53 protein-coding genes, 1 tRNA gene and 2 riboswitches (1 of these 56 cut by a window edge) are annotated in these 55252 nt (G+C 67.5%); of the genes, 43 read left to right on the forward strand and 11 right to left on the reverse strand.

The features are described from left to right. Positions 1 to 115: 115 nt before the first annotated feature. The 3 genes from ltrA to MKP05_RS00015 all read right to left on the reverse strand — a co-directional run bounded on the left by ltrA (position 116) and on the right by MKP05_RS00015 (position 3064). A complete protein-coding gene (ltrA, locus tag MKP05_RS00005) occupies positions 116 to 1438 on the reverse strand; it encodes a group II intron reverse transcriptase/maturase (RefSeq protein ID WP_240566492.1) in 1323 nt (440 codons plus the stop codon). Positions 1439 to 1470: 32 nt separating this feature from the next. Then, positions 1471 to 1544: transfer RNA gene (locus tag MKP05_RS00010), tRNA-Gly, on the reverse strand. Positions 1545 to 2656: 1112 nt separating this feature from the next. After that, on the reverse strand, positions 2657 to 3064 hold the full coding sequence (locus MKP05_RS00015; RefSeq protein WP_240566493.1) for a CBS domain-containing protein: 408 nt from the start codon (positions 3062 to 3064) through the stop codon (positions 2657 to 2659). Positions 3065 to 3394: 330 nt separating this feature from the next. Between MKP05_RS00015 and MKP05_RS00020 the strand changes: the two genes are divergently transcribed. The 15 genes from MKP05_RS00020 (at position 3395) to MKP05_RS00090 (ending at position 17548) form a co-directional block, all read left to right on the forward strand. After that, positions 3395 to 3910, forward strand: a complete 516-nt coding sequence (locus tag MKP05_RS00020) for a YqaE/Pmp3 family membrane protein (protein ID WP_110281973.1) — start codon at positions 3395 to 3397, stop codon at positions 3908 to 3910. Positions 3911 to 4275: 365 nt separating this feature from the next. Beyond that, positions 4276 to 5364 (forward strand): ABC transporter ATP-binding protein, encoded by a 1089-nt coding sequence (locus MKP05_RS00025; RefSeq protein ID WP_240566494.1) that lies wholly within the window; start codon positions 4276 to 4278, stop codon positions 5362 to 5364. A 1-nt stretch (position 5365) separates the two neighbouring features. Beyond that, positions 5366 to 6466 carry an ABC transporter ATP-binding protein gene (locus tag MKP05_RS00030; protein WP_240566495.1) on the forward strand — a complete coding sequence of 367 codons (1101 nt, stop codon included), beginning with the start codon at positions 5366 to 5368 and terminating at the stop codon, positions 6464 to 6466. After that, positions 6459 to 7340 carry a carbohydrate ABC transporter permease gene (locus MKP05_RS00035; RefSeq protein ID WP_110281970.1) on the forward strand — a complete coding sequence of 294 codons (882 nt, stop codon included), beginning with the start codon at positions 6459 to 6461 and terminating at the stop codon, positions 7338 to 7340. Before MKP05_RS00030 ends, MKP05_RS00035 begins: the two co-directional genes overlap by 8 nt. A gap of 1 nt (position 7341) precedes the next feature. Beyond that, positions 7342 to 8235 carry a carbohydrate ABC transporter permease gene (locus tag MKP05_RS00040; protein ID WP_110281969.1) on the forward strand — a complete coding sequence of 298 codons (894 nt, stop codon included), beginning with the start codon at positions 7342 to 7344 and terminating at the stop codon, positions 8233 to 8235. 16 nt (positions 8236 to 8251) lie between these two features. Continuing rightward, positions 8252 to 8524 carry a DUF2160 domain-containing protein gene (locus tag MKP05_RS00045; protein ID WP_110281968.1) on the forward strand — a complete coding sequence of 91 codons (273 nt, stop codon included), beginning with the start codon at positions 8252 to 8254 and terminating at the stop codon, positions 8522 to 8524. 57 nt (positions 8525 to 8581) lie between these two features. Continuing rightward, positions 8582 to 10324, forward strand: coding sequence for an ABC transporter substrate-binding protein (locus tag MKP05_RS00050; RefSeq protein ID WP_240566496.1), 1743 nt, complete (start codon positions 8582 to 8584; stop codon positions 10322 to 10324). 143 nt (positions 10325 to 10467) lie between these two features. Then, entirely contained in the window at positions 10468 to 12147 is a 1680-nt protein-coding gene (locus tag MKP05_RS00055; RefSeq protein WP_240566497.1) for a glycerol-3-phosphate dehydrogenase/oxidase, read from the forward strand. Next, positions 12113 to 12307, forward strand: coding sequence for a hypothetical protein (locus tag MKP05_RS00060; protein WP_338072333.1), 195 nt, complete (start codon positions 12113 to 12115; stop codon positions 12305 to 12307). The genes MKP05_RS00055 and MKP05_RS00060 overlap by 35 nt, the downstream gene beginning before the upstream one ends. Positions 12308 to 12370: 63 nt before the next feature. After that, positions 12371 to 13267, forward strand: coding sequence for an NAD(+) kinase (locus MKP05_RS00065; RefSeq protein WP_240566498.1), 897 nt, complete (start codon positions 12371 to 12373; stop codon positions 13265 to 13267). 19 nt (positions 13268 to 13286) lie between these two features. Then, positions 13287 to 14273: a metallophosphoesterase gene (locus MKP05_RS00070; protein ID WP_110282799.1), complete on the forward strand. Its 987-nt coding sequence runs from the start codon at positions 13287 to 13289 to the stop codon at positions 14271 to 14273. 178 nt (positions 14274 to 14451) lie between these two features. Further along, entirely contained in the window at positions 14452 to 15303 is an 852-nt protein-coding gene (locus MKP05_RS00075) for a rhomboid family intramembrane serine protease (protein ID WP_240566500.1), read from the forward strand. 12 nt (positions 15304 to 15315) lie between these two features. Further along, entirely contained in the window at positions 15316 to 15600 is a 285-nt protein-coding gene (locus MKP05_RS00080) for a YeaC family protein (protein WP_240566502.1), read from the forward strand. After that, complete coding sequence (locus MKP05_RS00085) at positions 15584 to 16447, forward strand: DUF2797 domain-containing protein (RefSeq protein WP_240566503.1); 864 nt, start codon at positions 15584 to 15586, stop codon at positions 16445 to 16447. Before MKP05_RS00080 ends, MKP05_RS00085 begins: the two co-directional genes overlap by 17 nt. A gap of 105 nt (positions 16448 to 16552) precedes the next feature. Next, a complete protein-coding gene (locus MKP05_RS00090; RefSeq protein WP_240566505.1) occupies positions 16553 to 17548 on the forward strand; it encodes a zinc-dependent alcohol dehydrogenase family protein in 996 nt (331 codons plus the stop codon). Between the two features lie 12 nt (positions 17549 to 17560). On the opposite strand, the gene MKP05_RS00095 is transcribed toward MKP05_RS00090, so the two are convergent. After that, the gene (locus MKP05_RS00095; RefSeq protein ID WP_240566506.1) at positions 17561 to 18649 is read right to left on the reverse strand and encodes a PA0069 family radical SAM protein; all 1089 of its coding nucleotides are present in this window, start codon (positions 18647 to 18649) and stop codon (positions 17561 to 17563) included. Positions 18650 to 18779: 130 nt separating this feature from the next. Between MKP05_RS00095 and cobT the strand changes: the two genes are divergently transcribed. The 12 genes from cobT (at position 18780) to MKP05_RS00155 (ending at position 31133) form a co-directional block, all read left to right on the forward strand. Beyond that, positions 18780 to 19829, forward strand: a complete 1050-nt coding sequence (cobT, locus tag MKP05_RS00100) for a nicotinate-nucleotide--dimethylbenzimidazole phosphoribosyltransferase (RefSeq protein ID WP_439108959.1) — start codon at positions 18780 to 18782, stop codon at positions 19827 to 19829. Beyond that, positions 19826 to 20806: an adenosylcobinamide-phosphate synthase CbiB gene (gene cbiB / locus MKP05_RS00105; RefSeq protein ID WP_240566507.1), complete on the forward strand. Its 981-nt coding sequence runs from the start codon at positions 19826 to 19828 to the stop codon at positions 20804 to 20806. The genes cobT and cbiB overlap by 4 nt, the downstream gene beginning before the upstream one ends. Next, entirely contained in the window at positions 20803 to 21894 is a 1092-nt protein-coding gene (gene cobD / locus MKP05_RS00110; protein ID WP_240566508.1) for a threonine-phosphate decarboxylase CobD, read from the forward strand. The genes cbiB and cobD overlap by 4 nt, the downstream gene beginning before the upstream one ends. Then, on the forward strand, positions 21891 to 22424 hold the full coding sequence (locus MKP05_RS00115) for a bifunctional adenosylcobinamide kinase/adenosylcobinamide-phosphate guanylyltransferase (protein ID WP_240566509.1): 534 nt from the start codon (positions 21891 to 21893) through the stop codon (positions 22422 to 22424). The genes cobD and MKP05_RS00115 overlap by 4 nt, the downstream gene beginning before the upstream one ends. Beyond that, positions 22421 to 23191: an adenosylcobinamide-GDP ribazoletransferase gene (gene cobS / locus MKP05_RS00120; protein WP_240566510.1), complete on the forward strand. Its 771-nt coding sequence runs from the start codon at positions 22421 to 22423 to the stop codon at positions 23189 to 23191. Before MKP05_RS00115 ends, cobS begins: the two co-directional genes overlap by 4 nt. Then, entirely contained in the window at positions 23143 to 23784 is a 642-nt protein-coding gene (locus MKP05_RS00125; RefSeq protein WP_240566512.1) for a histidine phosphatase family protein, read from the forward strand. Before cobS ends, MKP05_RS00125 begins: the two co-directional genes overlap by 49 nt. Next, positions 23736 to 24188 (forward strand): bifunctional adenosylcobinamide kinase/adenosylcobinamide-phosphate guanylyltransferase, encoded by a 453-nt coding sequence (locus MKP05_RS00130; protein WP_240566513.1) that lies wholly within the window; start codon positions 23736 to 23738, stop codon positions 24186 to 24188. The genes MKP05_RS00125 and MKP05_RS00130 overlap by 49 nt, the downstream gene beginning before the upstream one ends. A gap of 20 nt (positions 24189 to 24208) precedes the next feature. Beyond that, positions 24209 to 24438, forward strand: a riboswitch (cobalamin riboswitch). Positions 24439 to 24559: 121 nt separating this feature from the next. Further along, positions 24560 to 26398: a TonB-dependent receptor domain-containing protein gene (locus MKP05_RS00135; protein WP_240566515.1), complete on the forward strand. Its 1839-nt coding sequence runs from the start codon at positions 24560 to 24562 to the stop codon at positions 26396 to 26398. Beyond that, complete coding sequence (locus MKP05_RS00140) at positions 26395 to 27312, forward strand: cobalamin-binding protein (RefSeq protein ID WP_439108960.1); 918 nt, start codon at positions 26395 to 26397, stop codon at positions 27310 to 27312. Before MKP05_RS00135 ends, MKP05_RS00140 begins: the two co-directional genes overlap by 4 nt. Positions 27313 to 27327: 15 nt before the next feature. After that, the gene (locus tag MKP05_RS00145) at positions 27328 to 28296 is read left to right on the forward strand and encodes a FecCD family ABC transporter permease (protein ID WP_240566517.1); all 969 of its coding nucleotides are present in this window, start codon (positions 27328 to 27330) and stop codon (positions 28294 to 28296) included. Beyond that, on the forward strand, positions 28296 to 29090 hold the full coding sequence (locus MKP05_RS00150) for an ABC transporter ATP-binding protein (RefSeq protein WP_240566518.1): 795 nt from the start codon (positions 28296 to 28298) through the stop codon (positions 29088 to 29090). The genes MKP05_RS00145 and MKP05_RS00150 overlap by 1 nt, the downstream gene beginning before the upstream one ends. A 120-nt stretch (positions 29091 to 29210) precedes the next feature. Beyond that, entirely contained in the window at positions 29211 to 31133 is a 1923-nt protein-coding gene (locus MKP05_RS00155; protein ID WP_240566519.1) for a PTS fructose transporter subunit IIABC, read from the forward strand. 11 nt (positions 31134 to 31144) lie between these two features. Here the strand turns inward: MKP05_RS00155 and MKP05_RS00160 are convergent, their stop codons facing one another. From MKP05_RS00160 to MKP05_RS00170, 3 genes are read right to left on the reverse strand one after another with little or no spacing between them, the layout of a single operon-like run. Further along, on the reverse strand, positions 31145 to 31909 hold the full coding sequence (locus MKP05_RS00160) for an ABC transporter ATP-binding protein (protein ID WP_240566520.1): 765 nt from the start codon (positions 31907 to 31909) through the stop codon (positions 31145 to 31147). Continuing rightward, entirely contained in the window at positions 31906 to 32973 is a 1068-nt protein-coding gene (locus MKP05_RS00165; protein WP_240566522.1) for a FecCD family ABC transporter permease, read from the reverse strand. The genes MKP05_RS00160 and MKP05_RS00165 overlap by 4 nt, the downstream gene beginning before the upstream one ends. Continuing rightward, the gene (locus MKP05_RS00170; protein ID WP_240566524.1) at positions 32970 to 33986 is read right to left on the reverse strand and encodes an ABC transporter substrate-binding protein; all 1017 of its coding nucleotides are present in this window, start codon (positions 33984 to 33986) and stop codon (positions 32970 to 32972) included. Before MKP05_RS00170 ends, MKP05_RS00165 begins: the two co-directional genes overlap by 4 nt. Positions 33987 to 34307: 321 nt before the next feature. Then, a riboswitch (cobalamin riboswitch) is annotated at positions 34308 to 34521 on the forward strand. 149 nt (positions 34522 to 34670) lie between these two features. On the opposite strand from MKP05_RS00170, the gene MKP05_RS00175 reads away from it, so the two are divergent. Genes MKP05_RS00175 through cobJ form a run of 8 tightly spaced genes read left to right on the forward strand, consistent with a single transcriptional unit; the run spans position 34671 to position 46138 of the window. Then, on the forward strand, positions 34671 to 36416 hold the full coding sequence (locus MKP05_RS00175) for an AAA family ATPase (RefSeq protein WP_240566526.1): 1746 nt from the start codon (positions 34671 to 34673) through the stop codon (positions 36414 to 36416). After that, the gene (locus MKP05_RS00180) at positions 36413 to 37822 is read left to right on the forward strand and encodes a cobyrinic acid a,c-diamide synthase CobB (protein ID WP_240566528.1); all 1410 of its coding nucleotides are present in this window, start codon (positions 36413 to 36415) and stop codon (positions 37820 to 37822) included. Before MKP05_RS00175 ends, MKP05_RS00180 begins: the two co-directional genes overlap by 4 nt. A gap of 12 nt (positions 37823 to 37834) precedes the next feature. Further along, positions 37835 to 38947: a cobalamin biosynthesis protein CobW gene (gene cobW, locus MKP05_RS00185; protein ID WP_240566529.1), complete on the forward strand. Its 1113-nt coding sequence runs from the start codon at positions 37835 to 37837 to the stop codon at positions 38945 to 38947. Continuing rightward, entirely contained in the window at positions 38947 to 42795 is a 3849-nt protein-coding gene (gene cobN / locus MKP05_RS00190) for a cobaltochelatase subunit CobN (protein WP_240566531.1), read from the forward strand. The genes cobW and cobN overlap by 1 nt, the downstream gene beginning before the upstream one ends. After that, positions 42792 to 44006 (forward strand): ferredoxin-like domain-containing protein, encoded by a 1215-nt coding sequence (locus MKP05_RS00195; RefSeq protein WP_240566533.1) that lies wholly within the window; start codon positions 42792 to 42794, stop codon positions 44004 to 44006. Before cobN ends, MKP05_RS00195 begins: the two co-directional genes overlap by 4 nt. Continuing rightward, positions 43990 to 44619, forward strand: coding sequence for a precorrin-8X methylmutase (locus MKP05_RS00200; protein WP_240566535.1), 630 nt, complete (start codon positions 43990 to 43992; stop codon positions 44617 to 44619). The genes MKP05_RS00195 and MKP05_RS00200 overlap by 17 nt, the downstream gene beginning before the upstream one ends. Further along, a complete protein-coding gene (locus tag MKP05_RS00205) occupies positions 44616 to 45341 on the forward strand; it encodes a precorrin-2 C(20)-methyltransferase (RefSeq protein ID WP_240566537.1) in 726 nt (241 codons plus the stop codon). Before MKP05_RS00200 ends, MKP05_RS00205 begins: the two co-directional genes overlap by 4 nt. Positions 45342 to 45388: 47 nt before the next feature. Then, positions 45389 to 46138, forward strand: coding sequence for a precorrin-3B C(17)-methyltransferase (gene cobJ, locus MKP05_RS00210; RefSeq protein WP_240566750.1), 750 nt, complete (start codon positions 45389 to 45391; stop codon positions 46136 to 46138). 140 nt (positions 46139 to 46278) lie between these two features. Here the strand turns inward: cobJ and MKP05_RS00215 are convergent, their stop codons facing one another. Further along, the gene (locus MKP05_RS00215) at positions 46279 to 47004 is read right to left on the reverse strand and encodes a cobalt-precorrin-6A reductase (RefSeq protein WP_240566539.1); all 726 of its coding nucleotides are present in this window, start codon (positions 47002 to 47004) and stop codon (positions 46279 to 46281) included. A 1-nt stretch (position 47005) separates the two neighbouring features. Here MKP05_RS00215 and cbiE point away from each other — a divergent pair, with 1 nt between their 5' ends. Genes cbiE through bluB form a run of 6 tightly spaced genes read left to right on the forward strand, consistent with a single transcriptional unit; the run spans position 47006 to position 51611 of the window. Beyond that, positions 47006 to 48229, forward strand: coding sequence for a precorrin-6y C5,15-methyltransferase (decarboxylating) subunit CbiE (gene cbiE / locus MKP05_RS00220; protein WP_240566540.1), 1224 nt, complete (start codon positions 47006 to 47008; stop codon positions 48227 to 48229). Continuing rightward, positions 48226 to 48621 carry a cobalamin biosynthesis protein gene (locus tag MKP05_RS00225; RefSeq protein WP_240566542.1) on the forward strand — a complete coding sequence of 132 codons (396 nt, stop codon included), beginning with the start codon at positions 48226 to 48228 and terminating at the stop codon, positions 48619 to 48621. Before cbiE ends, MKP05_RS00225 begins: the two co-directional genes overlap by 4 nt. Beyond that, positions 48618 to 49421 (forward strand): precorrin-4 C(11)-methyltransferase, encoded by an 804-nt coding sequence (gene cobM / locus MKP05_RS00230; RefSeq protein WP_240566543.1) that lies wholly within the window; start codon positions 48618 to 48620, stop codon positions 49419 to 49421. The genes MKP05_RS00225 and cobM overlap by 4 nt, the downstream gene beginning before the upstream one ends. Next, complete coding sequence (cobF, locus tag MKP05_RS00235; protein ID WP_240566545.1) at positions 49418 to 50248, forward strand: precorrin-6A synthase (deacetylating); 831 nt, start codon at positions 49418 to 49420, stop codon at positions 50246 to 50248. Before cobM ends, cobF begins: the two co-directional genes overlap by 4 nt. Before the next feature lies 1 nt (position 50249). Beyond that, positions 50250 to 50855 carry a cob(I)yrinic acid a,c-diamide adenosyltransferase gene (gene cobO, locus MKP05_RS00240; protein ID WP_240566547.1) on the forward strand — a complete coding sequence of 202 codons (606 nt, stop codon included), beginning with the start codon at positions 50250 to 50252 and terminating at the stop codon, positions 50853 to 50855. A gap of 30 nt (positions 50856 to 50885) precedes the next feature. Further along, on the forward strand, positions 50886 to 51611 hold the full coding sequence (gene bluB, locus MKP05_RS00245; RefSeq protein WP_240566549.1) for a 5,6-dimethylbenzimidazole synthase: 726 nt from the start codon (positions 50886 to 50888) through the stop codon (positions 51609 to 51611). Between the two features lie 104 nt (positions 51612 to 51715). On the opposite strand, the gene MKP05_RS00250 is transcribed toward bluB, so the two are convergent. After that, positions 51716 to 52012, reverse strand: coding sequence for a type II toxin-antitoxin system RelE/ParE family toxin (locus MKP05_RS00250; RefSeq protein WP_240566551.1), 297 nt, complete (start codon positions 52010 to 52012; stop codon positions 51716 to 51718). After that, complete coding sequence (locus MKP05_RS00255) at positions 52000 to 52257, reverse strand: type II toxin-antitoxin system Phd/YefM family antitoxin (protein WP_240566553.1); 258 nt, start codon at positions 52255 to 52257, stop codon at positions 52000 to 52002. Before MKP05_RS00255 ends, MKP05_RS00250 begins: the two co-directional genes overlap by 13 nt. Before the next feature lie 91 nt (positions 52258 to 52348). Between MKP05_RS00255 and MKP05_RS00260 the strand changes: the two genes are divergently transcribed. Next, entirely contained in the window at positions 52349 to 53803 is a 1455-nt protein-coding gene (locus MKP05_RS00260) for a cobyric acid synthase (RefSeq protein ID WP_240566555.1), read from the forward strand. A 28-nt stretch (positions 53804 to 53831) separates the two neighbouring features. Here MKP05_RS00260 and MKP05_RS00265 read toward each other — a convergent pair whose 3' ends face one another. After that, positions 53832 to 54587, reverse strand: coding sequence for a glycerophosphodiester phosphodiesterase family protein (locus tag MKP05_RS00265; protein WP_110281928.1), 756 nt, complete (start codon positions 54585 to 54587; stop codon positions 53832 to 53834). 136 nt (positions 54588 to 54723) lie between these two features. On the opposite strand from MKP05_RS00265, the gene MKP05_RS00270 reads away from it, so the two are divergent. Beyond that, positions 54724 to 55252 carry the 5' portion of a hypothetical protein gene (locus MKP05_RS00270; protein ID WP_338072334.1) on the forward strand. It continues 44 nt past the right edge of the window, so 529 of the gene's 573 nt are visible here — the first part of the coding sequence; the start codon lies at positions 54724 to 54726; its stop codon lies beyond the right edge, outside the window.

Genomic DNA, 55252 nt, shown 5'->3' on the forward strand with positions numbered 1-55252 from the left:
CGACCGGCTGGTGCACCACGCCACGCTGCTGGAGCTGAGCGGAGAGAGCTACCGGAAACGCGCCTATCAGCGTCAATTACAGGGAGGACAGACCGCGTCGTCAGGCTGACGACAACTATCCCACCCAGCCGGTCATTTTAATTGTCGCTGACCGGTCAAAGTAGTTGACGTCGCATACCCGGGAGCCTTTTCGCGACCAGTACCTGGCCTTGATCCAGCGTTTCCCCTTGGTTGGGTGCCTTCGCTGCGCCCACCTCCACAGCGCCTGCCAGACCATGTGGTCCATTTGATTGAAGGTCCGGGTTGCACTCACGTTCTTGTGATACTGCGCCCAACCCCTGAGGATCGGGTTCAGCTCAGCTATCAGGCTGATCTGCTTGGAGGTCCTGTGCTTCCGGACCACCTCCCTGACCTTCGCGTACAAGCGCTTCTTGCTGCCCTTGGACGGTACCATCCTCCAGTCGCCTCCGAACTTCCTGAAGGTCCATCCCAGGAAGTCGAAACCCTCACTGATGTGAGTGATCCGGGTCTTTGTCTCCGAGAGCTCCAGCCCTCGCTTGATGAGAAAGGCCCTGATCAGACGCTTGGCCGATTCCACGGTCTCTTTCGAGTCCCCAGTCACGATCCAGTCGTCGGCGTAGCGGATGAAGTTCACCTTCCGGCGCCTTGCGAAGCGCTCCCTGAGGAGCTCCTCGACGCCGTCTAGTGCCAGGTTCGCCAGCACGGGGGATATGATCCCGCCCTGTGGCGTGCCTGCCGTCGTTGGAAACAGCTGGCCTGTGTCGACTACCCCAGCCTTGAGCCACTGCCTCAGCATATTCCGGTCGATCGGGACATGCTTGATCAGCCACTCGTGGTTGATGTTGTCGAAGCAGCCACGGATATCACCCTCCAACACCCATTGCGGGGAACTGGGTCGGGACAGCGCATTACAGCACTGGGCCATCGCGTCCTTGGTAGAACGATTGGGCCGGAATCCGTAGGAGTTGAGGTCACCCGTGGATTCACTCACGGGTTCCAGGGCCAGCAGGTGTAGGGCCTGCATGGCTCGGTCGCGCATGGTCGGTATGCCCAGGGGGCGTTTACCGCCATTGGCCTTCGGGATATGCACTCGACGCAGAGGCTTGGCCTTGTACCCCCTGACCCTCAGGGATAGCACTGCCTGCCACTTCGTCTCTGGTGTAGACCACGTCTCCCCATCGACGCCGGGGGTCTTGTGGCCGCGGTTCGAGGTGACTCGCTTGACGGCAATAGCCTTCGCGCTCGTCGACCGCGTGATCAGACGTTGCAGCTGCCTGACCTTACGCCAGTTGCACTCCTTGGTTGCCTTCGCTATTCGGACTTGCAGTCTCCTGACCCGTTGGTGCGCCTGACGCCACTCGATGTGGTGCCAGCCGTTCCAGAGGGGGGAGACGACATCACGGGTAGCCGTGTCCATATCTGCCTCCACTTGGATTGGAAGATCCAAAGTGGAGCGGGCGATGGGAATCGAACCCACGTCACTTGGTTGGGAACCAAACGCTCTACCATTGAGCTACGCCCGCCCATAGGGCAAAACACGACCCCCGTTGAGGGCTGTGTTCTGCCCTCGCTTTGGGGGATTGCTGCAAGTCTGTCTAACGACAGACCACCTGGTGGAAGTCTGCAGCCTTTCGGCTCGGGGCCATCGTTTCATCCCCTATCCGGCCCATTACAGGCCGGCATTCGCTTTCTCCACCATCCTTTAACCGCTACGGCATCGCTTCGCCTTGCGGCTCGCTAGTCCCCGAGGGGACACCGTGTCGGTCTTACCCAGTTCCGTGTCAGCAACACGGATCGGGAGGGTTCCGTCATTGCGCCGGTGGTCATGATGCCAACGTAGGGTAACCAAGCTATACCCTAGCCGACCACAGACAGGCCACTTATCCGCCTAAGCCTGCTCAGCTTGACGACGCTTTTAAACGGTTCGCTTACGCTAACCCTTCGATCCAGCCTAGCATCTCACTTGCTTGCGGAAGCAAGATCCCAGCTGTCCCCTCGCGGGGTCAGCTGGACCCCGAGAGGGTGATTACATTGTCAGAGCGCTCCGCACCGGGCCGTTACCAGCCCCGCACTGCTCCTAGGCTACAGGTGGTTGGACACCTGGTCCGTTACCGGCAAGCCGGCCGGACAATTGCTACACACGGCTTGAGGCCGCGTTGCCCGCAGTGTTGCCGGGCTAGGTATAATGCCGATTTCCTCAGATCTCAACGTGCCTGAGAAGGCCTGACGTACCTACGCGACCGAGCTGGTCGCACGCTTGGGAAGCTTCTGCTCTACCATTGAGCTACACCCGCGAGGCGGATTCGATAGTAAATCCAACGGCTTATGCTTTGCAAGCCGTCTCGTGCTTTTCGTGGTCCTCATCCGCTAAGTGGTTGTTTTTCTGTTCTATCAGGCCGCCGGGGCGGGAGGAAGAGAAAAATTTGCCCCGCTCGAGAACTTTTCGCTTCGTTGCTGTCTGACTGGGGGCACAGGCAGCAGCATGCGATAGCAGTCGCTAACACTGTTGTTCTGGCTCGCAGTTTCGATCGATTCTTGCCGCCTCGGAAACGGGGCGGCTTTTTCTTTGCGCGCCCGAGGGGGCAACGGCCGACACGACGACGTCACCCGGCCGACCGGGTGGCGTCGGCGGGGGTCAGCTGTAGCGCATGCGCAGGACGGCGCTGAGTACGTCGCGGCGGGTGACGATGCCGACCAGGCGACCCTGCTCGACCACCGGGTAGACCTTGGGTTTGGCCCCCAGCATCTCCTGGGCGAGGTCGGTGATGCTCTTGTTTGGCGACACGGCGAGCACCTCGTTGCGCATCAACTCGCTGACCAGCGGCGGCTCTTCGTTGAGGTAGGAACTCTCCAGTACCTTGCCCAACACGTCCTGCTCGGAGATGAAGCCGATCAAGTGGTCGCGTTCGTCGACGACGGGAACCCCGGGCAGGCGATGCAGTGCCAGGCCTTTGGCCAGGGTGGACACCGAGGTCTTGCCGGTGACCCGGTAGCAGTCACGGGACATGATCTCGCGAACGGTGGTGGGGGCCTTGCTGGGCATGGCATGTCTCCTTGTGCCGGCGATGATTGCCTGTTGCTACGGGGGCCGTGCCGGTCGGTCCCGGGGCTTTTCCTCTCGGGGGTGCCTGGTTGCCTGCGGCGCCGTACTGGGCCCGTAGCCGGGTCTCGAGTTCAGCATAGCCGACTCGCGGGGTTGCCAAGGGCGATCGGCAAGGGGCTCCACCAACGGTTCGCGAGGCCCGTACCTGCATGGCGTACGGTGCGCCGGAACCCGGGGAGCGGCATCGGCTCCAATATGTTACACATCCGATCAGTGGTCGGGGTGTGCCCCCGGCCCGAGTCGAGTTCAATCGAGTGATGGAGGCGCACCGTGGATGCCCGTGAATACCTCGCCAGGAAGGGGCTGAGTGGAGAGCGTGACGAGGAGCGGCCCAACACCCTGGAGGAAAAGGCCTGGTCGCGAGCCCGGGAAGCTGGCGAGCACCGTCCTCATGCCGGTACTCCCCATGACTGGGAGGACTGGGAGCGTTACCACGACGCGCTGGCCGAGGGCGCCTCGGAACTCGAGCAGAAGATCGATCACGACGCTCATCGCAAGGCACTCGAGCATGAGTCACGTCGGGGCGTGGAGCATTTCACTCCCGCCGCCGGTGATGGTGCGCGAGTCGACCGGGTGCCAGGCGGTCCGGCGCACGGCGCGGCGCCGGCGTCACCCGAACCCCGCGCGGCCCTGCTGGCACTGGCGCTGTTGATGCCCCCGCTTGCCGTGGGGCTCTCCCGGGGAGGCGGGCAGCGGGTGGCGTTGAGCCTGCTGCTCACGTTGCTGGGCTGGCTGCCCGGTGTCGGCCATGCCCTCTGGTGGCTGAGACGGCAAGGGCGCTGGTGACCCGCCGATGCCGTGATCGTATATTCCCTTCCTGATCGAAAGCGAAACTCCGCTGTCTGGCCTCGGCGACTCCCCCTTGTCGTGAGGTCTCATCTCTCCTGTTTCCTTTAGTGCCTGATTTTCATATAAAAGCATGTGATACCCCGCCTTTTTTAGACCAAGGTCTAGGGGCTTGGGGGGTGTTTCGGCATTGCCGTGGGATACCGGTTGGGCTAATCTCGCTATCGGAAACGAACATTAATGCTCGAGTGTGTTGCAAATCGAACAGTAGCTGGCCTGGCCCCCGCGAGGGATGGATCGGTCACTGTTCATGAGCACAGCGTGCTTCACGCATCCAGCTCGACAACAACGACAACGAGGACGCCATGTCCCTGATCCTAGAAAACATCGACCGCGTGGTCGGTGGAGCCACTCACATCGAAGGGGTGCAGTTGGAGCTCAAGCCCGGCTCGTTCAACGTGCTGCTGGGCCGTACGCTTTCCGGCAAGACCACCCTGATGCGCCTGATGGCGGGACTGGACGCACCGACCCGGGGACGGGTGCTGATGGACGGCGAGGACGTGACCGGCCGCTCCGTGCGCCAGCGCAATGTCTCCATGGTCTATCAGCAGTTCATCAACTATCCCGGCCTCAGCGTCTACGACAACATCGCCTCGCCGCTCAAGCTCGCCAAGGTGGAGCGCCGCGAGATCGATCGCAGGGTGCGCGAGGTCGCCGAGATGCTGCACATCGAGCACCTCCTGGCGCGGCTGCCCCTCGAGCTGTCCGGTGGCCAGCAGCAGCGCACTGCCATGGGGCGGGCGCTGGTCAAGGACGCCGACGTCGTGCTCTTCGACGAGCCGCTGGTCAACCTGGACTACAAGCTGCGCGAGGAGTTTCGCGAGGAGTTGCGCGCGGTCTTCAGCGAGCGCAACTGCATCGCCGTCTACGCGACCACCGAGCCGGCCGAGGCGCTGGCCCTGGGGGGCAATACCGCGGTGCTCCACGAGGGGCGGCTGCTGCAGTACGGCCGCACCGAGGACGTCTATCACCGTCCGCGGGACATCCTGACCGCCGAGATGTTCTCCGAGCCGCCCATCAACATCGTGCGGGGGATCATTTCCGGGTCCGAGGTGACCTTCGACAAGCGCCTGCACTTCCCCCTCAACGACGAGCTGCGCTCGCTCCCGCCAGGGGAGTATCGCTTCGGCGTGCGCGCCTCGCATCTCTCGTTGACCCCCCGGGCCAAGGATGACATCGAGGTGAAGATGACCGTCGACCTGGCGGAGATCAGCGGCTCCGAGACCTTCCTTCACGTGCACAACGACCTCTTTAACATGACGGTACATCTCGAGGGCGTCCACGAATTTGCCGTCGATGCGCCCGTGACCCTCTACTTCCCGACCCACAAGGTCTATGCCTTCGACCGGCAAGGGGCCGTGGTGCATATCCCGACCCACCTGGGAGGCATCTGACATGGCCGAGATCACGCTGAAGTCCCTGGCCCACTCCTACCTGGCCAATCCGGCATCGCCGGAGGACTACGCCATCCGCGAGATGAACCACGTCTGGCACCAGGGCGGCGCTTATGCCCTGCTCGGCCCCTCGGGCTGCGGCAAGTCGACCCTGCTCAACATCATCTCCGGGCTGCTGGAGCCCTCCAGCGGTGATGTGCTCTTCGACGGCGAGCGGGTCAACTCGTTGCCCCCGGAGGCGCGCAACATCGCCCAGGTTTTCCAGTTCCCGGTCATCTACGACACCATGACGGTCTACGACAACCTGGCCTTCCCCCTGCGCAACGTGAAGACGCCCGAGGCACGGGTGCGCGAGCGAGTCATGGAGGTGGCCGACGTGCTGGAGCTCACGGGCCAGCTCAGGCGCAAGGCCAAGAACCTCACCGCCGACGAGAAGCAGAAGGTCTCCATGGGGCGTGGCCTGGTGCGCGACGACGTCTCCGCGATCCTCTTCGACGAGCCGCTCACGGTGATCGACCCGCAGCTCAAATGGAAGCTGCGTCGCAAGCTCAAGGAGATCCACCAGCGCTTCAACCTCACCATGGTCTACGTGACCCACGACCAGCTCGAGGCCTCCACCTTCGCCGACAAGATCGCGGTGATGTACGAGGGGCAGGTGGTGCAGTTCGGCACGCCCCGGGAACTCTTCGAGCGGCCGAATCACACCTTCGTCGGCTACTTCATCGGCAGCCCCGGGATGAACTTCCTCGAGGTCTCGACCCGGGACGATCGGGTCATGGCCGGCGAAACCCCCATCGCCGTCGGCACGCGCCTGCGGGAGGCCGTGGCCGGTGCCCGCTCGCGCAACGTCAAGCTGGGTATCCGTCCCGAGTTCATCGAGGTATCCGGCGAGCCGGTGGAAGGCGGCATGGAGGCGGCGGTCGAGCACGCCCAGGACCTGGGCACCTACTCGATCCTCTACCTGCGGTTGGGCGAGTACGCCGTGAAGGCCCGTATCGAAGAGGACCAGGATCCGCCCGAGGGGCGCGCCTACCTTCGCTTTCCCGACAACCACGTCGGCCTGTACGTCGACGAGTACCGCGTGGAGACCAACCATGAATAAGGTCTACAACAATCGAGCGTGGTGGCTGATTCTCCCGATGCTGCTGCTGGTGGCCTTCTCGGCCATCATCCCGCTGATGACCGTGGTGAACTACTCGGTCCAGGACGTCTTCGACGCCAACACCCGCTTCTTCACGGGCACCGAGTGGTTCCGGGAGATGCTCAACGACCCGGCGTTGCACGCCGCCCTGCTGCGCCAGTTCGCCTTCTCGCTGACGGTGCTGGCCATCGAGGTCCCGCTGGGCATCGGTATCGCCCTGATCATGCCCAAGAAGGGCTGGCAGGCCTCCGCCGTGCTGATCCTGGTGACCATGCCGCTGCTGATCCCCTGGAACGTGGTGGGCAGCATCTGGCAGATCTTCACCCGCGGCGACATCGGCCTGATGGGCTGGAGCCTGCGCGAGCTGGGCTATGGCTACAACATCACGGCGAGCCCGGTGGACGCCTGGGCGACCATCATCCTGATGGACGTCTGGCACTGGACGCCGCTGATCGCGCTGCTCTGCTACAGCGGCCTGCGTTCCATTCCCGATGCCTACTACCAGGCCGCGCGCATCGATCGCGCCTCGAAGTGGTCCGTGTTCCGCTACATTCAGCTGCCCAAGCTCACCAACGTGCTGGTAATCGGCGTGCTGCTGCGGTTCATGCACTCCTTCATGATCTACGCCGAGCCCTTCGTGCTCACCGGTGGCGGGCCCGGCAACTCGACCACCTTCCTCAGCCAGTCGCTGACCACCATGGCGATCGGTCAGCAGGACCTGGGGCCCTCGGCGGCATTTTCCCTGATCTACTTCCTGATCATTCTGCTGGTCAGCTGGGTGTTCTACACCGCCATCATGAACATGCAGAAAGACCACAAGAACGAGGAGGCCTGAGATGACCAAAGCCATGCCCACGACCCCCGAGGCGGTCCGCAAGCGCGCCGCCGCCGCGGATGCCAAGCGTCGTCGCCAGGCCCGTCCGGTCTCGCGCCAGTGGCGCCGCCGGACCCTGATGACCGCCTATATCCTGTTCGTGCTCCTGCCGGTCTACTGGCTGCTCAACATGTCCTTCCAGTCCAATACCGAGATCCTGGGGGGACTGACCCTGTGGCCCGAGGCGTTCACGCTGGAGCACTATGCCAAGATCTTCACCGATCCCAACTGGTACATGGGCTACGTCAACTCCATCACCTATGTGATGATGAACATGGTGATCAGCCTCGCGGTGGCCCTGCCGGCCGCCTACGCCTTCAGCCGCTACCAGTTCATCGGCGACAAGCATCTCTTCTTCTGGCTGCTGACCAACCTGATGGCGCCGCCGGCGGTGTTCCTGCTGCCCTACTTCCAGCTCTACTACACCGTCGGGCTGTTCGATACCCATATCGCCGTGGCACTCGCCCACTGCCTGTTCAACATCCCGCTGGCGGTGTGGATCCTCGAGGGCTTCATGAGTGGCGTGCCCAAGGAGATCGACGAGACGGCCTTCATCGACGGCTACAGCTTCCCGAAGTTCTTCGTGAAGATATTCATCCCCATGATCAGTTCCGGCATCGGCGTGACCCTGTTCTTCCTGTTCATGTTCTCCTGGGTCGAGCTGTTGCTGGCCAGCACCCTGACTTCCACGGGCGCTCAGCCCATCGCCTCGGTCATGACCCAGACCAAGGGCGCCTCCGGCATCGACTGGGGAACGCTTGCGGCCGCGGGAACCCTGACCATCCTGCCGGGCATCGTGGTGGTCTACTTCGTTCGCAACCACATCGCCAAGGGCTTCGCCCTGGGCCGTACCTGAACCGGAGGATGGCGTAATGGAATGGATGGTATGGACAGTTCCCACCGCGGTCTTCTTCTCGGTCATCGCCGCCATGCTGGTCGGCATGACGGCCTGGGAGGTCGTCTCCCCGAGTGTGGAGCGCAAGGGGTTTCTCCCCATCGCGACCACGCGGGGCGACCGCCTCTTCATCGGCCTGCTTTCCGCTGCCTATATCCACCTGGGGGTGGTGGGCTTCACCCCGCTGAGCATCTGGCTGGCCCTGGCGGCATCGGTGCTGTGGTTGCTGGTACTACTGCGCTGGGGCTGAGCGAAGATCATGGAGTCACTCGTTCACGGACGAACCCCGACAACCCAAGAGGTCAATATGAAACCGATAACAATGCGACTCTCGTTACTGGCGGCCGGCGTGATGCTGGCGAGCACCGCCCTGCACGCCGACAACCACGATGCCCGGGCCATCGCCGAGCGCCTGGTCGACGAGCATTTCCAGGACTCGACCCTGACCCGCGAGGAGCAGATCGCCGAGCTGATGTGGTTCGCCAAGGCGGCCGAGCCCTTCCGCGGCATGGAGATCAAGACCGTCGCCGAGGGGCTGACCACGCATATCTACGAGCGAGATGTGCTGGCCGAGGCCTTCGGCGAACTAACGGGGATCGAGGTGACCCATAACATCATCGGCGAGGGTGATGTGGTCAACAACATGCAGACCCAGATGCAGTCGGGGCGCAACATCTACGATGGCTATGTCAATGACTCCGATGCCATCGGTACGCATATTCGCTATGGCACCACCATCAATATCTCCGAGGCGATGGAGAACGAGTGGTCCGATTTCACCCTGCCCACGCTGGATCTCGAGGATTTCATCGGCATCCAGTACACCACCGGCCCCGATGGCAGCATCTACCAGTTGCCCACCCAGCAGTTCGCCAACCTCTATTGGTTCCGCCATGACTGGTTCGAGCGCGAGGATCTCCAGGAGCAGTTCCGCGAGATCTATGGCTACGACCTGGGCGTGCCGACCAACTGGACCGCCTATGAGGATATCGCCGAGTTCTTCACCGAGCATGTCGGCGAGATCGACGGCAGCAAGGTCTACGGCCACATGGATTATGGGCGTCGTGACCCGTCGCTTGGCTGGCGGTTCCATGACTCCTGGCTCTCGATGGCCGGTATGGGCAGCCCCGGGGTGCCGTTCGGCAATCCGGTGGACGACTGGGGGATCCGGGTCAACGAGGAGAGCCAGCCGGTGGGCGCCAGCGTGAGCCGTGGCGGTGCTACCAACTCCCCGGCTGCGGTGTTCGCCGTGACCAAGATGGTCGACTGGCTGGAGAAGTACGCGCCCCCCGAGGCCAGCGGCATGACCTTCGGTGAGGCCGGGCCGGTACCCGCCCAGGGCAACATCGCCCAGCAGATCTTCTGGTATACCGCCTTCACTGCCGACATGACCGATCCCGGCCTTCCCGTCACCGAGGAGGACGGCACGCCCAAGTGGCGCATGGCGCCGTCGCCCGTGGGGCCGTACTGGGAGGAGGGCATGAAGGTCGGCTACCAGGACGTGGGGTCCTGGACCTTCTTCGATTCCACGCCCGAGGATCGCCGGACCGCCGCCTGGCTTTTCGCCCAGTTCACCGTCTCCAAGACGGTCTCCCTGGAGAAGCTGATGGCCGGGCTCACGCCGATCCGCGAGTCCGACATCTTCTCCGAGCAGATGACCGAGATGGCGCCGCAACTGGGTGGCCTGGTCGAGTTCTATCGCAGCCCCAACGAGTCCAACTGGACGCCGTCCTCCACCAACGTGCCGGACTACCCACGCATGGCGCCGCTGTGGTGGCAGAACCTGGCGCCGGCGGTGAACGGCGAGATCTCGCCCCAGGAGGCGCTGGACAACCTGGCCGGGGATCTCGACAGCATCATGGCGCGCCTGGCCCGGGCACGGGTCTTCGAATCCTACGCGCCCAACCTCAACGAGGAGCAGGACCCCGAGACCTGGCTCTCCCAGCCGGGTTCGCCCAAGGCCAGGCTCGACGACGAGATGCCCCAGGGCACCACCGTCCCCTACGACGAGATGATGGAGGCGTGGATGGCCACCGGTTCGCGCGACTGATGACCGGGCGGGTCGCCTGACCCGCCCTGCGCCCCGGCTGTCCCGGGGCCGACTCGAGACGTGTGACCGGTTGCCTGAACGGGACCCAGGGCCCCGCTCGGTGCACGCCGAGCGGGGCCTCTTACTTTGCAAAAGGGCCAGACATGCAACTACGTGAGAGCAACATTCGCAAGCTGCGCGACCGGGATTTCGATGCGCTGGTCATCGGCGGGGGCATCAACGGCGCCTCCGCCGCCGCGGCGCTTAGCGGCAAGGGTGCCAAGGTGGCGCTCATCGACCGGGGAGACTTCGCCGGCAGCACCAGCATGCAGTCGTCCAACCTGGTGTGGGGCGGCATCAAGTACATGGAGAGCGGCGACTTCAAGCTGGTCCGCAAGCTGTGCAAGAGTCGCAACCACCTGATCCGCAGCTACCCCTCCACGGTGCAGGAGATCCGCTTCCTGACCACCATCAACAAGGGCTTTCGCCACCACCCGCTCTACCCCTGGGCCGGCACCTGGCTGTACTGGCTGATGGGCAGCGCCTTCACGCGCCGCCCCCATTTCCTCCGCCCCGCCGACATCAAGGCCCGGGAGCCGATCATCGATACGCGAAACGCCCGGGGTGGCTTCGAGTACTCCGATGCCTATCTCCACGACAACGACGCGCGCTTCGTTTTCAATTTCGTGCGCGGGGCGCTGGATTTCGGCACCGTGGCGGCCAACTACGTGGAGTCGCTGGGGTCCCGGCGCGAGGGCGATCACTGGGTCACCGAGGTACGGGATCGCATGGACGGTGCCACCTTCACGATCTGCTCGAAGGTGCTGATCAACGCCGCGGGGCCCTGGGTCGACCAGCACAATCGCCTCTCCGGTCAGCACACCGAACACCGGCATGTCTTTTCCAAGGGCATCCACCTGATCGTACCGCGGTTGACCGACAGCAAGCGGGTGCTGGCCTTCTTCGCCGACGACGGGCGGCTGTTCTTCGTGATTCCCATGGGCATGCGCACCTGCATCGGTACCACCGACACGCGCGTGGATCGGCCCGAGGTCGAGGTCACCGAGGAGGACGTGCGGTTCGTCCTCGACAACATCAACAAGCGCCTCGAACTGGACAAGCCACTGGGCAAGGAGGACATCATCTCCACCCGCTGCGGCGTGCGGCCCCTGGCGGTGAAGCCCAGTGGTGGCGACGACCGCGACTTCCTCAACCTGTCGCGCAAGCACGCCATCGACATCGACCACGAGACGCGGCACCTGAGCATCTTCGGCGGCAAGCTCACCGACTGCCTCAACGTCGGGGAGGAGGTCGTCGAAGAGGTGCGCCGGCTGGGGGTGACGGTGCCCCATCCCGATTACCGCTGGTACGGCGAACCACCGGCCGCGGTCCGGGAGGCCTTCATGCACCAGGCACGGCTGATGGAGCTCGATGCGATGACCGCCGCCCACGCCTCCGAGCCGCTCAGCCTTCGGCTGTGGCGTCGCTATGGCGCCCAGGCCGTGGAGATGCTCGAGGACATTCGCCAGGACCCGCGCCAGGGGGAGGTGCTGATCGAGGGCACCGAATACCTGCGCTGCGAGTTGCGCCAGGCCCGGCGCCGCGAGATGGTCACCCGCCTGGAGGACTTCCTGCGCCGGCGCTCCAAGATCGCCCTGGTGGTGCCGGAGGAGACCATCCGGCGCTCACCCGGACTGGAGGAAGCCTGCGAGATCCTCTTCGGCGACCAGGCGCAGGCGCGCCTCGCGGAGTACCTGGCCGAGGAGGGCGATCCACTGCCCGTGAACGCCGCCCCGGAGAGCGAGGGGGATGGCGCAGCTCACGCCGCCCCCCGGGGCGGCTAGGGGGCGAGGCGTTGCACTCCCTGCCGGGCTCGCCGTCAACCTGGTGCTCTGGAATCGCGACGCCGAGCTGGTGCGCCTGGCGCTGGGCGGGGCGATCATCCTCGCCTCACTGGCGCTCAACGAGTGGTGGCTCCGTCGACGCTCGCCCGCCACGGCCTGAGGCTGTTTGCCCGCCCTGCGGCCAGCCCCCATAATGAGCGGCCGCGAAGCGAGAGGCGTGCGCATGCAATCGAGCAAGAGTGGTGGTTTCAGGAACATCGGCCTGATCGGTCGTCTGGGCAGCGCCAGGGTGGTCGACACCCTCAAGCGTCTGCTCCGCTTTCTCGACGAGAGCGGCTATCACGTCATCATCGAGGATCGCACCGCCACGGTACTGCTCGATCACGGCCATCCCGAAGCCAGCCGGCGCATGCTCGGCGAGCTCTGCGACCTGGTGATCGTGGTCGGCGGCGACGGCAGCCTATTGGGCGCCGCCCGCACCCTCTGTCATAGCGGTACCCTGGTGCTGGGCGTCAATCGCGGGCGCCTGGGCTTTCTCACCGATATCTCTCCCGGAGAACTCGAGGCGCGGGTCGGCGGGGTGCTCGAGGGGCGCTACGAGGTGGAGGAGCGCTTCCTGCTGGATGCCGAACTGTATCGCGACGGCGTGCTGTCGGGCAGCGGCGATGCCCTCAACGAGGTGGTGATCCATCCCGGCAAGGCCGTGCGCATGATCGAGTTCGAGCTGTTCATCGACGGCCAGTTCGTCTACAGCCAGCGCAGCGACGGCCTGATCGTGGCCACGCCCACCGGCTCCACCGCCTACTCGCTCTCCGGTGGCGGGCCCATCATGCACCCCAAGCTCGACGTGGTGACCCTGGTGCCGATGTTCCCCCACACCCTGTCGAGCCGGCCCATCGTCATCGATGCCGCCAGCGAGATCCGCGTGCACATCGGCGAGACCAACCAGACCTACCCCCACATCAGCTGCGACGGTCAGACCCGCGCGGTGGCCAAGCCCGACGATGTGCTGGTGATCCGTCGCAAGCCCCAGCGGGTGCAACTGGTGCATCCCCTCGGTCACAATTTCTACGAGGTCCTGCGCAGCAAGCTGGGCTGGAGCAACCGCCTGGGGGACTGACGTGAAGACACAGGCCAGGATCGAAGGCTACGACCTGATCGGCGACGTGCACGGCTGCGGCGCCACGCTGGCGGCCCTGCTCGAGAAGCTCGGCTACCACCAGCGCGGCGGGGTCTACCGCCATCCGCGCCGCCGGGTGATCTTCCTCGGTGACCTGATCGATCGCGGGCCGCGCATCCGCCTGGCGGTGACCATCGCCCGGCGAATGGTGGAGGAGGGCGAGGCCTTCATCGTCATGGGTAACCACGAGGTCAACGCCCTGGCCTACTGCCATCGAGCGCCCACTGGCCTCGGCCGGGAATGGCTGCGCGAGCATACGCCGCGCCACAACCGCATCATCCAGGAGACCCTGGAGCAGTTCCGCGACCACCCCCAGGAGTGGGAGGAGGCGCTGGCCTGGTTCCTGGAGATTCCGCTCTGCCTCGAGCGCGATGGCCTGCGGGTGGTCCACGCCTGCTGGGACCAGCCGCTGATCGATGCGCTGCGGCGCGATTTCCCCGATGGCCGTATCGACGAGGAGTTCCTGGCGGAGTCGGTGACGCCCGGTACCCGAGCCTTCCGCATCCTCGACCGGCTCACCCGCGGTATCCATATCCCGCTGCCCGAGGGGGTGGAGATCCACTCCGGCGACGGCTTCACCCGGCGCAGCTTCCGCGCCCACTTCTGGGCCCGCGAGCCGCAGACCTGGGGCGACGTGGTGTTTCAGCCCGACAACCTGCCGGGCGACCTGGAACGGCGCCCGCTTTCCCCCGAGGAGCGCGCGCGCCTCAGCCACTATGGCCCCGAGGAGCCGCCGCTGTTCATCGGCCACTACTGGTGCGAGGGGATTCCGGCGCTGCCGGCGGCCAATGTCGCCTGCCTGGACTACAGTGCGGTCAAGTTCGGCCGCCTGGTGGCCTATCGCTGGAGCGGCGAGCGCCGGCTGGATGCCAACCACTTCGTGTGGATCCGCGTGCCGCGGGAGGAGCAGGCCCGGCCACAGCCCTGGGAGATCGATTTCGATTGATACAATTCTTTACTCGAAAATTCCGACGACGGACTGAACTCGCGGGCGTCAAGGCCATCAGAGTAAGTGTTCCCTTGAATGATCCCTTGCTCTTGTCCGGCGGCTCCCTCCGCCGGATTTTTTCTGTGCGCGTCCCCGGCGTGCCGCAAGACCAGGACCGACAACTGCTGGAGTCGCCATGTACCGGGTAATCCTGCTGCCCCATGATGCCGATACCCGCGATCTGCGCCGGGCGCTGTGGGCCCACCGCATCGGCCACCGCTTCACCGAGGAGACGGAGGGGCAGGTGCTGTGGCTGGTCGATCCGGCCCAGCACGAGGCGATGCTGCGTCTGCTCGAGCGCTGGCAGCGCGGCGAGTCGCTGATGCCGGAACGGCGCCGCACCGCACCCGCCGGCGGCAAGAGCCTGATGGTTCCCTTCCGCCAGGCACCCGTGGCCGCTGCCACGCTCGCCCTCTGTCTGCTGGTGTTCGCCGTGATGGGGGTGCTCGGCGACAGGGTCATCGCCGCACTGGCCATCGTGCCGCTCGGTGTGGTCAACGGTGGCCTGGCCTTCGGCACCCTGGGCGAGGCGCTCGCCGCGGGGCAGGTGTGGCGGCTGCTGTCGCCGGCCTTCCTGCATTTCGGCTGGATGCACCTGATCTTCAACATGCTGTGGCTGTGGTACTTCGGCCGTCAGGTGGAAGTGCTGCAGGGCAGCGGGCGAATGCTGACGATCCTGCTCACCGCGGGCATCGGTGCCAACCTGGCCCAGTACGCCACCGGCACGGTGCTGTTCGGCGGCATGTCCGGGGTCGACTTCGCGCTGCTCGGCTATGTGTGGTTGATGTCGCGCCGGGCGCCGCGCAGCGGCTTCTTCGTGCCGCAGATGCTGGTGGTCTTCATGCTCGGCTGGATGCTCTTTACCATGACCGACATGGCCGCCGTCGTGGGCTTCGGCAATGTCGCCAACGAGGCCCACCTGGGCGGGCTGGTCGTGGGCCTGGTGCTGGGCTGGTATCATTCCGGGCGTGCCCGCCGCCACCATTGAGAGAACACGCTGATGAGCGACATGACCTTCGAGCGCATGATCCAGCAGATGACGCCCGCCATCTACGACGGCCTCAAGCAGGCCGTGGCCCTGCGCAAGTGGCCGGACGGCCGCCGCTTGACCGCCGAGCAGACCGAGCTCTGCCTCGAGGCGGTGATCCGCTACGAAGCGGAGAACCAGGTGCCCGAGGAGCAGCGGGTCGGCTATCTCCAGCAGCGCACCTGTGGCGGGGCCGGCAGCGGGGCCGGCGTGTCGCCGGAACTCGCGGGCCTGGCCCGGGATGCCGGACGTGACTGATACGACCCTGATCGATGCCGTCACCCCGCTGCAGGGCTGCCTGGCCAAACTGGCCATCGCCCCCGGCGCTGCGGGAGAGGTGGCGCGCTATACCCTGCGGGCCGGCGAGCATCGCTTCGACCTCAATGCGCGGCTCGGTCGGCCGCTCGCGCTCGAGTGGACCGGTGCCATCGCCTGTACCCACTGCGGCCGGGCGACCAGGAAGAGCTTCGGCCAGGGCTACTGCTATCCCTGCTTCAAGAAGCTCGCCCAGTGCGACACCTGCATCATGAAGCCCGAGCTCTGCCACTACTTCGAGGGCACCTGCCGCGAGCCGGAGTGGGGCGAGCGCCACTGCTTCCAGCCCCATGTGGTCTACCTGGCCAACGCCTCGGGGCTCAAGGTGGGCATCACCCGCCGCACCCAGATACCGACCCGCTGGCTCGACCAGGGGGCGGTACAGGCGCTGCCGGTCCTCGAGGTCGATAGCCGCCAGCAGTCGGGCTTCGTCGAGGTGCTGTTCAAGGAGGAGGTCTCCGACCGCACCAACTGGCGCGCCATGCTCAAGGGGGAGACCGAGCGCATGGACCTGGCCGCCGAGCGAGACCGCCTGCTGGCGCGCCTGGAGAGCGGGCTCGCCAACCTGCGCGAGCGCTTCGGGGCCGACGCCATCCGCCCCCTCGACGAGGCGCCGGTCGCCTTCGAGTACCCGGTGCTGGAATTTCCCGCCAAGGTGGTCTCCCACAACTTCGACAAGCACCCCCTGGTCACCGGCATCCTGCTCGGCCTCAAGGGCCAGTACCTGATCCTCGACAGCGGTGTCATCAACCTGCGCAAGTTCACCGGCTACGAGGTGGTGGTGAGCTGAAAGTGGTCGTGCGGACACGAGTCGTGTGGAGGAGGAATACCTGACGCCTTTCCGAACGGCCTGCATTATGCTCCTGAGGTAGGGATAAAAAGTGCGGGAGGGGCCATGAACGAGATGCGTGCGATGCGGCTACATGGGCCGGGGGAGCCGCTGCGGCTGGAGCGGATACCCCGGCCCGAGCCCGGGCCGGGCGAGGTGCAGCTCAGGGTGCTGGCCTGCGGGGTGTGTCGCACCGACCTGCACGTGGTCGATGGCGAGCTCGTCGAGCCCCGGCTGCCGCTGGTGCCCGGCCACGAGATCGTCGGCGAGGTCACCGCCCTCGGCGAGGAGGTCGCGCGGCTTTCACCCGGCCAGCGGGTCGGCGTGCCCTGGCTGGGCTGGACCTGCGGCGAGTGCGAGCACTGCCTGGCCGGGCGCGAGAATCTCTGCGGGCGAGCGGCGTTCACCGGCTATACCCGCGACGGCGGCTATGCGGAGTTCTGCGTGGCCGACGCCCGCTACTGCTTTCCCGTCCACGGCGATGACGCCCAGGCCGCCGCGCCGCTGCTCTGCGCCGGCCTGATCGGCTATCGCACCTGGCGCCTCGCCGGTGGCGACGAACCCCGTCGGCTCGGCATCTACGGCTTCGGCGCCGCCGCCCATATCCTCGTCCAACTCGCCGTGTCGCGCGGCCAGCGGGTTCACGCCTTCACCCGGCCCGGCGATGCCACCGCCCAGGCCTTCGCCTTGCGGCTGGGGGCGGTCTGGGCAGGGGGCAGTGACGAGGCGCCCCCCGAGCCGCTGGATGCCGCCCTGCTGTTTGCCCCGGTGGGCGCACTCGTGCCCATCGCGCTCTCCCATGTGCGGCCCGGCGGCGTGGTGGTCTCCGGTGGCATCCACATGTCCGATATCCCGTCCTTTCCCTACCGCCTGCTGTGGGAGGAGCGTTGCGTGAAGTCGGTGGCCAACCTCACCCGCCGCGACGGCGAGGAGTTCCTGGCCCTGGCCCCCGGCGTGCCGATCCGCACCGAGACCCGTGCCTACCCCCTGGAACAGGCCAACGAGGCGCTCGCCGACCTGCGCGAGGGGCGGCTCTCCGGGGCCGCGGTGCTGATTCCCTGACTGGCCGGCCGGCTACGAGAACAGCTCGCCCTGGGCATGGGGCGGTCGGAAGGCGGTGGTGTCGAGGCACATGGCCGCCGGGCTGTCGGGGCTGTTCAGGCCGAGCCGCCGGCAGGCCCTCCGGAAGCGCTGTTCGAGCAGGTCGGCGAAGACGCCCCGACCGCGCATGCGGTGGCCGAAGCGCGGGTCGTAGTCCAGCCCGCCGCGGCACTGGCGGATCAGGCTCATCACCTTGCCGGCCCGCTCGGGGTAATGGGCCTCGAGCCAGGCCGCGAACAGCGGCGCGACTTCCCGGGGCAGGCGCAGCAGCATCCAGCCCGCGGTGGCGGCCCCCGCTTCCCGGGCCGCTTCCAGCAGGCCTTCCAGTTCGTGGTCGGTGAGGCCGGGAATCACCGGTGCCACCAGGGTCCCCACCGGCACGCCGGCCGCGCCCAGGGTGCGGATCACCTTGAGCCGCGCCTCCGGCGAGGCGGCGCGGGGCTCCAGGGCGCGCTTGAGGTCGCTGTCGAGGCTGGTCAGGCTGACCATCACCCGCACCAGGCGCTGCTCGGCCAGCGCGCGCAGCAGATCGAGGTCGCGCAGGATCAGGGCGCTCTTGGTCACCAGGGTGACGGGATGGCGGCACTCGAGCAGCAGTGCCAGGATGGCGCGCGTGGTTCCCCGCTCGGCCTCCAGCGGCTGGTAGCAGTCGGTGTTGCCCGAGAGGTTGATCGGTCGACAGACGTAGCCGGGCTTGCACAGCTCCTCCCGCAGCCGTTCGACGAGCCCGGTACGGGCGATCAGCTGCGTCTCGAAGTCCAGCCCCGGCGAGAGGTCCCAGTAGGCGTGGCTGGGGCGCGCATAGCAGTAGATGCAGCCATGCTCGCAGCCGCGGTAGGGGTTGAGCGAGCGGTCGAAGGGCAGGTCGGGCGAGGTGTTCCACGACAGGGCGCTGCGGGTGCGCTCGTCGCGGACCTCGGTGGCCAGCCGCTCGGGGACCGCCTCCTGCCACCAGCCGTCGTCGACGGCCTCGCTGACGGACGGAGCGAAGCGGTTGTGCGGGTCGAAGGTGGCGCCACGCCCCTTGCGGACCCTGGCGTCGCGGTGGCGGTTCATGCTCATGGCGGCTCCTGTGCTGTTTGTTTGTACAGTATAGGAGGGTGTCGGCAAGATGCCAGCCGTCGCGCGGAGGACGGCCATGACTCTGGTAACATGAGCGGCCCGACATGGACGACTTGCCTGGAGCCACCCCGTGACCGATATCCCCCTGCCCATTGCCGCACCCGACCGCCGCCTCGGCGCGCGGGTGGGTGCCTACCTCGACACCCTGACCAAGCCGCCGGGTAGCCTGGGCCGCCTGGAGCGACTCGCGGTGGACCTGGCGGTGATGACCGGCGACCCCTTTCCCCGGGTCACGCCGCCCGGTGTGCTGGTCTTCGCCGCCGATCATGGCATCGCCGACGAGGGGGTCTCCGCCTTTCCCCGGGAGGTGACGGCGCAGATGGTGGCCAATTTCGTCGCCGGCGGCGCGGCGATCAATGTCTTCGCCCGCCGGATCGGGGCGCGGCTCGAGGTGATCGACGTCGGCGTGGCCAGCGAGGTGGCCGGCGAGGGCGTCGTCGACGAGAAGGTGCGGCCCGGGACGGCCAACTTCGCCCGCCGGGACGCCATGAGCCGGGCCGAGGCCGAGGCGGCCATCGAGGCGGGCCGGCGGGCCGCCGGGCGCGCCGTCGCGGCTGGCTGTCGCTGCCTGATCATCGGCGAGATGGGCATCGCCAACACCACCGCCAGCAGCGCCGTGCTGGCGGTGCTGACCGGCGAACCGGTGGCGCGGCTGGTGGGGCGTGGCACCGGCATCGACGACGTCCGCCTGGCCCACAAGCGGGCGGTGATCGAGGGCGCGATCGTCGCCCGCGCCCCCGACCCCGGCGATCCGCTCGGGGTGCTGGCGAGCCTCGGCGGGCTGGAGATCGCCGCCATGACCGGCGCCTGCCTGGAGGCGGCGGCGCGCCGGGTGCCACTGCTGGTCGACGGCTTCATCGCCACCCTGGCGGCCCTGGTGGCCTGCCGGCGCGAACCGGACGTGCGCGACTACCTGGTCTTCGGCCATCGCTCCCGGGAGCCGGGCCATGACGTGGCCCTGGCGGCGCTCGACGCCGAGCCGCTGCTCGACCTCGACCTGCGGCTGGGCGAGGGCACCGGGGCGGCGCTGGCCTTTCCGCTGCTGGACGCCGCCTGCCGCATGCTGGCGGAGATGGCGACCTTTGCCGACGCCGGCGTGGCCGGCGGCGACCGGGCATGAGCCAGGCGCCCCTGGGCCTGTCACTGCTGGCCCTGGTGCTGGCGGCCATCGCCGTCGACCTGCTGGTTGGCGACCCGCACCGGCTGCCCCATCCGGTGGTGGGCATGGGGCGAGTGATCGCCCGGCTCGAGCGGGCCTGGAACCGCGGTTCGGCCCGGGCGCGGCGTTACCGGGGCGCGCTGCTCACGGTGGTGGTGGTGCTCGGCGTCTACGGCCTCGCCTGGGGGCTGCTCACCCTGCTCGGCCGATTGGGTCCCTGGCTGGCGCTGGCGGCGGAGCTCTGGCTGCTGGCCACGACGCTCGCCATCAAGGGGCTCGGCGATGCCGCCCGGGCGGTGGCCTCGCCCCTGGCGCGGGGCGACCTGCCGGGTGCCCGGCAGGCGCTGGCGGGCATCGTCGGCCGCGATACCACGGCCCTGGACGAGGGTGAGGTCGCCCGGGGCGCGGTGGAGACCGTGGCCGAGAACACCGTCGACGGCATCACCGCGCCGCTGTTCTGGGCACTGCTCGGCGGGGCACCGCTGGCGCTGGCCTACAAGGCGGTCAATACCCTCGACTCCATGGTCGGCTATCGCAGCGAGCGTTACGCGGACTTCGGCTACGCCTCGGCGAGACTCGACGACCTGGCCAACTGGCTGCCGGCGCGCCTCACCGCGCTGGCGATCTGGCTGGCGGCCTGGGGCATGCCCGGCATGCGTGCCCGTGGCGCCCTGGCCGCCACCTGCCGCGAGGCGCCGCGTCATCCCAGCCCCAATGCCGGCTGGCCCGAGTCGATAGTGGCCCGGCTGCTGGGCGTGCAGCTGGGCGGCACCAATGTCTATGCTGGCGTGGCCTCGCATCGTGCCACCCTGGGCGAGCCCCGCGAGGCGCTGCACGCGGCCCATATCGGCGCGGCGATTCGCCTGATGCATGGGGGCTGGCTGGCGTTCCTGGCGGTAATGCTGCCGGTACTACTGACGAGGGAGTGGCTGACATGACGCGACCCGACGAGCCGTGGCCGGGCCATGGCGGCCAGGCGGCGCCACTGCTGGCCCGCTTCGGCCTGCCCGCCGATCACGCGGTGCTCGACTTCAGTGCCAACATCAACCCGCTGGGACCGCCGGCCTGGCTGCCCGGGCGGCTGGCGGAATCGCTCGCCGGCGTGGCCCGCTACCCCGACCCGGAGTATCGCGAGGCCCGCGCCGCCATCGCCAGTGCCGAAGGCGTGACACCGGCGCAGGTGCTGCCGACCAACGGCGGGGCCGAGGCGATCCTGCTCGCCGCCGCGCTCCACGCCGGTGGTCGGGCCGCCATCGTCCAGCCGACCTTCTCGGAGTATGCCCGGGCCTGCCGCCACCATGGCCTCCCGGTCGATGCGCTCCGCCTGGCAGGGCAGCACTTCGAGCTGGACGAGCCGGCCGCCCGGGCGGCCCTGGCACGCTGCGACGTACTGTTCCTGTGTCGGCCCAACAACCCCACCGGCAGCCTGATCCCGCGCGGGGCGATCGAGCGCTTGCTGGCGGCCGGCCTCGAGCAGGGCTGTACCCTGGTGGTCGACGAGGCCTTCATCGACTTCGTGACGCCCGACGAGCGCCTGACGCCGCTGCTGGCGACCTGGCCGAACCTGATCCTGCTGCGCTCGCTGACCAAGCTCTACGCCATCCCCGGGCTGCGCCTGGGCTACCTGCTCGGCAGCGCCGGGACGGTGGCGCGCGCCCGGGCGCTGCAGATGCCCTGGAGCGTGAACCACCTCGCCGCCAGCCTGGTGGCGCCGCTGCTGGCCGATCACGACTTCCTCGCCCGCACCCGGCGCTGGTTCGCGACCGAGCAGCCGCGGCTGCAGGCCGGGCTTTCTGCCGCGGGCCTCGAGGTGATCCCGAGTCGGGCCAACTTCTTCCTGGTGCAACCGGCGGAGGGACCCGCGGTGACCGATGATCTGTTCGAGGCGCTGCTTCGCTCCGGTATCCTGGCCCGGCACACCCGCAACTTCCCCGGCCTCGACGGCGGCTGGCTGCGCCTGGCCCTGCGCAGCCGCGCCGACAACGATCGGCTGCTGGCGGTGCTGGCCGAGAGACGGTCGCGATGATCGCCTTCGTCAGCGGCGGGGCGCGCTCCGGCAAGAGCACCTTCGCCGAGCGGCTGGCCCGGGAGTGGCACCAGGGGCGCGGTGGCCAGCGTTACTATCTGGCCACCGCCCGGGCCTCGGACGACGAGATGGCGGCACGCATCGCCCGTCATCGCCGCGAGCGCGGCGCCGGCTGGCTCGTCCTGGAGGTACCGCTGGCGATCGACGAGGCCCTGGCCCGGGTCGAGCCCGGCAGCACCGTGCTGCTCGACTGCCTGACCCTGTGGGCCAGCCAGTGGCTCTACGGCGGGGGAGGCCCGGAGGCGGAGGGCGAACGCCTGCTGGGCGCACTGCTGGCCCGGGCCCGGGGGCAGTCGATCGCCCTGGTGGTGGTCTCCAACGACCTCAACGAGGATCTGCCGCCGCGGGATCCCGGGGTGTGGCGCTATCTCGCCTTCCTGCAGCGGCTGCATCGGCAGCTGGCCCGCGAGGCCGACCGGGTGGTCGAGGTGGTCGCCGGCCTGCCCATCGACTGGAAGGGCGTGACATGAAGAGTGCGAGCTACGGACTGCTGCTGGCGGTCCAGTTCCTGACCCGCTTGCCGGTGCCGGTCGAGTGTCCCTGGAATGCGGCCACCAGTCGCTGGGCGGTGCGCTGCTACCCGCTGGTGGGGCTGCTGCTCGGCGCCCTCCTGGCCGGGGTGAGCGTGGGGCTGCAGGACCGGGTCCCCACGCCGCTGCTGGCGCTGCTGCTGCTCAGCCTGTGGGTGGCGCTCTCCGGCGGCCTGCACCTCGACGGCCTGATGGACGTGGCCGATGCGCTGGGCAGCAATGCGCCCCTGGCGCGGCGCTGGGCGATCATGAAGGATCCGCAAGTGGGCAGTTTTGCCATCCTGGCGCTGGTCTTCCTGCTGGCCTGGAAGGGCATGCTGCTATGGGCGCTGCTGGAGACGCGAGCCAGTCCGGCGCTGCTCGCCCTGGTGCCGGCGCTGGGGCGCCTCGGTGCGGTGGCGCTGCTGGTGCTGGCCCCGGCGGCGCGCGCTGAAGGACTGGCCTGGGCCTGGAAAGCGCACCTGGGCCGCCGGGACCTCTGGCTGTCGGCGATACCGCTGGCCCTGCTGTTGCCGTGGCTGCCGGACTGGCCGCGGCTGCTCGGCGGCTTGCTGGTCGCCCTGCCGAGCTTTCTGCTGATCTATGGTGCGGTGATGATGCGCGCCTTCAAGGGCATCAACGGTGATATCGTCGGTGCCGCCATCGAGGGAGGAGAACTATGGCTGTTGCTGATCGCCTGGAGCTGGTGGTGGTTCGCCACGGGCTGACGGCATGGAATCGGGAGCGGCGTTACCAGGGGCAGCGCGATATTCCGCTGATGTTGCCCGAGGCACGCCCGGACATGGATCGGCTCCGCGACTTCCTGGCCGGAGAGCGCTTCGACGTCGTCCACTGCAGTGACCTGACCCGCTGTCGCCAGACCCTGGCCCATGTGCTCGAGGGGCGGGAGTCCGAGGTCGAGACACGCTTCGATGCCCGGCTGCGCGAACTCGACTTCGGCGATTTCGAGGGCCGATGTTACGCCGAGCTCAAGGAGATGGCGGCGTATCGCGAGTGGATCGACAGCCAGGGCGAGAGGGCGCCGCCGAATGGCGAGTCCGCCGCCGCCCTGCGCGAGCGTCTGGCGGCGTGGCTGGTCGAGCTGCTCGTGGCCGCCGAGGCCGGCGGACACCGCCGGGTGCTGGCGATGACCCATGGCGGGGTCATTCGCGAGCTACGCAGGCGTTTCGAGGCGATCGACTTCTGGGGGGGCAGCGTGGGGCAGGCCCAGGGGCGGCGGTTCGTTTTCGTCTACCGGACAGGAGGCTGGCAATGCAGCTCTTCATCGGCGGTGCCTGCGCCGGCAAGCGCGACACGGTAAGCGAGCGCTTCCCCGTGGCGCGCTGGCATCGGCTCGAGCCCGGCACGCCGCTGGAGGGGTGGCGCGAGACGGCGATATGCGGCGAGCCGCTGGTCGTGACCGGCTGGGCGGGCTGGATCGAGGCGGCACTGGCCACCCGGACCGACGACGGGCTGCGCCGCGAGTGGGAGCAGACGCTCGATGCCTTCGCCGATGCCGAGCGGGAGAGAGCGGTCGAGGTGGTGGTGATCCTGCCGGAGATGGGGCGCGGCATCGTGCCCATGGCCGTCGAGGAGCGCCGCCTGCGCGACCTGACCGGCTGGCTGGCCCAGGACGTCGCCGAGCGCAGTGAGGCGGTGTGGTATGTGCGCCATGGCCTGGTGCAGCGGCTGCGCCAGGTCAAGCCCGGGGCAGACGCGCGTTGACGCCCCCCGGTGGGGTTGCTAGCTTTCTTTCTCTCTCAGGTGCTGGCGGAGTCATCCGCCAGTGAAACGGGAAGTCGGTGCGCGCTCCCTTGACGCCATTCCGACGCTGCCCCCGCAACGGTGATCGAGACAAGAACGGCCTTCATGCCACTGTGCCCAGGTACGGGAAGGCGGCCGTCCGGGAAGCCCGCTGTTCCAGACATGGCTTCCGCTCGTCAGCCCGGAGACCGGCCCGAGAGTTCATGCCGGGTTGCGGTGGGAGACCACGAGGCAAGGCAGGCGCCCGTTTCCCCTCTTCCTCGATCCCTTGCTCCCGGCGCATATAACGCCATTCGACCGTGCGGGTAGGCACGGCGAGCAAGGGACACCTCATGAAAACCGGAATCAACGCCCCCCGTGGCCTGGCCGCCTTCGGCCTGGCGGCCCTGCCGCTGGCGCTGCAGGCCCAGTCCACCGGAACCGATACCGACGAGTCACTGCGCCTCAATCCCCTGGTGGTCACTGCCACCCTGACGCCCCGTACCGCCGACCAGAGCCTCGCCTCGGTCACCGTACTCGACGAGGCCACCCTGCGCCGCCAGGATCCCGTCAGCCTCACCGACCTGCTGCGCGGCCAGCCGGGGGTGGATGTGACCACCAACGGTGCCTTCGGCAAGAACAGCAGCGTCTTTATCCGCGGCACCGACAGCGACCAGAATGTGCTGCTGATCGACGGCATCCGCCTGCGCTCGGCCACCACCGGTGGCGCTGCCTGGCAGTTTCTGGACCCGCGAATGTTCCAGCGCGCCGAGATCGTGCGCGGTCCCCGCGGCAGCCTCTACGGCGCCGACGCCGTGGGCGGCGTGGTGCAGTTGTTCACCCATGAAGCGGAAGAGGGCGGGCCTCACCCACACATTTCCGTGGGTGGTGGCTCCTTCGATACCCAGCGTTACAGCGCTGGGCTCTCCGGCAATAGTGGCGGCACCCGTTACAGCTTTGCCGGCAGCCATTTCAATACCGATGGCGTTCCGGTACGGCGTGGTGGAGACGACAAGGGTTACGACAATGCCTCCGGCCTGGCTCGCCTCTCGCATACCTTCGACGGAGGAGCCGAGTTGGGCTTGTTGGCATTGCGCGCCCGCGGCAATACCGAATTCGACAGCTTTGGCTCGCCTGCCAATACCGACTTCGTCCAGCAGGTGGCCGGTATCTACGGTGAGCTGCCGGTGACCGATAATCTGCGCAGCCGCCTGACCTGGAACGAGGCGCGGGACGAGAGCGATACGGTCGATGCATTCGGGTTTTCGGTCTTCGATACCCGGACACAGACAGCGCGCTGGGAGAACACGCTGAACGTCGGTTTTCATGAGCTGGTTGTCGGCATCGAGCACAGCGAGGACAGGGTCAGCGGCACGACGGATTTCGACGAGGACAGCCGCGACAATACCGCCGTCTTCGCCCAGGGGCTGCTCGATTTTTCCCCGCTTTCGGTGCAGGCCAGCCTACGGCATGACGACAACGAAGCCTTTGGCGATGAAGTCACCGGTAGCCTGGCCCTGGGCTATGAGCTGGACGCCCACCATACCCTGCGCGCCAGCTATGGCACGGCCTTCAAGGCACCGACGTTCAATGACCTCTTTTTCCCCGGGTTCGGCAACCCCGACCTGGACGCCGAGACCTCCGAGACGTTCGAACTGGGTGTTCGCGGTCAGTACCGGCATGCGTTCTGGGATCTGGCGGCCTACCAGACCCATATAGACGATCTGATCGCCTTTACCGAGCAAGGGGGACTCCTGGCACCTTTCAATGTGGATGAAGCCCGTATTCGTGGTGTGGAGCTGAGCACTGGCGCCGAATTCGATGACTGGACCCTGCAGGCGGCATTGACCTATACCGATCCGGAAGATCGCGAGACTAGCAACCGCCTTCCGCGGCGCGCCTCACAAAGCCTGCGCCTGGATGTCGATCGTGAGCTGGACGACTGGTCGCTGGGTGGCTCGTGGATCGTGCAGAACCATCGTTACAACGACGCCGACAACGAGGAGCGCCTGCCCGGCTTCGGGCTGGTCAACCTGCGTGCCGGCTGGCAGTTCGCCCCGTTCTGGTCGGCCCGCCTGACGGTCGAGAACGTGCTCGACAAGGATTTCGCGACGGCAAGGTTCCTCGATGGAGATGATTTCCTCAACGCCGGTCGCGCTGCCTTCGTCAGCGTTCGCTACGGTGCCCAATGATGATGCGGCGCCTGATCCTGCTGCTGCCGGGCCTGGCCTTCGTGGGCTTGGGACTGGGGCTGGTCGCGGGCACGGCCCAGGCCGAGGAGCGGGACCCGGTATGCGCCACCGACGACCGCGACCGCGAGGTGTGCCTGGACGCCCCGGCGGAGCGCATCGCCGTGCTCTCGCCGGGCGCCACCGAGCTGACCTACGCCGCCGGGGCCGGCGATCGGGTGGTGGCGGTGGTCGCCTTCAGCGACTACCCTCCCGAAGCCAGGGAGGTGACCTCGGTGGGCAGCCATACCCGGGTCGACCTGGAGGCCCTGGTCTCGCTCGAGCCCGACCTGGTGGTCGGCTGGGTGACCGGCAACCCCGCCGAGCAGCTCGAGACCATCGAGGAGCTGGGCATGGCGGTCTTCTATATCGAGCCGCGCGATGTCGAGGGGGTGGCCAGCGCCATGGAGCGCCTGGCACGGCTGGCCGACACCGAGGCGCAGGGGGAGCGCGCGGCGCGGGAGTTCCGCGAGGGCATGGCGTCGCTGGCCGAGCGCCATGCCGATGCCGAGCCGGTGACGACCTTCTACCAGGTGTGGGACGAACCCTTGATGAGCGTCAACGACGAGCACCTGATCGGCCAGGTGGTGGCGATGTGTGGCGGCGTCAACGTCTTCGGCGAGCTCTCCCGGCTGGTACCGCGCATCGATGACGAGGCGGTGCTGGCCGCCGATCCCGAAGTGATCGTTGCCGGTGGCATGGGGGAGGAGAACCGTCACTGGCTGACCCACTGGGAGCAGTACCCGAGCCTTGCGGCGGTGGCCCGCGACAACCTGTTCTTCGTGCCGCCGTCGCTGATCCAGCGGCCCACGCCCAGGCTGCTCGAGGGCAGCCGGATACTCTGCGAGAAACTGGAGGTGGCACGTGGGCGTCGCTAGACGGGGGCGGGCGACATGCGCCAGTTGAGCCTGCCATTGGGTGTGCTGCTGTTGGCCGCCCTCGCCGCCCTGGTGCTGTCGGTCGGCGTCGGCAGCGCCAGCGTGGCGCCGGCGGACCTGTGGGCGGTGCTGCGTGGCCAGGGCGACGCCCTGCCGCGCACCCTGATTCTCGACCTGCGGGTCCCGCGGTCGCTGTCGGCCTTCGCCACCGGCGGGCTGCTGGCGGTGGCGGGGGCGCTGATGCAGGTGCTGCTGCGTAACCCGCTGGCCGACCCCTATGTGCTGGGACTCTCCGGCGGCGCCTCGGTGGGCGCGCTGGCCGCCATGCTGGCGGGGCTCGGCGGTGGGGTGATCTCCGGCTCGGCCTTCGCCGGGGCGCTGGTCTCCACCCTGCTGGTGTTCGGCCTGGCCCACGGCACCGGTAGCTGGACCCCCTCGCGCCTGCTGCTCACCGGGGTGGTGGTGGCGGCCGGCTGGGGCGCGGTGATCACCCTGATGCTGGCGGTGAGCCCCGCCGATCGCCTGCCCGGCATGCTCTACTGGCTGATGGGCGATCTCTCCTATGCGCGCACCCCCTTGCCGCCGCTGGCGTTGCTGGGGGTGGTCTGCCTGCTGCTGATCCCCCTGGGGCGCAGCCTCAACGTGCTGGCCCGCGGGCCGCTGCAGGCCGCCGCCCTGGGCGTGGCGGTGCGCCCCCTGGAGTGGACGATCTACATCGTCGCCAGCCTGCTCACCGCCATGGCGGTGACCACCGCCGGCAGCATCGGCTTCGTCGGTCTGGTGGTGCCGCATATGCTGCGCCTGGTGCTGGGTAACGACCAGCGGTTGATCCTGCCGGCCTGTGCCCTGGCCGGCGGGATCCTGCTGGTCCTGGCCGACACCCTGGCGCGCATCATGATCGCCCCGGAGCAGCTGCCGGTGGGGGTGATCACCGCGCTGCTCGGCGTGCCCACCTTCCTCTACCTGCTCTACCGGAGCCGCTGATGAGCCGACTCGAGACGCAGGGACTGGTCATCGACGTGCCACAGCGCGGCGACGGCCGGGCGCTCGACCTGCTCCTCGAGCCGGGACAGGTGTGGGGCGTGCTGGGGCCCAACGGCGCCGGCAAGACCACCCTGCTGCATACCCTGGCCGGGCTGCGCGCGCCACGCCGCGGCGAGGTGCGCCTCGATGGCCGGCCGCTGTCTGCGCTTGCGCGCCGCCGGGTCGCCCGGCAGCTGGGGCTGGTGTTCCAGGAGCGCCTGGACGGCTTTCCCGCCACGGTGCGCGAGACCGCCCTGATCGGCCGCCATCCCTGGCTGTCTCCCTGGCAGATGGAGGGCGGCGAGGACCTGCGCCTGGCCGAGGCGGCGCTGGCGCGGCTGGATGTCGGTCACCTGGCCGATCGCCTGGTGAACACCCTCTCCGGGGGCGAGCGCCAGCGGCTGGCCATCGCCACGGTACTCACCCAGGCGCCGCGCATCTGGCTGGCCGACGAGCCGACCAACCATCTCGACCTGCATCACCAGACCGCGGTGATGGCACTGCTCGCCGAGCAGGCCGGTGCCGGCCACGCGGTGATGATGTGCCTGCACGATCTCAACCTGGCGGCACGCTGGTGCGATCACCTGCTGCTGCTCTATCCCGACGGCGAGGCCTGCTGGGGGCCGCGAGATGCCATGCTGGTGCCGAGCGCCCTCGAGCGACTGTATGGCCAGCGCCTGGCCACCGCCGAGGTCGACGGCGCCCCCGTCTTCGTTCCCGCGAGGCGACGGGCGAGAGGCTCCGAAGGTCCGTGAACTGGTCCTCCCCTCACTGAGCCAAGACGCGCGGGGATAGAACAGAGCGCCTGCCATTGCACCGATAGCCGTTGAGAAAACCGTCTAAACTTCAAACAATAACCTGCGACGGTGAGTGCGATGGAGGTTACCAGCCTGCTCAGTACCGATACGATCTGTCTGCGCCTGCATGGACACACCAAGTCAGAGATTCTCGATGAGCTGATCGAGGTGCTGACGAAAGCGGGCAAGCTGACCGATCCGAAAGCGTTCAAGGAGGCGATTCTCAAGCGTGAGGCAGAGTTTCCGACCGGACTCGAGAAGGGCATCGCCATCCCCCATGCACGCACCGACGCGGTCCGATCACCGGCGATCGCCCTGGGCATCGCGCCAAACGGCGTCGAATACGGCTCGCTCGACAATCAGCCTAGCCGGATCTTCTTTTTGATTGCCGAAACCGAGGCGGTGGCCGAGGAACATCTCGAAATCCTCGCCGCGCTGACCCGGCATATGCAGGAGTCGAACTATATTCAGAGCCTGCTGCAGGCGGGGAGTGCGAACGAGTTGATCAGGCTGCTGGCCGACGAAGCGCAGGCCGGCAATGCCGTCGAGGCTGGCGCCGACGCCACCGGGCCGGCGGCAGCAGCCGCCCCGCCGATGCCGCGAGTGCTGGCGGTGACCGGCTGTCCGACCGGCATCGCGCACACCTATATGGCAGCCGATGCGCTGAAAGTCTGTGCCGAACGGATGGAACTGCCGATCCGGGTCGAGACCCGCGGCGCAATCGGCGAGCGGGATCGCCTGACGGAGCAGGAGATTGCCGCCGCCGAAGTGATCGTCATCGCCTCCGATACCCGGGTCGATATGAATCGCTTTGCCGGCAAGAAGCTGATCAGGGTGCCGGTAGGGGACGCGATCCACGACCCGAAGGGGCTACTGGAACGGGCCCTGAGCGGAGAGGCGGCGGTCTACACCGGCGAAGGGGACGCCGCCGCGCCCCGGCCGGCCGCGACCCGGCCCGGCATCTACCAGCACCTGATGAACGGCGTCTCGAATATGTTACCGTTCGTCGTCGGCGGCGGCATCCTGATCGCGCTCTCCTTGATGTTCGGCGTCGATGCGTTCGACCCGGACAGCCCGAACTACCATCCACTGGCGGCCGCGCTGATGACCCTGGGGGGCAGCGAAGGCGCCTTCGGCCTGATGATACCGGTGCTGGCCGCGTTCATCGGCATGAGCATCGCCGACCGGCCCGGCTTCATGCCGGCGATGGTCGGCGGCTGGATGGCGGTGCATTCCGGCGGCGGCTTTATCGGCGGCATGATCGCCGGCCTGCTGGGCGGCTATCTGATGCTGGCCGTCAGCCATCTCTGCCGCAATCTGCCGCGCAGCCTGCAGGGGGTGGAGACGGTGCTGATCTACCCGGTGATCGGCCTGCTGCTGACCGGCGGCATCATGTACCTGCTGCTGATGCCACTGGCCGATATCAATAGCGCGCTGGTGAACTGGCTGGGCTCGCTCGGCATCGGCAACCTGATCCTGCTGGGCACCTTGCTGGGCGGGCTGATGGCGGTGGACCTAGGCGGGCCGGTCAACAAGGCGGCCTACACCTTCGGCATCGCCGCCATAGCGGCGGGCAACCACCTGCCCCAGGCCGCGGTCATGGCCGGCGGCATGGTGCCGCCGCTGGCGATGGGGCTGGCGACGCTGCTGTTCCGCAGCCGCTTCGGCGCCAACGAGCGGCGCGCCGGCAAGAGCTGCTTCGTGCTCGGCGCCTCCTTCATCACCGAAGGCGCCATCCCCTTCGCCGCCGCCGACCCGCTCCGGGTGCTGCCCGCCTGCATCGTCGGCTCGGCGCTGGCGGGCGGGCTGTCGATGTACTTCGGCTGCCAGCTGCCGGCCCCCCATGGCGGCGTCTTCGTCATCCCGCTGGTCCAACACCCGTTTCTCTATCTACTGGCGATCGCCTGCGGTTCGCTGCTGAGCGCCCTGTTGGTCGGCAGCCTGAAACCGCCGCTCGCCGTCGAAGCCCGCGTAAAACCGCCTCACTCATCGGGATCGTGAGATGGGGGCACTTATAGGGCGTGGCGGAAGCGCAGGATCCGGCGATCATCCTGGGGGTCGTCGAGGATATCGGCGTGCACGCCGAAGGTGCGCTGCAGCCTGTCGGCCGTCAGCACCCGCCGGGGTGTGCCGATGTCGACCAGGCACCCGGCATCCATCACGCCGATGCGGTCACAGTCCATGGCCTGGTTGAGGTCGTGCAAGGCGATGACCACCGTGACCGGCAGCTGCCTGACCAATTGGAGGATCGATAGCTGGTGACGAATATCGAGGTGGTTGGTGGGCTCGTCGAGCAGCAGGATGCTCGGCTGCTGAGCCAAGGCGCGAGCAATATGGACGCGCTGACGTTCACCGCCGGAAAGCGTGTGCCAGAGACGGCCCGCCAGATGTCGCATGCCGACATCATCGAGGGCTCGGGAGACGATGGCGTCATCCTGGTCCGACCACGAACGTAGCGGTGAGAGGAAGGGGGTCCGGCCCAGGGCTACCGCCTCTCGTACCTCTATCCGATCGAGGGTTTCCGCCTGTTGCTCGACGAAGGAGATGGATCGGGCGATGTCACGTTGCCGCATCCTGGTCATCGGCAGGCCGTCCACCAGGACGCGTCCGCTCTTCGGCCTGCGCAGCCCCGCGAGCACTCGCAACAGAGTGGTCTTGCCAGAGCCGTTCGGGCCAATCAGGCCGAAGGTTTCGCCGGCCTCCACCGCGAGGCTGACGTCGTCCAGCAACTTGTGCCCGTGGACCGTCCAGTCGACCCGTTCAGCGGCCAGTTTCATCGTATTTTCGTCCCACGAACCAGAATCATGGCGAAAGCCGGGGCACCGATCAGCGAAGTGACCACCCCGATCGGCAACGCCTGCCCCGGCACGAGGATACGCGAGAGGATGTCCGAGCCGATCAGAAAGACGGCGCCGGCCAGCGCCGAGGCAGGCACCAGACGGGTGTGGCGGCTGCCAACGAGAAAGCGCATGGCATGGGGAATCACCAGACCCACGAAGCCGATGGCGCCGACCTTGGAGACCATCACGGCGGTCACCAGTGCCATGGCGGTAATCAGGATGCCCCGGACGCTGCGCACGGCGATGCCCATCGAGGCGGCGCTGTCGGCGCCGAAGGTAAAGGCATCCAGCGCACGCCGGTGCCACAGGCAGATCAGTAGACCGCCCAGGGCGACGGGCAGCCCCAGGAGGACATCATCCCAACGAACGCCGGAGAGGTTGCCCATCAGCCAGAACATGATACCGCGCGCCTGCTCGGCACTCGCTGACTTGGCAATGATGAAGGCGGTGAGGGCATTGAAGAGTTGCGATCCGGCAATGCCGGCCAGAATGATGCCCCCCGCGGCCTGGGTACCGCGTCCGCCCCCGGTACCGCTGCTGGCAGCATGGGCGAGCAATACCACCAGGCCGAAGGCCAGACCCGCCCCGGCAAAGGCCCCGAGCGAGAGCGTCATGGCGCCGGCGCCGATCCCGGTGATGGTGACCGCCACGGCACCGGTCGAGGCGCCGGCGGAGATCCCCATCAGGAACGGATCGGCCAGGGGGTTGCGCAACAGCGCCTGCAGGACGACGCCCGCCAAGGCCAGCCCGGCGCCGCAACAGGCCGCGAGAATGGCGCGGCTGAGCCGGTAGCTCCAGATGATGCCGGCGTCGATTCGATCGACGGCATACCCCGCCCCCCAGAGCCGGTTGGCCAGCACCTTGAGGATCGTCTCGAGCGGGATCGACGTCTCGCCGATCGCGGTGCCCGCCATCACGGCGATGAGCAGGATCAGTGGCGTCAGCCAGGTCCAACGCCATCGGAAGCGAGCCGGGGATCCCAGCGCTATTGCCGAATTCATCGGTCGAAGGACAGGGTCGACAGGGCATCGGCCAGCGTCTCGAGGCCGAAGATCGTGCGCATCGTGGCGCTCATCGCATGGGCGTCCATTTCAATGATGTGCCCGTTCTTCACCGCTGCCATTTCGCGGGTGACGGGATCGCTGTGTAGAAACTCGTGCTTTTTATCGACAGCGTCGGCAGGGTAGCGGCGACGATCCATGTGGGCCACCACGATGACATCCGGATCGGCCTTGGCAATGGACTCCCAGCCGACGGTGGGCCACTCCTCATCGGACTGGATCACATTGCGGATGCCGAGCTTGTCCATTATATAGCCTGGCGCACCGAGCCGGCCGGCGACGTAGGGAGCAGCCGACAACTCCGGAGAAGAGAACCAGAATACCGCCGACAGGTCTTCCGGCAGCTCGAGACCCTCGGCGTTGGCGATAGCGCGCGCCTCGCGCGCCTCGAGGTCGGCCACCAGCGCCGCCCCGGCGTCTTGCACGTCGAAGATCGTGGCCAGCTCGTTGATGCCCTTGTAGACCGAATCGGGGGAGAAGGCGGCAATACGGGTGCCGTCGCCGCCGGTGGCATTGTCCTTGGTATCGCAATCGGCTGGCATGATGTAGGTGGCGATGCCCAAGTCATGAAACTGGCGCCGGGTCGCCACGCTGCCGGTGGGGCCAATGTGCCACTCATATTGGGTGGCGACGAGATCGGGTTTCTTGTTCACCACGGCCTCGAAACTCGGATCATTGTCGGCGATTCGCTCGATGTCGGCATTGACATCGCGGAACTGTGGCAATACCGGATTGAACCAGACCGAGGTTCCTGCGACCCTGTCGGCCAGCCCCAGCGCATAGAGAATTTCGGTGGCCGATTGGCCGACGGTGACCGTGCTGTTTGGTGCGGATTGAAAGTGGACTTCCATGCCACAATTGGTCAGCGTCAGTGGATAAGAAGTGGAGTCAGCCATGGCATGTGAAGCCGGGATAAGAGATAGCGTTGCCAATATATGACGAGCGACGTTCATGCTTTTATATCCGAGTTTTTGGGAAGAGGTGGCCGATCACGACATTGTGATTGTCGATCTTCATACCGTGTCTTTCATGGCCATGCCGCGATGATGTTCGCCTCGACCTCGGGGTGTTGATCGCGAGCGGCGAAGATCATGTGATAAAACCGCATGAAAAAACAAGCCCTGAGAGGCCCATGAGGATCGAGCCATCGGGCCGCAACCGAGCGTCCCCGTGCCTGCCCGGCGGGGTGCCCAGGCGCACCAGGAGTGCGGTGTGGCCGTCCCATGGGACGGAAGATAGCCATCGATTGCGCCTGTTGCGGCAATTGCTTTAGGATGGCCCGACTGAAGACGGGTGCCCCTGCCTGCAGGGGATAATCGGGAAGTATGGTGAGGCTGTACGGCCAAGTCCATCGCTGCCCCCGCAACGGTAATAAGCGAGTCGCCTGCGAAGACCACTGGCATGAGCCGGGAAGGTGCAGGCGTTGGCGTGATTCTTTCGAATGCGCCCTCCTTGAGCCCGGAGACCGGCCCGTCGTTTCGTTTCATCCAGTAACGGTGCGGTGGGCACCGGGGATTAGAGTGTGTCTGCGATTCCTTTCCTTCCTTTCCAACGAGCTTCCCGTCCCTGTCGGCTGCCGGCCAGGCGGTCGTGTGCCATCGCCCTGACGTCTCTTGCCGCTTTCATGCGAGGCCATGATGCCCGCCGTGTGTGAGTTTCCCTTTGCCGCCGTCGTCGGCCAGGATGCCCTCAAGACCGCCTTGCTGCTCAACGTCATCAATCCCCGGGTGGGCGGCGTGCTGATCAGCGGTCCACGGGGGAGCGCCAAATCCACCCTGGCGCGGGCGCTGGCGGCGATCCTTCCCGATGACGCCGAGGGGCGTCGGCCGCCGTTCGTCACCCTGCCGCTGGGCGCCAGCGAGGACCGCTTGACCGGCAGCCTGGACCTTCAACGGGTGCTGTCCGAGCGCGAGGCGACCTTCCACGCGGGCTTGCTGGCCAAGGCGGATGGCGGCGTGTTGTATGTCGACGAGGTCAACCTGCTGCCGGACACCCTGGTGGACCTGCTGCTCGATGTGGCGGCGAGCGGCATCAATATCGTCGAACGCGACGGCATCAGCCATACGCATCCTGCACGCTTCAGCCTGATCGGCACCATGAATCCGGATGAGGGGGAACTGCGCCCCCAATTGCTCGACCGTTTCGGCCTCTGTCTCGAGCAGGACGCGGCGCTGAGCGTCCGGGAACGGATTGCCATCGTGCAGCAGCGAGAGGCCTTCGATCGCGACCCGCAGGCCTATGTGGCGCACCATGAGGCCGTCCAGGCGTCACTGACCCAGCGTATCCGGCGAGCGCAGCGGGCGCTGGCCGAGATCACTACCGAGCCCTGGGTCTACGAGCATATCGCGGTGCGTTGCGAGGCCGCGGGTGTCGAAGGCCTGCGGGCGGATGTGACCTGGCATCGTGCGGCCCTGGCGCATGCCGCCTGGCGAGGGGCGTACACGGTGGACCAGGAGGACCTGGAGACGGTCGCGCCCTGGGTCCTGGCGCATCGCCGTACGACGCACCACACCCCGCCACCTCCGCCGTCCGGAACGCCGCCGCCTCCCCCGGGGAGGGGGGACTCCGGCGCCGACAGGGAGGCTTCGTCCGCCACCCCCGACCACACCGCTGCCTCGGAGGCCCAAGGGCAGTGGGGCGCCATGCCCCCGGTGACACAGCAAAGCGTGAGGGTGCCGATAGCGGAATTGCCGGAGCTCTCCGCTGGGACTCCCGCGACACCCTCGCCATCGACGCCGCCGTCCTCGCGAGTGCGCCGGGGGCACCAGCCGGGGCAGCGCCGGGCGCATGCCGAGGCGAAGCAGCCGGACTGGTTCGGCACCCTGATCGCCAACCGGGGGCACTGGCCCTGGCGACAACTGCGCTATCGCAAGGCCCGCACCGGGCGGCCGGTGTTGCATGTCATCCTGCTGGATACCTCCGCGTCTACCCTGGGCCAACGTCTGTTGGGCCGGGCCAAGGGCCTGGTCGACCGGCTGGCGCGCCAGGCCTACGCCGCCCGGGAGCAGATCGTGGTCCTGGGCTTCGGCAATGACGGCGTCACGTCGATCCTGCCACGGCGACGCGCGCCCAAGGACATGCTCAGCCGGCTCGATGCCGCGGATGGTGGCGGTGGCACGCCGATCCGCGACGCCGTCCTGCGGGCGGCGCGCCTGATTCGCCAATGGCGGCGACAGGACGCCGGCCTGCATGTGCGGACCTACCTCATCACCGACGGTCGCACCCGGCAATCCCTGGCCGGCCTGCCGTCACTCGGCGATTGCATCGTCGTGGATACCGAACAGGCTGCCGTCAAGCGGGGGCGGGGGCGTCAGATCGCCGAGCAACTGGGCGCCCTGTACCGGCCCATGTCTAGCCTAGAGTCCAGCCTGGAGGCCACATGACCGAGCGCGCCGAGATCCGAGCCAGGGACCGTTCCGATACGGAGGCAGGCCGGGGGCCGGCGCGGGCGGCCTGTCCCGCGGTCTTCATCGCCGCGCCGGCATCGGGGCAGGGCAAGACCACGGTGACAGCGGCGTTGGCGCGGATGCTGCGCAACCAGGGCAAGGTGGTACGGGTCTTCAAGACCGGTCCGGATTACCTGGATCCCCTGGTGCTGGCCCAGGCTTCGGGCCAGCCGGTCGACCAGCTCGATCTGTGGATGGCCGGCGAGGCCTATTGTCGCCAGCGCCTGTTTGATGCCGCCCTCGAGGCGGACCTCATCCTGGTGGAAGGCGCCATGGGCCTGTTCGATGGCGAACCGTCCAGCGCCGATCTCGCGGCCTTGTTCGACTTGCCGATGGTCATCGTCATGGACGTGAAAGGGATGGCCCAGACCGCGGCGGCGCTGGTGGCCGGCCTGGCGGGCTTCCGTGACGATATCCGCATCGCCGGGCTGATTGCCAACGCCTGCGGCTCAAAACGCCACCGGGAACTGATCGACGCGGCGCTGCCGGCCGCCATTCCTCTGCTGGCGGCGGTGGAGCGCAATGCGGCCCTGGCCCTGCCGGAACGGCACCTGGGGCTGGTTCAGGCCGAGGAGATCCGCGAGGACCTGGAAACCCGCTTCGAGGCCGGTGCCAAGGCGCTGCTGGCCGAGGGGCTGGCGGATGCACTCCTGCAATTGCCGCCGGTCGCCTTCGACGCGGTGCCCGACAATCACACGGCGATACTGCCCGCGCTTCACGGCCAGACCATCCTTCACGGCCATACCATAGGAGTGGCGCGGGATGCGGCGTTCAGCTTCATCTACCAGGCCAACCTGGACCTGCTGGAGCGGATGGGGGCGACCCTGCGTTTCTTCTCGCCGCTGACCGACGGATGCCTGCCCCCCTGCGATGCCCTCTGGCTGCCAGGCGGCTACCCCGAGCTCCACGCCGCGCCGTTGGCGGCGAATGCCGCCATGCGGGATGACATCCGCCGCTTCTTCGCCGCGGACAAGCCCATCCTCGCCGAATGCGGCGGCATGCTCTATTGCCTGGAAACCCTGACGGACTATGACGACCGGGCCCACACCATGCTGGGCCTGCTGCCCGGGCATGGCGCCATGCGCGGGCGGCGAGGCTGTCAGGGGATGCAGACCGCCGAGCTGCCAGAAGGGCCGATCCGGGGCCATGCCCATCACCGCTCGGTGTCGGAGGGCACCCCTGAGCCAATCGCCCACGGGCGGCGCCAACGCCATCCCGCGCCGGGGGAGGCCATCTATCGCCAACGACGGCTGACGGCGTCCTATCTGCACCTGTTTTTCCCTGACAATCCCGCCGCCGTGGCCCGCCTGTTTGAGCGGGACCCAGCAGATCATAGAAACTGAGGAACTCAACGGATGCGACTGAACAAGATCCCCGCCACGGTGGTGACCGGCTTCCTGGGCAGCGGCAAGACCACGCTGCTGGCCAGCATTCTGCGCCAGGTCACCGGCAAGCGCATCGCCGTCATCGTCAACGAATTCGGCGAGCAGGATATCGATTCCAGCCTGCTGCGCGGTTGCGCCTTGGGTTGTGAAGACGACTCCGCCGTGGAGGCCGAAAGCGGCATCTATGAACTGGCGAATGGCTGCATCTGCTGCACGGTGGAAGAGGAATTCCTGCCGGTGATGAAAAAGCTGGTGGCCCGCCGGGACGACATCGACCACATCCTGATCGAAACCAGTGGCCTGGCCCTGCCCAAGCCGCTGGTCCAGGCGTTCAACTGGCCGGAGGTGCGCCAGCATTGCACCGTCGATGCCATCATCACCGTGGTCGACGGGCCGGCCGTCGCCGCTGGCCGTTATGCGAGCGATGTCGACAAGGTGGAAGCCCAGCGCCGGGCCGACGAAAGCCTGGACCATGATCCCAGCCTGCGTGAATTGCTGGACGACCAGCTAAGCGCGGCCGACCTGGTGTTGGTCAGCAAGACCGACCTGCTCGAGCCGGCCGACAGGGCGCGGGTGGAAGCACTGGTGGCCCAGCGGGTGCCGGAATCCGTGAAAACTCTGTTTATCGATCAGAGCTTTTATATCAACCAGACTCGGGCCACGGATACGTCCCAGTTGGAAGCCCTGATGGGCATCGGCGCGGCGAGCGAGGAAAACATCGACCGCATCGACAACCACCATGATCGCCATCATGCCGAGGGGGCGCACCACGACCATGCGCACGATCATTTCGATTCCTGCGTGATTCGGCTGGGGGAAGTCGATGGCGACGCCCTGGCGGACAGGCTCCAGCAACTGCTGAAAACCCACGAGATCTATCGGGCCAAGGGCTTCGCGGCCATTCCGGGCAAGCCCATGCGTCGGGTGATCCAGGCCGTGGGGGAGCGCCAGGACGGCTATTTCGACCGGCTATGGGGGCAGGACGAGCCGCGCCGCACCCAGCTTGTCATTATCGGCAAGGCGCTGGATAGCGAGGCCCTGCACGCGGCCCTGGCGAGCGCCGAGATCGCGACGACCACCTGATGCACCTTTTCGCCGCCAAGCCCGGAGGCTTCGTCGACGATGAGGGCATCGTCGACCTGCAGCAGAGCCCTGCCGAGATCGTCATCCTGTCCGCCGCCGACAGCAGCCTGTCGGCCCTGGCGCAGGCGGTCGAGCGGCTGGTCTCGACGGTCGGGGACGGCTACCCGACGGTACGGCTCGCGAACTGGATGAACCTGGTCAAGCCCGCCGCCTACGATCTCTACGAGGATCGTGTGCTGGAAGAGGCGCGTCTGGTGATCGTCTCGCTGATGGGAGGGAGCGCCTACTGGCAATACGGCCACGAGCGTCTGCTGGCCTGGGCCGCTGCCGGCCAGGGGCGCCAGCTGATCCTGGTGCCGGGCAGTGACGAGCCGGACGACGCCCTGCTGGGCGAGTCCAGTGTGCCTTTCGAGTCGGCCCACCGAGTGTGGCGCTACCTGAGAGAGGGCGGGGTGGACAATGCCGAGCAGTTGCTGCGTTTTGTCGGCGCAGAGTGCTTGGGACAGCGTCTGAGACTTTCTCTGGACTGGCAGGAACCCAAGGCGATTCCCGCGGCGCTGCTCTATGCACCGCATGCCGCGAGCCAAGGGGAAGCGACGCTGAGCGAATGGCGGGAGTGTCGGGTTCCCGGGCGTCCGGTGTGTCTGCTGCTGTTCTACCGCAGTCATCTGCAGGGCGCCAATACCGCCGTGCTGGACGGCCTGATCGAGGCGCTGCGAGCCCAGGGGCTCGAGCCGCTGGCGGTGGCCGTGGCGTCGCTGAAGGAGGAAGCCTGCGTCGCCTTCGTCAATCACCTGATCGAGCAGACGGGGGCCATGCTGGTGGTCAACACCACCGGGTTTTCCGTCAACCGCAATCCGGACGACCTGGACGCCCTCGAGGTACCCGACAGCCTCTTCGTCGGACGGCCGGTGGTCCTGCAGGCGATCCTGGCGAGCAGTACCGAGGAAGACTGGCGGGCCATGGCGGCCGGCCTGCATAGCCGCGACGTGGCCATGCAGGTGGTCCTGCCGGAGATGGATGGACGCATCATCACTCGGGCGGTGGGTTTCAAGGCGGAAGCTCTCTACAGCGAGCGCTGTCAGCTATCGGTGACCCGCCACGCCCTGCATCCCGAGCGCGCCGCCTTCGTCGCCAAGCTGGCTCGGCGCTTCTGCGACCTGCGCCAGACCCCGAACAGCGACAAGCGCCTGGCGCTGGTGCTGGCCAATTATCCCAATCGCGATGGCCGCATCGGCAATGGGGTCGGCCTGGATACGCCGGCATCGACGATAGAGATTTTGCGGGCGCTGGCCGCGGCGGGCTATCCGGTGAGCGACGTGCCAGACAACGGCGATGCCCTGATCCGGCTGCTGCAGGGCACCGTCACCAATGATCACCGCGTCCTGGATCAGCGCGGCTGCTGGCAGAGCATCGGGCTCGACGACTATCTGCAGTGGTTCCAGACCCTGCCGGAAGCACTTCAAGAAGCGGTATGCAGGCGCTGGGGGGCGCCGTCTGACGATCCCAAGTGCCGCCAGGGCCGACTGATGATCGCCGGGGTCCGCCTGGGGGAGACCTTCGTCGGGATTCAGCCGGAGCGGGACTTCATAGACGACCCGACGCAGACCTATCACGATACCGAACTGGTGCCGCCCCACAGTTACCTGGCGTTCTATCTCTGGCTGCGCGATCACTACCGGGTGGATGCGGTGGTCCATGTCGGCAAACACGGCAATCTGGAATGGCTGCCGGGCAAGAGCACGGCACTGAGCGCCGATTGCTGGCCGGAGATCGCCCTGGGGCCGGTGCCGCATTTCTATCCGTTCATCGTCAACGATCCGGGCGAAGGCGCCCAGGCCAAGCGTCGCAGCCAGGCCGTCATCATCGATCACCTGATGCCGCCGCTGGCCCGTGCCGAGCTCTACGGTGCCATGGCGGAACTGGAAGCGCTGACCGACGAGTATTACCAGGCCCTGGGCATGGATCCGCGGCGTGAGGCGCTGCTGCGCGAGCGGATCCTGGAGCATCTGCGCCGCACCGGTATCGACCAGGAGCTGGCGCAGACGGTAGAGGACACGGATGACGAGCGCCTGCTCAACGAGCTGGACACCTATCTGTGCGATATCAAGGAAGCCCAGATCCGCCATGGCTTGCACGTGCTGGGCACCCTGCCGCCGCAGGACAAGCTGGCGGGGACCCTGGTCGCCATCCTGAGACTGCCTCGGGGAGAGGGGCCGGCCCATCGCGGTCTGTTGCACAACCTGGCGGACGACCTGGGGTTGCAGGAAGAGGGCGGGCACTTCGATCCCCTGACGGCCGGGGCCGAACCCTGGACCGGCCCGAGGCCACCGGTCCTGACCGAGCTGGAGGCGTCCGCCTGGCGCACCGGCGCCGATACCCGTGAGCGTCTGGAACGGCTCGCCCATCGGCTGGTGACCGACTACGTCCTGGCGCCGGGCTGCCTGGCCACCTTGGCCCGTGACTATCCGGCCACCGCGGCGCAGTGTCGCTATGCCCGCGAACGGCTCTGGGTCGCCATGCAGCGTGGCGCCGAGATGGAGATCCAGTCGCTGCTGGACGGACTTAACGGCGTCTTCGTGCCGGCCGGGCCGAGTGGTGCCCCCAGTCGCGGGCGGCTGGACACCCTGCCCACGGGGCGCAACTTCTTCAGCGTGGACAATCGCTCGATTCCGTCACCCGCCGCCTGGTCCCTGGGAGAGAAATCGGCGCGGGCGTTCGTGGAGCGTTACCTGCAGGACAACGGCGACTACCCGCGCCGGCTGGGGCTGTCGATCTGGGGCACCGCGACCATGCGTACCGGCGGCGATGACATCGCCCAGGCCTTCGCCCTGATGGGGGTGCGGCCGGTCTGGTCGCTCGGCTCGCAGCGGGTGATCGATGTCGAGGTGATTCCCGCCATGCTGTTGGGGCGCCCCCGCGTGGACGTCACCCTGCGGGTGTCCGGCTTCTTCCGCGATGCCTTTCCCAATGTCATCCGCCTGTTCGATGCCGCGGTGCAGGCGGTCGCCGAGTACGAGGAGCCGGGCAACGGCAACACCATTCGTGCGGCGGTACTGGAGCGCCGGCAGGAACTCGAACGTCAGGGCCGGTCGCCCGACGCAGCCGCCCGGGAGGCCGGCTACCGGATCTTTGGCAGCAAGCCCGGCGAGTACGGCACCGGCCTGAACCGGCTCATCGACAACCGCGCCTGGGACGGTGCGGACGATCTGGCCGAGGCCTACCTGAAGGCTGGTGCCTATGCCTACGGTCAGTTCCCGGAATCGGGGATCGCCGCGCGGGGGGCCTTCGAACGACAGCTCGAGGGCCTGGATGCGGTGATGCAGAACCAGGACAACCGCGAACACGACATCCTCGATTCGAACGGCTACTACGAGTTCCAGGGTGGCATGGCCAACGCCAGCCGTTCCCTCGCTGGGCAGGCACCGAGCATCTACCACGCCGATCACGCCAACCCGGCGCATCCGCGGATTCGGACCCTCAAGGAGGAACTATTCCGCGTGATTCGTTCCCGGGTGCTCAATCCCAAATGGATCAACGCCATGCGGGAGCACGGCTACAAGGGCGCCTTCGAGATGGCCGCCACGGTGGACTATCTGTTTGCCTATGATGCCACCACCGATCTGGTGGCCGACTATCAGTACGCCCAGGTCACCGAGGCGCTGGTACTGGATCGCCGCAACCAGCAGTTCCTGCGCGAGCATAACCCGGCGGCGCTGGAGGAGATGGCCGAGCGGCTGCTGGAAGCCGTGCAGCGGGGGATGTGGCAGGACCCTGATGAACAGGGGGCGGCCTTGCAGGATCTGCTGCTACGGATCGACGAGGCCAAGGAGACCGGGTCCCCATGATGAATAAGATGGATAAGCCGGCCGAGCCTCGCATCAAGAGCTGGTGTCCCGGGGCCTGGCGGCCCATGGCGACCGGCGATGGTCTGCTGGTTCGCGTACGCCCCCACCTGGGGCGACTCACACGGGAGCAGATGCTGGCGCTATGTGACGCGGCCGAGAACTTCGGTAGCGGCCTGATCGAACTCACCAGCCGCGCCAATCTACAGTTGCGCGGCGTGTCCGAGGCTACCTGGCCCGCCCTGATGACCTTCCTTGTCGAGCATGGGTTGGTTGATCCGGACCCGCAGGTCGAACGCCGGCCCCAAGTGCTGCTGGCACCGGACTGGCAAGAAGGCGACGCCACCCATGAGGCGGCCCGCTTGCTGCAGGCTCGCCTCGCTGAGATGCCGGAACTGCCGGACAAGATAGGCCTTGCCATCGATGCCGGTGATGCACCGGTGCTGGGCGAGGTATCCGTGGACTTCCGCATCGAGCGGTCGGCATCGGGCACCTTGCAGCCGCGGGCTTCGGGCGGCCTATTAGTCCGGGCCGATGGACATGCGCTGGGCACTCCCGTGGACTCTGTCGCTGCTGCTGTCGAGCACCTGGTGCGGCTGGCGCACTGGTTCGTCGAGAGCGGTGGACGAGAATCCGGGCGGATGCGCCGGCATCAGGCGCCGTTGCCGGTCTGGGCGCCGGCCTCGATTCGGCCCGCCGAGGCCGGCCCCCGCCCAGCGCTGGGCCACCATGTCCGGGGCCGGGTCGTTGGCCTGCCGTTTGGACGGGCGCCGGCCTCGGCACTGCGTGCCGCGATCGAACCAACTGCGGTAACCGCCGTGCGGGTGACGCCCTGGCGGCGCCTGCTGGTGGAAGGGGCTGGAGAAGGCGCCGCATGCGCAGGGGCTGCGTCGGTCGCTGGCCTGCTGAACGATGAAAACGATCCGCGCCTGGCCATGCAAGCGTGTCCGGGCGCCCCCCACTGCGAACAGGCGAGTGTCGAGACGCTGGGCCTGGCCGAACGACTGGCAGGCCGGGTCGAGGGCAGCGTGCATGTGTCCGGTTGTACCAAGGGCTGCGCCCGCCGACAGCCGGCTGGCGTATGCCTGACGGGGCGGGCCGGACGCTTCGACCTGATCGTCGGCGGTTGCGCCGATGGTACGCCGGTTGCGACCGGCCTCAGCGAAGCCGACCTCTTAACTTATCTGGAGAAGATAGATGCCTCACGTCTATGAAACAGACGGACCGGCCATCTACCGGGAGTCCTTTGCCATCATCCGGCGCGAGGCGTCGCTTTCGCGCTTCTCGGAGGAGGAAGAGCCGGTGGCCGTGCGCATGATCCATGCCGCCGGATTGGTGGAACTTGCCTCGCACCTTCATTTCCGCGGCGACGTAGTGAACCGGGCTCGGCAGGCGCTGGAGCAGGGCGCGCCGATCCTGTGTGACGCGCGCATGGTCTCCGAGGGCATTACCCGCAAGCGCCTGCCGGCGGACAACGCCATACTCTGCACCCTGCACGATGAGCGGGTTCCCGGCCTGGCCCGGGACATGGCCAACACTCGCTCGGCGGCGGCCGTGGAACTCTGGCGACCTTACCTGGACGGTGCGGTGGTGGCGATCGGCAATGCACCGACCGCCCTGTTCCACCTGTTGAACATGCTGGAAGCGCCGGATTGCCCGCGCCCGGCGGCCGTCATCGGCTGCCCGGTGGGTTTCGTGGGCGCGGCTGAATCCAAGGAAGCCCTGTGGGCGAGCGCGTCGGTACCCTGTTGCATCGTGCGCGGGCGACTCGGCGGCAGTGCGGTGACGGTGGCCGCCATCAATGCCATGGCGGATCGTAGCGAATGAAGCAGGGAACCATCTACGGGGTCGGCCTCGGGCCCGGCAGCCAGGATCTGATGAGCGTCAGGGCGGATCGACTGATCCGCGGGGCGTCGCATGTCGCCTATTTCCGCAAGAAGGGCCGGACCGGCCATGCCCGCAGCATCGTGGAAGGCCTGGTGGCGTTTGATGCCATCGAGCTGCCGATGGAATACCCGGTCACCACCGAGATTCCGTTCGACGACCCCCGTTACAACGAGTTGCTGGCGGCCTTCTATGCAACGAGCGTCGCGCAGCTGACCGAGATCGCCGACGCGGGCCAGGATGTGGTGGTGCTGTGCGAAGGCGATCCGTTTTTCTACGGCTCTTTTATGCATCTCTATACACGCCTGCAGGGGCGGGTGCCGGTATCGGTCGTGCCCGGCATCACGGGCATGTCCGCCGCCTGGACCGCCACCGGGCAGCCGATGACCTGGGGCGACGACATCATGACCGTGCTGATGGGCACCCTGCCGGAGGCGACGCTGGTCGAGCACATCGCGCAGACCGACGCCCTGGTGGTGATGAAGATCGGCCGCAACCTGGACAAGCTCAGGCGGGCGCTGGCTCGGGCCGGCCGCGAGGATGAGGCCTGGCTGATCGAATACGCCACCATGCCGCAGGAGCGGATACTGCCGTTCAGCGAAGCCGGCGATAGCGTCCCTTACTTTTCCATCCTGGTGATCCACGGCCACGGGAGGCGACCATGAGAGATCCCAGGGTTGGGAAGGATAGCTGGGACAAGGATGGCTGGGGGATGGGCGGCTGGCTAAGAATCGCCGGGCTAGGCCCGGGCGCCGAGGCAATGGTCACCCCGGAAGTGTCCGCCGCGCTGGCCGAGGCCACCGATGTGGTGGGCTATGTGCCCTATGTCGAGCGGGTGCCGCCGCGCCCGGGACTGACGCGCCACGGCTCGGACAACCGCGAGGAAATCAGGCGGGCGGAACAGGCGCTGCAGATGGCCGCCGATGGCCATCGGGTAGTGGTCGTCTCGTCGGGTGACCCTGGCGTGTTCGCCATGGCCGCGGCCGTCTTCGAGGCACTGGAGGCGGGAGAGCCGGCGTGGAGTTCGCTGGACATCCAGGTATTGCCGGGCATCTCCGCCATGCTGGCTGCCAGTGCGCGCGTAGGTGCGCCGCTGGGACATGATTTCTGTTGTATCAACCTGTCCGACAACCTCAAGCCCTGGGCACTGATCGAGAAGCGCTTGCGGCTGGCCGCAGAGGCTGACTTTGCCATGGCGTTCTACAACCCCCGCTCCAGGGCGCGGCCGGAGGGGTTCGGACACGTCTTGCAGGTGTTGCGGGAGGCCTGCGGGCCGCAGCGCCCGATCGTGTTCGCGCGGGCCGTCTCCACGCCGGAGGAATCCGTTCGGGTCACGACCCTAGGGGAAGCGGACGTGGAGATGGCCGACATGCGCACATTGGTGATGGTGGGATCCAGTCAGACGCGCCGACTCGAGCGCGATGGGCAGCCGTGGGTCTATACGCCGCGCTCGGCGCCATAAGAGGGTGTTTACAAATGTCACGAGCGACGGTCAGGCAAGGCGAAATTAGCCGCAAAAGCGCAGTTTACGGGGTTGTAAATGAGCATTTTAAGGCTGATTTCAACGACGCATGGCCTAGCGCAGTAATTTGTAGACGCCCTCTAAGCGAGCCAGGCCAGGACTGCGTCAATGGAATGGACTTCCTGGCGCGGCGGGAGAGCCGGCCGCTCGATCATCACCACCGGCAGGCCCAGTTGCCGGGCGGCGGTGAGTTTGGAAACCGCACCGTCGCCGCCGGAATTCTTGCACACCAGGCGCTCGACGCCATGTTCCCGGAGCAGGGCCAGGTCGCTGTCCAGCGTAAAGGGACCACGGTCGACGGTCACACGGTGATGAGGCAGGGGCGGTGGGGCCTCGGGTCGGTCGACCAACCTCAGCAGGTAGTGGTGCTGGGGCTGTGCCGCAAAGGCGGCGAGGTGCATGCGCCCGATCGCCAGCAGCACCCGCTGCGGCGGACCGGCCAGGGCGCTCACCGCCGCGTCGACACTGGCGACCCGTTGCCAGCGATCGCCGGCCATCGGTTCCCAGGGGGGCCGGGTCAGGGCGATGAAGCGGATGCCGCTTCGCTGCGCCGCCGATACGGCGTTGCGGCTCATTTGTTCGGCAAAGGGGTGGGTGGCGTCGACCAGATGGGTGATGCGCTTGTCCGCCAGGAAGGCGGCCAGGCCCTCCACCCCGCCAAAACCGCCGACGCGGGTGGGCAACGGCTGCGGTTTGGGAGCGCTTACTCGACCGGCATAACTGAACAGGGCAGGGATCGACCGTTCGGCCAGGGCATTGGCCAGGGCACTGGCTTCGGTGGTTCCCCCTAGAATCAGGACTTTCATGATGGCTGACGTTAACGACGCTCCCTGGCTGACGATTCTAGGCTGGGGGGAGGGTGGCACAGAGGGGCTGACGCCGGCAAGCCGCGACGCGCTGGAAGGCGCCGAGGTGGTGTTCGGCGCGCGTCGCCATCTGCGCCTGTTGCCGCCTCTGGCTGCCGAGGTGCGGGAATGGCCGGTGCCATTCGCGGACGGACTCCCCCAACTGTTGGCCGAGCGCGGCCGCCGGGTCGTCATGCTGGTTTCCGGCGACCCGTTCTGGTTCGGGGCGGGCACCACCCTGGCGCGTCATGTGCTTGCTGGAGAATGGCAGGCCCTGCCATCGCCATCCACCTTCAGCCTGGCGGCATCGCGGCTGGGCTGGTCGCTGGAGGGCTGCCCGTGCCTGGGCCTGCACGCCAAACCCCTGACGCGCATCCGGCCTTACCTGCACCGTGGAAGGCGCTTGCTGGTGCTGCTGAGGGACGGCGACGCAGTGGCCGAACTGGCGGGGTTGCTGGTGCGCTGCGGTTTCGGCTCGTCTCGGCTGCATGTTCTGGAATCGCTGGGCGGTGACGGTGAGCGCATCCGCAGCGTGCGGGCAGACGCCGCCCTGCCTGGCGATATCCTCCACCCGGTCGCGGTGGGCCTGGAGGTGGCCGGTGATGCGCCGGCCTTGCCGCTGACACCTGGCCTGCCGGACGAATGGTTCGAGCACGATGGCCAGATCACCAAGCAGGCGGTTCGCGCCATGACGCTGGCCGCCTTGGCCCCGGTAGCGGGGGAGCGGCTGTGGGATATCGGCACGGGGTCGGGCTCGATCGCCATCGAGTGGCTGCTGGCCCACCCGGACAACCAGGCCGTGGCCTTCGAGGTACACCGCGAGCGGGCGGCGCGGGCGCGTCGCAATGCCCGAACGCTGGGCGTCGACTGGCTCGAGGTGGTGGAGGGGAGCGCCCCCGAAGTTCTGGGTGATCAGACGCTGCGCGATCATCCGCTGCCCGATGCGGTATTCATCGGCGGCGGACTGTCGGAAACCTTGCTGGAGGTGCTGTGGCGGCACCTGCCGGCTGGTGTACGCCTCGTGGCCAATGCAGTGACCCTGGAGTCCGAGGCCTTGCTGGCTCACTGGCAGCAGCTGGCCGGCGGTGAGCTGCTGCGTCTCGAGCTGGCGGCCGCCGCTCCCATCGGCACGCGACGGGGCTGGAAGGCCAGCTACCCCATCGTGCAATGGCGGGTGACCCGATGATAGTAGTGGATGATTCGATAACAGTAGCGGGTTTCGGCTTTCGCCGAGGGGCGCTGCTGGCGTCGCTGATTGATGCGCTGGATCGGCTCCACGAACACTACGGTGCCGTTGACCGGCTGGCCGCGACCCGGACGATGTGGCCGCTGGTTCAGGAATTGGGACGGGTGCGGGGTATCGCGGTGATCCTCGTGGCCGACGCCGCCCTGCCCACGGCTATCACGATTACCCGTTCCCGGCACAGCTGGCGGGCCCGGGGAACGGGGAGCGTCGCCGAGGCCGTCGCCCTGTTGGCGGCGGGTTCCGGTGCGGCATTGCTCGGCCCCCGGCTGATTTCAATGGATCGACTGGCCACCGCGGCGGTGGCGCGAGCCCCTCTGGGAGAGACAGCATGACGGTACACTTCATCGGCGCCGGCCCCGGTGCGCCGGATCTCCTGACATTGCGGGGGCGGGATCTCATCGCCTCCTGCCCCGTGTGCCTCTACGCGGGGTCGCTGGTGCCCGACCAGGTACTCGAGCATTGCCCGGAAGGCGCCCGGATCCTCAACACCGCGCCCCTGTCCCTGGATGAGATCATCGACGAGATGCGTAGCGCCCATGCCGCGGGCCTGGACGTGGCCCGACTGCATTCCGGGGACCTGTCGGTGTGGTCCGCCATGGGGGAACAATTGCGCCGGTTGCGCGAGCTGGACATTCCCTATGCCATTACCCCGGGCGTGCCGTCCTTTGCTGCTGCTGCCGCCACCCTGGGGCAGGAGTTGACGCTGCCGGGGGTGGCGCAATCCGTGGTGCTGACACGCACACCAGGGCGTGCCAGCGCCATGCCGGATGGCGAAACCCTGGCCAACTTCGCAAAAACCGGCGCCACCCTGGCGATTCACCTTTCCATTCATCACCTGGCCCAGGTGGTGGAAGACCTGGTGCCGTTCTACGGTGCCGATTGTCCGGTCGCCATCGTCTGGCGGGCCAGTTGGCCCGATGAACGAGTGGTCCGGGGGCGCTTGTCGACGGTGGCATCCCGAGTCGACGAGCGCATGCAGCGGACGGCGCTGATCCTGGTGGGATCCGTTCTGGAAAGTGAGGATTTCCAGGAAAGCTGCCTGTATTCGGTCGGCTATGATCGTCGCTTTCGGCCCCAGTCGGCGGACTCGCCCTTTGCCGGTACCGCAGAAGACATGGGAGGCGACGCATGATCCGGCTCTCGCTGATCGGCATCGGTACGGGCAATCCCGATCATGTCACCCTGGCTGCCGTGCGGGCGCTCAATGAGGCGGACCTCATCCTGTTGCCACGCAAGGGGGACGCCAAGTCGGACCTGGTCGACCTGCGCCGGCTGCTGTGCCGGAACCTCCTGGACGATCCGTCACGCACCCGGGTCGTGGAGTTCGATCTACCTCGACGCGATGCCCGCGCCGATTACCTGGGCGCGGTGGACGACTGGCATGAGGCGATTGCTCGTGTCTGGGCCGGGCTCATGGAGTCCCATCTGCCGCAGGGCGGACGAGTCGGCATGCTGATCTGGGGTGATCCCTCGCTATACGACAGCAGCCTGCGCATCGCCAGGCGTCTTGGGGCGTGTATGAAAAGCGCCGCTGGGCGGGCGGTCGAGGTGGACCTGAAGGTAGAGATAGTACCGGGCATCACCAGCCTGCAGGTCCTGACCGCCGAGCACCGGATCCCCCTCAATGCGCTCGCCGAACCGGTCCAGATCACCACCGGCCGGCGTCTGCGTGAGCGCGGCTGGCCCGGCGATGCCGCCAGCGTCGCGGTCATGCTCGACAGCGGAGGCGCCTTCGAGGTGCTGCCTCCCGGAGGCCTCTACATCTGGTGGGGCGCCTACCTGGGCATGGACAAGCAAAGCCTGCTCGACGGCTGGTTGGCTGACGTGGCCCCGTCGATCCTCGAGCGCCGCTCCGCCCTGCGCGAGCAGCATGGCTGGATCATGGACGTCTACTTGTTGGCCCGGGCGCCGCTGCTGCCGAGCCAATCGAATAGCCCTATCGACACCGCAGGAGAGTGAAATGAAGAAGGTCGATCCCCAGCGCCATGCCGAGCGCATGGCCCACAAGCAGAAGATCATGAACGAGCGCATCGCCGCCGCCGACAAGGATCAGGGCGTGCTGCTGGTGCTCACCGGCCCCGGCAAGGGCAAGAGCAGCTCCGGCTTCGGCATGCTCGCTCGCGCCCTGGGCCATGGCATGCAGGTGGGGGTGGTGCAGTTCATCAAGGGCAAGTTCCAGACCGGGGAGGAGGCCTTCTTCCGCCAGCTGCCGGGCGTGGACTATCACGTCATGGGCGAGGGCTACACCTGGGACACTCAGGACCGCGAGCGCGATATCCGTGCCGCCGAGGCCGCCTGGGCCGAGGCCAGCCGGATGCTGGCCGACGACAGCTACGACCTGGTGCTGCTCGACGAGCTCAATATTGCCCTGCGCCACGAGTACCTGAACCTCGACCGGGTACTGGACGACCTCCAGGCCCGCCCGGTGATGCAGCACGTGATCGTCACCGGCCGCCACGCCCCGGAGGCGCTGATCGAGCTGGCCGACACCGTCACCGAGATGAAGGTGGTCAAGCACGCCTTCAAGGAGCAGGGCGTCAGGGCGCAGAAGGGCGTCGAGCTCTAGACATCCACGACGTTGCCAGGAGAGAGCCGCATGGTAGAGCAGAGCGGGCGACCCGACCACGCCTTCCCCGAAGCACAGCGGGCCGGCGTCTACCGGGCCATCCACGAGCGCCGGGACGTGCGCGCCCAGTTCCTGCCGGATCCCATCCCGCCCGAGGTGCTGGCGCGCCTGCTGGAGGCTGCCCACCACGCGCCCTCGGTGGGCTTCATGCAGCCCTGGGACTTCCTGGTGATCGACAGCCTCGAGGTGCGCGAACGGGTGCATCGGATCTTCGAGCGTGAGAACGCCAGGGCGGCCGAGTGCCACGCCGGGGCGCGCGGGATGCTCTATCGCCGCCTCAAGCTGGAGGGCATCCTGGAGAGCCCGCTCAACCTGTGCATCACCTGCGACCGGGAGCGTGGCGGCGAGCACGTGCTGGGTCGGCACAGCATCGTCGAGACGGACCTGTTCAGCACCTGCCTGGCGGTCCAGAACCTGTGGCTGGCGGCCCGGGCCGAAGGCATCGGCGTCGGCTGGGTCAGCATCCTCGACCCGGCCGAACTGGCCGAGGTGTTGTCGCTGCCGGCGTCGGTCTACCCGCTCGCCTATCTCTGCCTGGGCTATGTCGGCGACTTCCTCGACCGGCCGGAACTCGCGCGCGCGGGCTGGCGGCAACGCCTGCCGCTGACCGAGCGGGTGCATGGCAATGGCTGGGGCGAGCCACTGGCCAGTACTCCCTTGAAGCGGGCGATCGACGCTCGATATGACAGCAGTTGATGGAAGTCATTGTCCACTTTGATGATTCGGGCCACCACCTCGGATGCGGGCAAGAGCTCGGTGGTGGCGGGTTGCGCCGGGTGCTTGCAGGCGTGGATTCGTAGTCAGCCCAAGAGATAGGTCCTGAGCTGTCTTTCCTCGCGCATGACATGGAGTATCAGCACGCTATCGGCGTCCTGGCGGTAGAAGACCCGGCAAGGTGGCACTCCGACCTCCCGGTAGACGGAGTCGGGAAGTTCCGGGGACGTGCGGCCTGATCCAGGGAAGGTCTCGAGGCGTTCGGTGGCGGCAAAGACCGCTGTCACCAGCTTGCGGGCGGCGTCGGGGTTATCCAGGGCGATATAGTCGGCAATGGCCTCCAGGTCGGAGAGGGCGGGTTCCGTCCAGGTTACTTCAGCCATTTGCCCAGCTTCTCTTTCGCCTCCGACTGGGAGTAGGTCCGTCCCTCCAGAGTCGCCCGTTCCCCTCGAGACAGGCCATCCAGTAATGCCAGGCGACGCTGCATGAACTCGTAGTCTTCCACATCGACGAGGTAGGCGGAGGGCTGGCCATGCTCGGTGATCAGCACCGGCTCCTTGGAGTCGTGCAGTTCTGCCAGGATCTTGGTGGCCTGGCGTTTGAGATTGGTCACCAGCTCGACTTTCATGGGAATCTCCGTCTCGGGAGTGGTAAGTGATACTATAGTGTCACTTTGGGGCGGCGGGCAATCCACCAACGGCAAGGGGACGGCAACGAGCATGGCAACACTGATGATCCAGGGCACCACCTCGGATGCGGGCAAGAGCACCGTGGTGGCGGGGTTGTGTCGGGTGCTGGCGCGGCGCGGGGTGTCGGTGGCGCCGTTCAAGCCGCAGAACATGGCGCTCAACAGCGCGGTGGCGGTGGATGGCGGCGAGATCGGCCGCTCCACGGCGCTGCAGGCGCTGGCGGCCGGGGTGGCGCCGCATAGCGACATGAACCCGGTGCTGCTCAAGCCCGAGAGCGACCGCGGCGCCCAGGTGATCCTGCGTGGCCGGGTGCAGGGTCATATGGATGCCCTGGACTACCACGCCTACAAGCGTGAGGCGAAGGCCGCGGTGATGGCCGCCTGGCAGGCGCTGTCGAGCCGCCATGACGTCGTCATCGCCGAGGGTGCCGGGAGCCCGGCGGAGATCAACCTGCGCGCCAACGACATCGCCAACATGGGCTTCGCCGAGGCCGTCGACTGCCCGGTGCTGCTGGTGGGGGACATCGACCGCGGCGGTGTCTTCGCCCAGCTGGTGGGCACCCTGGAACTGCTCTCGGCCTCCGAACGGGCGCGTACCCGGGGCTTCGTGATCAACCGCTTTCGCGGCGATATGGCGCTGCTGCAGCCGGGCCTGGACTGGCTCGAGCAGCGCACCGGCAGGCCGGTGATGGGCACGCTGCCCTATCTGCCGGGGCTGCTGCTGGATGCCGAGGACAGCATCGGCCGCGAGGGGCGGGAAGAGGGCGAGCCGGCGCTGCACGTCGTGGTCCCGGCGCTGCCGCGCATCAGCAACCATAACGACTTCGACCCCCTGCGCCTGCACCCGCGCGTGGCGCTCACCTTCGTCGGACCGAACCAGCCCATCCCGCCGGCGGATCTGCTCATCCTGCCGGGCAGCAAGAGCACCCGCAGTGACCTCGACTGGCTCCGCCGCCAGGGATGGGAGACCGCGATCCGGCGCCACCTGCGCTTCGGCGGCAGGGTGCTGGGCATCTGCGGCGGCTTCCAGATGTTGGGCACGGTGATCGACGACCCGGAGGGGCTCGAGGGGCCGGCCGGCTCCACGCCGGGGTTCGGCCTGCTGGAGATGACCACCCGCATGGTGGCCGGCAAGCAGCTGCTCAACGTCGAGGGCCGCCTGCTGTCGGAGGGGGAGCCTATCGCCGGTTACGAGATCCACAACGGCGTCAGCGAGGGGCTTGCGCTGGAGCGACCCTTCTGCGAGCTGGAGGGGCGACCGGACGGCGCGGTCAGCGACGATGGCCAGGTCATGGGCACCTATCTGCACGGCCTGTTCGACCGCCCCGAGGCCTGCACGGCGCTGCTGGCGCGCTGCGGCCTGGGCGGCGAGGGCGGGGCGGTGGACTACGCCGTCCACCGGCTCGCCGAACTCGACCGGCTGGCCGATGCCCTGGAGGCGTGCCTCGACATGGTGGGGATCGAACGTCTACTGGCATCGCGGTGATGCAGTCGACCCCGGGCTCCGGAGCGGTTCAGGCGTCGGGCAGATGACCGGCGAAACACGCCGGGTCGTCGCTGATCACGCTCTCCACCCCCCAGGCCCACTGGTGGGCGAAGGCCGTGGGGTCGTTGGCGGTGTAGCAGAGCAGGCGATAGCCCGCCTCGCACACCGCTCGGGCACCGCGTCGGCTGAGCCGCTTCCAGTCGGCATGCACGCTGTAGGCGTCCACCACCTCGCAGCGCGAGCGCCAGTCGCGGGAGATGCCCTCGAACAGCACACCCAGGGCCAGCCGCGACGGGGGGGCCAGCTCCCGGGCGCGGGCCAGGGCGCCATCGTGGAAGGAGGAGAGAATCAGCCGCTCCGGGGGCAGGGCATCGAGCAGGGTCGGCACTACACTGTCGACCAGCGCCGCTGCATTGCGGCCGCGGGTGACCTTGAGCTCCAGGTTGAGGCCCATGCCGAGTTCGTCGAGCAACTCCAGCATCTCGCGTAACGTGGCCATGGGCTCGCCACGGTAGCGGTCGCCGAACCAGCTGCCCGCGTCCAGCCTGCGGGCGCGAGGCCAGTCCAGGTCGGCTAGCCGTGCACGCCCGTCGGAGCAACGTCGCACGGTGGCGTCGTGCCAGATCACCGGGGTGGCGTCGCCGAGCAACTGCACATCGAGCTCCACCCAGGTGCAACCGGCCTCGAAGGCGGCCCGCACGGCGGCCAGGGTGTTCTCCGGAGCATGGGCCGAGAGGCCGCGGTGGGCCATCAGGCGGGGCAGGGCGATGGCGGGGTGTGGCATGGACGTCGCTTCCTTGTTCGGTCGGCCTGGGATCATACTGCACGGGGGTGACGGCAGGATGTCACTGCACGATATGCCAGGCTGTCGCCGGAAGGAATATGCTAGGCTTCGCGCGACTGTCTACAGGCACGGGGGGATGACGATGAAGGTGGTGAGTCTCGAGCCGGGCGAACGGCGCGATGCCTGCCTGGCCCGGTTGTGTGCGGCGGTGCACGGCACGACCGCGGGCTTGACGCCCCTGGTGGCGTTCAGTGGCACGCGACACCTGCTGTTTGCCAACGAGGCGGCACGGCTGTGGGCGCTGGTGGACAACGACGAGGCGCCGTTGGCGCTGGCCCTGCTGGTGCTCGACGAGGCCGGCGACGGCATGACGCTGGCGCTGAGCGCGTCGCTCGAGGAGAGCCGCGAGCCCCGGCGGCGGCTGATTCGCGAGCTGGCGCTGAATGCGCCGCTGCGGGTCGAGCCGACGGATGACCTCGACGAGGCGTTCCTGCGCGAGTGCGGCATCTCGCGCTGGGTCGAGGATGCCTGCGGCAAGCGCGTGGGGCTGTCCGGCCGGCATCCGGCGACCCTGCCCGGTGAACTCAAGCCGACGCTGTCCTTCGACGAGCAGGAGGTGCTGCGCCGCTTCAAGCACGACGCGCGCTTCTTCGAGGCGGAGAAGC

The sequence above is a fragment of the Halomonas flagellata genome (genome assembly GCF_022487945.1).
Classification (GTDB): domain Bacteria; phylum Pseudomonadota; class Gammaproteobacteria; order Pseudomonadales; family Halomonadaceae; genus Halomonas; species Halomonas flagellata.

What these genes read in the sequence shown, in the direction of transcription:
- ltrA (WP_240566492.1), bottom strand. Translation starts at nt 1,438, where the DNA reads ATGGACACGGCTACCCGTGATGTCGTCTCCCCCCTCTGGAACGGCTGG.
- MKP05_RS00015 (WP_240566493.1), bottom strand. Translation starts at nt 3,064, where the DNA reads ATGCCCAGCAAGGCCCCCACCACCGTTCGCGAGATCATGTCCCGTGAC.
- MKP05_RS00025 (WP_240566494.1), top strand. Translation starts at nt 4,276, where the DNA reads ATGTCCCTGATCCTAGAAAACATCGACCGCGTGGTCGGTGGAGCCACT.
- MKP05_RS00030 (WP_240566495.1), top strand. Translation starts at nt 5,366, where the DNA reads ATGGCCGAGATCACGCTGAAGTCCCTGGCCCACTCCTACCTGGCCAAT.
- MKP05_RS00035 (WP_110281970.1), top strand. Translation starts at nt 6,459, where the DNA reads ATGAATAAGGTCTACAACAATCGAGCGTGGTGGCTGATTCTCCCGATG.
- MKP05_RS00040 (WP_110281969.1), top strand. Translation starts at nt 7,342, where the DNA reads ATGACCAAAGCCATGCCCACGACCCCCGAGGCGGTCCGCAAGCGCGCC.
- MKP05_RS00045 (WP_110281968.1), top strand. Translation starts at nt 8,252, where the DNA reads ATGGAATGGATGGTATGGACAGTTCCCACCGCGGTCTTCTTCTCGGTC.
- MKP05_RS00050 (WP_240566496.1), top strand. Translation starts at nt 8,582, where the DNA reads ATGAAACCGATAACAATGCGACTCTCGTTACTGGCGGCCGGCGTGATG.
- MKP05_RS00055 (WP_240566497.1), top strand. Translation starts at nt 10,468, where the DNA reads ATGCAACTACGTGAGAGCAACATTCGCAAGCTGCGCGACCGGGATTTC.
- MKP05_RS00060 (WP_338072333.1), top strand. Translation starts at nt 12,113, where the DNA reads ATGGCGCAGCTCACGCCGCCCCCCGGGGCGGCTAGGGGGCGAGGCGTT.
- MKP05_RS00065 (WP_240566498.1), top strand. Translation starts at nt 12,371, where the DNA reads ATGCAATCGAGCAAGAGTGGTGGTTTCAGGAACATCGGCCTGATCGGT.
- MKP05_RS00075 (WP_240566500.1), top strand. Translation starts at nt 14,452, where the DNA reads ATGTACCGGGTAATCCTGCTGCCCCATGATGCCGATACCCGCGATCTG.
- MKP05_RS00080 (WP_240566502.1), top strand. Translation starts at nt 15,316, where the DNA reads ATGAGCGACATGACCTTCGAGCGCATGATCCAGCAGATGACGCCCGCC.
- MKP05_RS00085 (WP_240566503.1), top strand. Translation starts at nt 15,584, where the DNA reads ATGCCGGACGTGACTGATACGACCCTGATCGATGCCGTCACCCCGCTG.
- MKP05_RS00090 (WP_240566505.1), top strand. Translation starts at nt 16,553, where the DNA reads ATGAACGAGATGCGTGCGATGCGGCTACATGGGCCGGGGGAGCCGCTG.
- MKP05_RS00095 (WP_240566506.1), bottom strand. Translation starts at nt 18,649, where the DNA reads ATGAGCATGAACCGCCACCGCGACGCCAGGGTCCGCAAGGGGCGTGGC.
- cbiB (WP_240566507.1), top strand. Translation starts at nt 19,826, where the DNA reads ATGAGCCAGGCGCCCCTGGGCCTGTCACTGCTGGCCCTGGTGCTGGCG.
- cobD (WP_240566508.1), top strand. Translation starts at nt 20,803, where the DNA reads ATGACGCGACCCGACGAGCCGTGGCCGGGCCATGGCGGCCAGGCGGCG.
- MKP05_RS00115 (WP_240566509.1), top strand. Translation starts at nt 21,891, where the DNA reads ATGATCGCCTTCGTCAGCGGCGGGGCGCGCTCCGGCAAGAGCACCTTC.
- cobS (WP_240566510.1), top strand. Translation starts at nt 22,421, where the DNA reads ATGAAGAGTGCGAGCTACGGACTGCTGCTGGCGGTCCAGTTCCTGACC.
- MKP05_RS00125 (WP_240566512.1), top strand. Translation starts at nt 23,143, where the DNA reads ATGGCTGTTGCTGATCGCCTGGAGCTGGTGGTGGTTCGCCACGGGCTG.
- MKP05_RS00130 (WP_240566513.1), top strand. Translation starts at nt 23,736, where the DNA reads ATGCAGCTCTTCATCGGCGGTGCCTGCGCCGGCAAGCGCGACACGGTA.
- MKP05_RS00135 (WP_240566515.1), top strand. Translation starts at nt 24,560, where the DNA reads ATGAAAACCGGAATCAACGCCCCCCGTGGCCTGGCCGCCTTCGGCCTG.
- MKP05_RS00140 (WP_439108960.1), top strand. Translation starts at nt 26,395, where the DNA reads ATGATGATGCGGCGCCTGATCCTGCTGCTGCCGGGCCTGGCCTTCGTG.
- MKP05_RS00145 (WP_240566517.1), top strand. Translation starts at nt 27,328, where the DNA reads ATGCGCCAGTTGAGCCTGCCATTGGGTGTGCTGCTGTTGGCCGCCCTC.
- MKP05_RS00150 (WP_240566518.1), top strand. Translation starts at nt 28,296, where the DNA reads ATGAGCCGACTCGAGACGCAGGGACTGGTCATCGACGTGCCACAGCGC.
- MKP05_RS00155 (WP_240566519.1), top strand. Translation starts at nt 29,211, where the DNA reads ATGGAGGTTACCAGCCTGCTCAGTACCGATACGATCTGTCTGCGCCTG.
- MKP05_RS00160 (WP_240566520.1), bottom strand. Translation starts at nt 31,909, where the DNA reads ATGAAACTGGCCGCTGAACGGGTCGACTGGACGGTCCACGGGCACAAG.
- MKP05_RS00165 (WP_240566522.1), bottom strand. Translation starts at nt 32,973, where the DNA reads ATGAATTCGGCAATAGCGCTGGGATCCCCGGCTCGCTTCCGATGGCGT.
- MKP05_RS00170 (WP_240566524.1), bottom strand. Translation starts at nt 33,986, where the DNA reads ATGAACGTCGCTCGTCATATATTGGCAACGCTATCTCTTATCCCGGCT.
- MKP05_RS00175 (WP_240566526.1), top strand. Translation starts at nt 34,671, where the DNA reads ATGCCCGCCGTGTGTGAGTTTCCCTTTGCCGCCGTCGTCGGCCAGGAT.
- MKP05_RS00180 (WP_240566528.1), top strand. Translation starts at nt 36,413, where the DNA reads ATGACCGAGCGCGCCGAGATCCGAGCCAGGGACCGTTCCGATACGGAG.
- cobW (WP_240566529.1), top strand. Translation starts at nt 37,835, where the DNA reads ATGCGACTGAACAAGATCCCCGCCACGGTGGTGACCGGCTTCCTGGGC.
- cobN (WP_240566531.1), top strand. Translation starts at nt 38,947, where the DNA reads ATGCACCTTTTCGCCGCCAAGCCCGGAGGCTTCGTCGACGATGAGGGC.
- MKP05_RS00195 (WP_240566533.1), top strand. Translation starts at nt 42,792, where the DNA reads ATGATGAATAAGATGGATAAGCCGGCCGAGCCTCGCATCAAGAGCTGG.
- MKP05_RS00200 (WP_240566535.1), top strand. Translation starts at nt 43,990, where the DNA reads ATGCCTCACGTCTATGAAACAGACGGACCGGCCATCTACCGGGAGTCC.
- MKP05_RS00205 (WP_240566537.1), top strand. Translation starts at nt 44,616, where the DNA reads ATGAAGCAGGGAACCATCTACGGGGTCGGCCTCGGGCCCGGCAGCCAG.
- cobJ (WP_240566750.1), top strand. Translation starts at nt 45,389, where the DNA reads ATGGGCGGCTGGCTAAGAATCGCCGGGCTAGGCCCGGGCGCCGAGGCA.
- MKP05_RS00215 (WP_240566539.1), bottom strand. Translation starts at nt 47,004, where the DNA reads ATGAAAGTCCTGATTCTAGGGGGAACCACCGAAGCCAGTGCCCTGGCC.
- cbiE (WP_240566540.1), top strand. Translation starts at nt 47,006, where the DNA reads ATGGCTGACGTTAACGACGCTCCCTGGCTGACGATTCTAGGCTGGGGG.
- MKP05_RS00225 (WP_240566542.1), top strand. Translation starts at nt 48,226, where the DNA reads ATGATAGTAGTGGATGATTCGATAACAGTAGCGGGTTTCGGCTTTCGC.
- cobM (WP_240566543.1), top strand. Translation starts at nt 48,618, where the DNA reads ATGACGGTACACTTCATCGGCGCCGGCCCCGGTGCGCCGGATCTCCTG.
- cobF (WP_240566545.1), top strand. Translation starts at nt 49,418, where the DNA reads ATGATCCGGCTCTCGCTGATCGGCATCGGTACGGGCAATCCCGATCAT.
- cobO (WP_240566547.1), top strand. Translation starts at nt 50,250, where the DNA reads ATGAAGAAGGTCGATCCCCAGCGCCATGCCGAGCGCATGGCCCACAAG.
- bluB (WP_240566549.1), top strand. Translation starts at nt 50,886, where the DNA reads ATGGTAGAGCAGAGCGGGCGACCCGACCACGCCTTCCCCGAAGCACAG.
- MKP05_RS00250 (WP_240566551.1), bottom strand. Translation starts at nt 52,012, where the DNA reads ATGGCTGAAGTAACCTGGACGGAACCCGCCCTCTCCGACCTGGAGGCC.
- MKP05_RS00255 (WP_240566553.1), bottom strand. Translation starts at nt 52,257, where the DNA reads ATGAAAGTCGAGCTGGTGACCAATCTCAAACGCCAGGCCACCAAGATC.
- MKP05_RS00260 (WP_240566555.1), top strand. Translation starts at nt 52,349, where the DNA reads ATGGCAACACTGATGATCCAGGGCACCACCTCGGATGCGGGCAAGAGC.
- MKP05_RS00265 (WP_110281928.1), bottom strand. Translation starts at nt 54,587, where the DNA reads ATGCCACACCCCGCCATCGCCCTGCCCCGCCTGATGGCCCACCGCGGC.